The organism is Desulfovibrio sp. UIB00, from assembly GCF_022508225.1.
GTDB lineage: Bacteria > Desulfobacterota > Desulfovibrionia > Desulfovibrionales > Desulfovibrionaceae > Desulfovibrio.
On the sequence record NZ_JAETXJ010000007.1, the window covers coordinates 115,344 to 173,014 of the forward strand.

Annotated in this window: 47 protein-coding genes; 26 read left to right on the forward strand and 21 right to left on the reverse strand. The window is 59.5% G+C overall.

The window, feature by feature from the left end; genetic code table 11:
* Positions 1–25: 25 nt before the first annotated feature.
* The 5 genes from asnS to JMF94_RS11820 all read left to right on the forward strand — a co-directional run bounded on the left by asnS (position 26) and on the right by JMF94_RS11820 (position 5,913).
* Positions 26–1,390 (forward strand): asparagine--tRNA ligase, encoded by a 1,365-nt coding sequence (gene asnS / locus JMF94_RS11800; RefSeq protein ID WP_240825299.1) that lies wholly within the window; start codon positions 26–28, stop codon positions 1,388–1,390.
* 224 nt (positions 1,391–1,614) lie between these two features.
* Positions 1,615–2,661, forward strand: a complete 1,047-nt coding sequence (locus JMF94_RS11805; protein ID WP_192112615.1) for an aspartate-semialdehyde dehydrogenase — start codon at positions 1,615–1,617, stop codon at positions 2,659–2,661.
* A 61-nt stretch (positions 2,662–2,722) separates the two neighbouring features.
* Positions 2,723–3,673 carry an aminotransferase class IV gene (locus tag JMF94_RS11810; protein WP_192112614.1) on the forward strand — a complete coding sequence of 317 codons (951 nt, stop codon included), beginning with the start codon at positions 2,723–2,725 and terminating at the stop codon, positions 3,671–3,673.
* A complete protein-coding gene (locus tag JMF94_RS11815; protein ID WP_240825301.1) occupies positions 3,673–4,911 on the forward strand; it encodes a glycosyltransferase in 1,239 nt (412 codons plus the stop codon). Before JMF94_RS11810 ends, JMF94_RS11815 begins: the two co-directional genes overlap by 1 nt.
* A gap of 93 nt (positions 4,912–5,004) precedes the next feature.
* A complete protein-coding gene (locus JMF94_RS11820; RefSeq protein WP_240825303.1) occupies positions 5,005–5,913 on the forward strand; it encodes an adenine nucleotide alpha hydrolase family protein in 909 nt (302 codons plus the stop codon).
* 65 nt (positions 5,914–5,978) lie between these two features.
* Here JMF94_RS11820 and fabF read toward each other — a convergent pair whose 3' ends face one another.
* A complete protein-coding gene (fabF, locus tag JMF94_RS11825) occupies positions 5,979–7,211 on the reverse strand; it encodes a beta-ketoacyl-ACP synthase II (protein WP_240825305.1) in 1,233 nt (410 codons plus the stop codon).
* Between the two features lie 85 nt (positions 7,212–7,296).
* Complete coding sequence (locus JMF94_RS11830; RefSeq protein WP_240825307.1) at positions 7,297–7,725, reverse strand: MarR family winged helix-turn-helix transcriptional regulator; 429 nt, start codon at positions 7,723–7,725, stop codon at positions 7,297–7,299.
* A 164-nt stretch (positions 7,726–7,889) separates the two neighbouring features.
* Between JMF94_RS11830 and feoB the strand changes: the two genes are divergently transcribed.
* On the forward strand, positions 7,890–10,202 hold the full coding sequence (gene feoB, locus JMF94_RS11835; RefSeq protein ID WP_240825309.1) for a ferrous iron transport protein B: 2,313 nt from the start codon (positions 7,890–7,892) through the stop codon (positions 10,200–10,202).
* Entirely contained in the window at positions 10,199–11,380 is a 1,182-nt protein-coding gene (locus JMF94_RS11840) for a diguanylate cyclase (RefSeq protein ID WP_240825310.1), read from the forward strand. Before feoB ends, JMF94_RS11840 begins: the two co-directional genes overlap by 4 nt.
* 494 nt (positions 11,381–11,874) lie before the next feature.
* Here JMF94_RS11840 and JMF94_RS11845 read toward each other — a convergent pair whose 3' ends face one another.
* Positions 11,875–12,678 carry a hypothetical protein gene (locus JMF94_RS11845; RefSeq protein ID WP_240825311.1) on the reverse strand — a complete coding sequence of 268 codons (804 nt, stop codon included), beginning with the start codon at positions 12,676–12,678 and terminating at the stop codon, positions 11,875–11,877.
* A 193-nt stretch (positions 12,679–12,871) separates the two neighbouring features.
* Positions 12,872–13,123 (reverse strand): FeoA family protein, encoded by a 252-nt coding sequence (locus JMF94_RS11850; protein WP_240825312.1) that lies wholly within the window; start codon positions 13,121–13,123, stop codon positions 12,872–12,874.
* A 251-nt stretch (positions 13,124–13,374) separates the two neighbouring features.
* On the opposite strand from JMF94_RS11850, the gene JMF94_RS11855 reads away from it, so the two are divergent.
* Positions 13,375–14,067, forward strand: coding sequence for an acyltransferase (locus tag JMF94_RS11855; protein ID WP_240825313.1), 693 nt, complete (start codon positions 13,375–13,377; stop codon positions 14,065–14,067).
* Between the two features lie 11 nt (positions 14,068–14,078).
* Positions 14,079–17,318 (forward strand): DEAD/DEAH box helicase, encoded by a 3,240-nt coding sequence (locus JMF94_RS11860; RefSeq protein ID WP_240825314.1) that lies wholly within the window; start codon positions 14,079–14,081, stop codon positions 17,316–17,318.
* 74 nt (positions 17,319–17,392) lie between these two features.
* Here JMF94_RS11860 and panB read toward each other — a convergent pair whose 3' ends face one another.
* The 5 genes from panB to JMF94_RS11885 all read right to left on the reverse strand — a co-directional run bounded on the left by panB (position 17,393) and on the right by JMF94_RS11885 (position 22,087).
* Positions 17,393–18,226: a 3-methyl-2-oxobutanoate hydroxymethyltransferase gene (panB, locus tag JMF94_RS11865; RefSeq protein ID WP_240825315.1), complete on the reverse strand. Its 834-nt coding sequence runs from the start codon at positions 18,224–18,226 to the stop codon at positions 17,393–17,395.
* The gene (gene speB, locus JMF94_RS11870; protein WP_192112600.1) at positions 18,223–19,110 is read right to left on the reverse strand and encodes an agmatinase; all 888 of its coding nucleotides are present in this window, start codon (positions 19,108–19,110) and stop codon (positions 18,223–18,225) included. Before speB ends, panB begins: the two co-directional genes overlap by 4 nt.
* A 272-nt stretch (positions 19,111–19,382) precedes the next feature.
* Positions 19,383–19,919, reverse strand: a complete 537-nt coding sequence (locus JMF94_RS11875) for a hypothetical protein (protein ID WP_240825316.1) — start codon at positions 19,917–19,919, stop codon at positions 19,383–19,385.
* A gap of 10 nt (positions 19,920–19,929) precedes the next feature.
* Positions 19,930–20,697, reverse strand: coding sequence for a class I SAM-dependent methyltransferase (locus JMF94_RS11880; protein ID WP_240825318.1), 768 nt, complete (start codon positions 20,695–20,697; stop codon positions 19,930–19,932).
* A gap of 133 nt (positions 20,698–20,830) precedes the next feature.
* On the reverse strand, positions 20,831–22,087 hold the full coding sequence (locus JMF94_RS11885; protein ID WP_240825320.1) for a multidrug effflux MFS transporter: 1,257 nt from the start codon (positions 22,085–22,087) through the stop codon (positions 20,831–20,833).
* Between the two features lie 117 nt (positions 22,088–22,204).
* Between JMF94_RS11885 and JMF94_RS11890 the strand changes: the two genes are divergently transcribed.
* The 5 genes from JMF94_RS11890 (at position 22,205) to JMF94_RS11910 (ending at position 27,787) form a co-directional block, all read left to right on the forward strand.
* A complete protein-coding gene (locus JMF94_RS11890; RefSeq protein WP_240825322.1) occupies positions 22,205–24,535 on the forward strand; it encodes an ATP-dependent helicase in 2,331 nt (776 codons plus the stop codon).
* Between the two features lies 1 nt (position 24,536).
* Complete coding sequence (thiL, locus tag JMF94_RS11895) at positions 24,537–25,604, forward strand: thiamine-phosphate kinase (protein WP_240825324.1); 1,068 nt, start codon at positions 24,537–24,539, stop codon at positions 25,602–25,604.
* A 33-nt stretch (positions 25,605–25,637) separates the two neighbouring features.
* Positions 25,638–26,279 carry a class II aldolase/adducin family protein gene (locus JMF94_RS11900; RefSeq protein WP_240825326.1) on the forward strand — a complete coding sequence of 214 codons (642 nt, stop codon included), beginning with the start codon at positions 25,638–25,640 and terminating at the stop codon, positions 26,277–26,279.
* A gap of 140 nt (positions 26,280–26,419) precedes the next feature.
* Positions 26,420–27,211: a DUF4198 domain-containing protein gene (locus JMF94_RS11905; RefSeq protein WP_240825327.1), complete on the forward strand. Its 792-nt coding sequence runs from the start codon at positions 26,420–26,422 to the stop codon at positions 27,209–27,211.
* Between the two features lie 87 nt (positions 27,212–27,298).
* A complete protein-coding gene (locus JMF94_RS11910) occupies positions 27,299–27,787 on the forward strand; it encodes a hypothetical protein (RefSeq protein ID WP_240825328.1) in 489 nt (162 codons plus the stop codon).
* Between the two features lie 78 nt (positions 27,788–27,865).
* Here the strand turns inward: JMF94_RS11910 and serS are convergent, their stop codons facing one another.
* Positions 27,866–29,140 carry a serine--tRNA ligase gene (serS, locus tag JMF94_RS11915; RefSeq protein WP_240825329.1) on the reverse strand — a complete coding sequence of 425 codons (1,275 nt, stop codon included), beginning with the start codon at positions 29,138–29,140 and terminating at the stop codon, positions 27,866–27,868.
* 239 nt (positions 29,141–29,379) lie between these two features.
* Between serS and JMF94_RS11920 the strand changes: the two genes are divergently transcribed.
* The 4 genes from JMF94_RS11920 to JMF94_RS11935 all read left to right on the forward strand — a co-directional run bounded on the left by JMF94_RS11920 (position 29,380) and on the right by JMF94_RS11935 (position 33,390).
* Positions 29,380–29,964, forward strand: a complete 585-nt coding sequence (locus JMF94_RS11920) for a hypothetical protein (protein ID WP_240825330.1) — start codon at positions 29,380–29,382, stop codon at positions 29,962–29,964.
* A 40-nt stretch (positions 29,965–30,004) separates the two neighbouring features.
* On the forward strand, positions 30,005–31,417 hold the full coding sequence (locus JMF94_RS11925; protein WP_240825331.1) for a translation initiation factor IF-2: 1,413 nt from the start codon (positions 30,005–30,007) through the stop codon (positions 31,415–31,417).
* On the forward strand, positions 31,414–31,758 hold the full coding sequence (locus JMF94_RS11930; protein ID WP_240825332.1) for a hypothetical protein: 345 nt from the start codon (positions 31,414–31,416) through the stop codon (positions 31,756–31,758). Before JMF94_RS11925 ends, JMF94_RS11930 begins: the two co-directional genes overlap by 4 nt.
* Positions 31,759–32,127: 369 nt before the next feature.
* Positions 32,128–33,390 (forward strand): sensor domain-containing diguanylate cyclase, encoded by a 1,263-nt coding sequence (locus tag JMF94_RS11935; RefSeq protein ID WP_240825377.1) that lies wholly within the window; start codon positions 32,128–32,130, stop codon positions 33,388–33,390.
* Positions 33,391–33,474: 84 nt separating this feature from the next.
* Here the strand turns inward: JMF94_RS11935 and JMF94_RS11940 are convergent, their stop codons facing one another.
* The 4 genes from JMF94_RS11940 to JMF94_RS11955 form a co-directional block, all read right to left on the reverse strand.
* Positions 33,475–33,966, reverse strand: coding sequence for a hypothetical protein (locus JMF94_RS11940; RefSeq protein WP_240825333.1), 492 nt, complete (start codon positions 33,964–33,966; stop codon positions 33,475–33,477).
* A gap of 168 nt (positions 33,967–34,134) precedes the next feature.
* Positions 34,135–35,172, reverse strand: a complete 1,038-nt coding sequence (gene sppA / locus JMF94_RS11945) for a signal peptide peptidase SppA (protein ID WP_240825334.1) — start codon at positions 35,170–35,172, stop codon at positions 34,135–34,137.
* Positions 35,173–35,527: 355 nt separating this feature from the next.
* Positions 35,528–37,207 carry an AMP-binding protein gene (locus JMF94_RS11950; RefSeq protein WP_240825335.1) on the reverse strand — a complete coding sequence of 560 codons (1,680 nt, stop codon included), beginning with the start codon at positions 37,205–37,207 and terminating at the stop codon, positions 35,528–35,530.
* Positions 37,208–37,315: 108 nt separating this feature from the next.
* Positions 37,316–37,885, reverse strand: a complete 570-nt coding sequence (locus JMF94_RS11955; RefSeq protein ID WP_240825337.1) for a cupin domain-containing protein — start codon at positions 37,883–37,885, stop codon at positions 37,316–37,318.
* Positions 37,886–38,061: 176 nt separating this feature from the next.
* Here JMF94_RS11955 and hypF point away from each other — a divergent pair, with 176 nt between their 5' ends.
* On the forward strand, positions 38,062–40,563 hold the full coding sequence (gene hypF / locus JMF94_RS11960; RefSeq protein WP_240825339.1) for a carbamoyltransferase HypF: 2,502 nt from the start codon (positions 38,062–38,064) through the stop codon (positions 40,561–40,563).
* A 51-nt stretch (positions 40,564–40,614) separates the two neighbouring features.
* Here the strand turns inward: hypF and JMF94_RS11965 are convergent, their stop codons facing one another.
* The gene (locus JMF94_RS11965) at positions 40,615–42,006 is read right to left on the reverse strand and encodes an RsmB/NOP family class I SAM-dependent RNA methyltransferase (protein ID WP_240825341.1); all 1,392 of its coding nucleotides are present in this window, start codon (positions 42,004–42,006) and stop codon (positions 40,615–40,617) included.
* Positions 42,007–42,224: 218 nt separating this feature from the next.
* Between JMF94_RS11965 and JMF94_RS11970 the strand changes: the two genes are divergently transcribed.
* From JMF94_RS11970 to purE, 3 genes are all read left to right on the forward strand, one after another.
* Positions 42,225–43,904, forward strand: coding sequence for a VCBS repeat-containing protein (locus JMF94_RS11970; protein ID WP_240825342.1), 1,680 nt, complete (start codon positions 42,225–42,227; stop codon positions 43,902–43,904).
* Positions 43,905–44,091: 187 nt separating this feature from the next.
* Entirely contained in the window at positions 44,092–45,378 is a 1,287-nt protein-coding gene (purD, locus tag JMF94_RS11975; RefSeq protein ID WP_240825343.1) for a phosphoribosylamine--glycine ligase, read from the forward strand.
* A gap of 62 nt (positions 45,379–45,440) precedes the next feature.
* Positions 45,441–45,938 carry a 5-(carboxyamino)imidazole ribonucleotide mutase gene (purE, locus tag JMF94_RS11980; RefSeq protein WP_240825344.1) on the forward strand — a complete coding sequence of 166 codons (498 nt, stop codon included), beginning with the start codon at positions 45,441–45,443 and terminating at the stop codon, positions 45,936–45,938.
* Between the two features lie 188 nt (positions 45,939–46,126).
* Here purE and JMF94_RS11985 read toward each other — a convergent pair whose 3' ends face one another.
* The 6 genes from JMF94_RS11985 to JMF94_RS12010 form a co-directional block, all read right to left on the reverse strand.
* On the reverse strand, positions 46,127–47,716 hold the full coding sequence (locus JMF94_RS11985) for a histidine kinase N-terminal 7TM domain-containing protein (protein ID WP_346770021.1): 1,590 nt from the start codon (positions 47,714–47,716) through the stop codon (positions 46,127–46,129).
* A 252-nt stretch (positions 47,717–47,968) separates the two neighbouring features.
* Positions 47,969–49,177: a saccharopine dehydrogenase family protein gene (locus JMF94_RS11990; RefSeq protein ID WP_240825346.1), complete on the reverse strand. Its 1,209-nt coding sequence runs from the start codon at positions 49,175–49,177 to the stop codon at positions 47,969–47,971.
* Between the two features lie 227 nt (positions 49,178–49,404).
* Positions 49,405–50,769, reverse strand: coding sequence for a histone deacetylase (locus JMF94_RS11995; RefSeq protein ID WP_240825347.1), 1,365 nt, complete (start codon positions 50,767–50,769; stop codon positions 49,405–49,407).
* Positions 50,762–51,097, reverse strand: coding sequence for a hypothetical protein (locus tag JMF94_RS12000; RefSeq protein ID WP_240825349.1), 336 nt, complete (start codon positions 51,095–51,097; stop codon positions 50,762–50,764). The genes JMF94_RS11995 and JMF94_RS12000 overlap by 8 nt, the downstream gene beginning before the upstream one ends.
* Before the next feature lie 100 nt (positions 51,098–51,197).
* Positions 51,198–51,851, reverse strand: coding sequence for a dTMP kinase (tmk, locus tag JMF94_RS12005; protein WP_240825350.1), 654 nt, complete (start codon positions 51,849–51,851; stop codon positions 51,198–51,200).
* On the reverse strand, positions 51,827–52,858 hold the full coding sequence (locus tag JMF94_RS12010; RefSeq protein WP_240825351.1) for an HD domain-containing protein: 1,032 nt from the start codon (positions 52,856–52,858) through the stop codon (positions 51,827–51,829). Before JMF94_RS12010 ends, tmk begins: the two co-directional genes overlap by 25 nt.
* A gap of 157 nt (positions 52,859–53,015) precedes the next feature.
* Between JMF94_RS12010 and surE the strand changes: the two genes are divergently transcribed.
* The 4 genes from surE to JMF94_RS12030 all read left to right on the forward strand — a co-directional run bounded on the left by surE (position 53,016) and on the right by JMF94_RS12030 (position 57,329).
* On the forward strand, positions 53,016–53,777 hold the full coding sequence (gene surE / locus JMF94_RS12015) for a 5'/3'-nucleotidase SurE (protein ID WP_240825352.1): 762 nt from the start codon (positions 53,016–53,018) through the stop codon (positions 53,775–53,777).
* A gap of 286 nt (positions 53,778–54,063) precedes the next feature.
* Positions 54,064–54,990, forward strand: a complete 927-nt coding sequence (gene fba, locus JMF94_RS12020) for a class II fructose-1,6-bisphosphate aldolase (protein WP_240825353.1) — start codon at positions 54,064–54,066, stop codon at positions 54,988–54,990.
* Between the two features lie 26 nt (positions 54,991–55,016).
* Positions 55,017–56,018, forward strand: a complete 1,002-nt coding sequence (gene gap, locus JMF94_RS12025; protein WP_240825354.1) for a type I glyceraldehyde-3-phosphate dehydrogenase — start codon at positions 55,017–55,019, stop codon at positions 56,016–56,018.
* 423 nt (positions 56,019–56,441) lie between these two features.
* Entirely contained in the window at positions 56,442–57,329 is an 888-nt protein-coding gene (locus tag JMF94_RS12030) for a flagellin (RefSeq protein WP_240825355.1), read from the forward strand.
* Positions 57,330–57,671: the final 342 nt, after the last annotated feature.

The window sequence follows — 57,671 nt, forward strand, 5'->3', positions numbered from 1 at the left end:
ATTGCCGCATCACAAGGAACATGCCATGCAACGAACCCTTATCATAGACGCCCTGGCAGCGACCGCGTCTCAAGCCTCCATCACCATTTGCGGCTGGATCCGCACCCGCCGCGACGCCAAGGAATTTTCCTTTGTGGAGGTCAACGACGGCTCCTGCCTCGGCAACATGCAGTGCATTGTTGACGCGGGCACCGCCGCCCACGAGCAACTTGATCAGGCCGCCACGGGTGCCGCCATCAGCGTTACGGGCGAACTTGTGGCCTCGCCCGGCAAGGGGCAGCTGTGGGAAATCAGGGCGCAGTGCGTTACTGTTTTCGGTCTGGCGGATCCCGAAACTTTCCCTTTGCAGAAAAAACGCCATTCTGACGAATTTTTGCGCACAATTGCGCACCTGCGCTCCCGCACCAACAAGTACGGCGCTGCCTTTCGCATCCGTTCCGAAGCGGGTCAGGCTGTGCATCAGTTTTTCCAGAGCCGCCGTTTTTCATGGGTGCATACGCCGGTGCTCACTGGAGCGGATTGCGAGGGTGCGGGCGAAATGTTCCGCGTCACCAGTCTTGAACCCGGCGACAAGGATGTAGCCGCCGACTTTTTTGGCCGCCAGTGCAATCTGACTGTTTCCGGCCAGCTTGAGGCCGAGGCCCTCGCCATGGGCCTTGGGCGCGTGTACACTTTCGGCCCCACCTTCCGCGCCGAAAATTCCAACACGCCGCGCCACGCCGCCGAGTTCTGGATGATCGAGCCGGAAATGGCCTTTGCCGACCTGCAAGACCTCATGGAACTGGGCGAAAGCCTTACCCGGCACGTGATCGAACACGCCCTCGCCCACTGCGAATCCGACCTCAAGCTCTTTGACAGCTTTGTGGACAAGGGCCTTATTGAACGCCTCAAGGGCATGGTGGCTGCGCCCTTTGCCCGCGTTTCGTACACGGAAGCCGTGGAAATTTTGCAAAAATGCGGCAAGGAATTTGCCTTCCCTGTTTCATTTGGCACGGACCTTCAAACCGAACACGAACGCTACCTGGCTGAAGAGCATTTTAAAAAGCCTGTGGCTGTGTATGATTACCCCAAGGAAATCAAAGCCTTCTATATGCGCCAAAACGAAGACGGCAAGACCGTTGCCGCCATGGACATGCTGGTACCGCGTATCGGTGAACTCATCGGCGGTTCGCAGCGCGAGGAGCGCCTTGACCGCCTGACCGCCCGCATCAAGGAACTCGGCCAGAATCCGGAAGATTACTGGTGGTACATGGATCTGCGCCGTTTCGGCACAGCGCCCCATGCCGGGTTTGGCCTTGGCTTTGAGCGTTTGCTTATGATGCTGACCGGCATCACCAACATCCGCGACGTCATTGCCTTCCCGCGTACACCGGGCAATCTGGAATTTTAGAGCGATTTCGGCTGCATCCCTTTCAGCCAGCCTGTTGCGATAGCAGCGGGCTGGCTTTTTTAACCCTCCAGTACCGCCAACCGCAAAAAGCGCAAAAAAGCCCGAGACAGCGCCGTAGCGGGGCCGTCATGCCCTTCACATTTGCCTTTTTGCCGCGTATAGTACGCGCTCACCTTTTTGGAGGCATCGAGCCACCGCCCATCGCCCAAGGAGAGCGAAATACCATGAGCAAGAAGCTGACTGTAGCCGTTGTAGGCGCCACAGGCGCCGTAGGCCGTGAAATGCTCAAGACCCTGCACGAAAGGGACTTTCCCGCCACTGAAATACGCGCCTTTGCGTCCGCCCGTTCTGCGGGCACCAAGGTGCCGTATGGCGACAAAGAGCTGACCGTGCAAGAGCTTAAAGAAGATGTCTTTGAGGGCATTGATTTGGCCATTTTTTCCGCCGGCGGCAGCACTTCGCAAAAATTTGCCCCGCATGCGGCCAAGGCTGGCTGCGTGGTGGTGGACAATTCCGCTGCATGGCGCATGGACGACCGCTGCCCCCTGGTGGTGCCGGAAGTCAACGCCCACGCCCTTGAGGGGCACAACGGCATCATTGCCAACCCCAACTGCTCCACCATCCAGATGCTGGTGGTGCTCAAACCCCTGCACGACGCCGTCAAAATCAAGCGCGTTGTGGTTTCCACCTATCAGGCGGTTTCCGGTACCGGGCAGAAGGGTATTGAAGAACTGGAACGCCAGGTGCGCGACCTTTTCAACGGACGCGACCCGGAATGCAATACCTATCCCTACCGCATTGCCTTCAACGCACTGCCGCATATCGATGTCTTCCTTGATAACGACTACACCAAGGAAGAAATGAAGATGGTTCATGAAACCGTCAAAATATTTGAAGATCCTTCGGTCAAGGTTACGGCCACCTGTGTACGCGTGCCGGTGTTCTACTGCCACGCCGAATCAGTGAACATTGAAACCGAAAAGAAACTCACAGCCAAGGATGCCCGCGTCATGCTTTCGCAGGCTCCCGGCGTGCGCGTGGTCGATAATCCCCGCGAACTCATGTACCCCATGCCCTCCTACTGCGTGGGCGAGGATGAAACCTACGTGGGCCGCATCCGCGAGGACGAAACCATTGAAAATGGCCTGAACCTCTGGATTGTGGCCGATAACGTGCGCAAGGGCGCAGCCCTCAACGCCGTGCAGATTGGTGAAGAACTGATCAAACGCGACCTGCTGCGCGTGACCGACAAAAACGTGTTCCTGAAGTAATTGCCTGCGGGCGCGCGGGTTTCGCAGACCCACGCGCCCATGCGCTTTGGAGGCCTTTGCGGTGCAAGCTGTAGACGCTGAAACATATCTCAAGGCCCTGCTTTCCGCGCCCCGGCCAGGGTCGGAGCAGGTTCTCGCTTTTTATGACCACCGGGTGGGGCATATCTGCACTGACCCACGTCTTCTGCTGCTGCCCCTTGATGACCATATCTGCCATCGCGGCGACGGCCTTTTTGAAAGCATCAGTTTTCGCCAGCGCACAATTTTCGGGCTGGACGCGCATCTGGCCCGTCTGGTGGACGGCGCTGCGGCCCTTTCCATCACCCCGCCCTGCACATGGGAAGCCCTGCGCCAACACATACTTGATGTGGCCCTTGCCGCAGGCGTGGACAATGGCGACTTACGCGTTTTTCTGAGCCGAGGCCCCGGCGGATTCGGCATTTCACCCGCCGAATGCCCTCAGGCTGGCCTGTACATTGTGGCCCTCAAAAAGGCCCTGCCCACGGCGGCCTTCTATGAAAAAGGCCTCACAGCCTTTGCCAGCGCCATCCCGCCCAAGCAGGAATATCTGGCCCGCATCAAGAATACCAACTATCTGCCCAATGTGTTCATGGCCATGGAAGCCCGCCAGAAGGGCATGGACGTGGCCGTAACCTTTGACGAGAACGGCATCATGGGCGAGGCGGCCGTGGCCAACGTGGGCCTTGTGGACGCGCAGGGCCGCCTGCTCTGCCCTGAAATCAGACGTATTCTGCCGGGCACCACCCTGCTGGCCGCCATGGAAGTCGCCGCAGAACGCATGCCTGTCGTGCAGATGCCCATTCCCCGCGCAGCCATAGACAGCGCCAGTGAAATGCTGTTGTTCACCAGCTCCACCCTTTGCGTGGGCATCACCCATTTTGACGGCAAGCCCGTGGGGCACGGCGCGCATGCTGGCAAGCCCGGCCCTGTGGCCCTGTGGCTCAAGGATGTTCTTTTGGACTATATGCTGAAAAAAGGCGCACCCCTCTGATGCGTGTTCTGCTTATTGCCCTGCAACAGACCACTGACGGACCCGCCTCACCTGAAGAGCAGCGCCACTGGACAGAACAGGGCGCACCCATGCGCCTTGCCCGGCTGGAAGAAGACCACGCGCTGGCCTTGGCCTGCGCCATGCGTGACGGCGGCAGGCTGGCCCCCATGCTGCTGTGTCAGAAAAATTCACGACTGCACCGCCGCGCCGCCGCGCTGAACCTGCCCATACTCACGGCAGGCGGGCCAATGGATTTCATGCGCCTGTGGCTCTGGCAGCGTAAGCACAAGCACCTGCTGGTGCAGACCTTTGGCGAAAGCGGCATGCCCTTTGGCCGCCGGGTGCTGACCATGCGTCCCCCGTCCTCCACCCTTTTGAGCCATGCATTTCTGCTGCGCGCGCCGCGCCCGGAAGTCTGCTTTGGCAAGGGAATGCTGGCAGCCCACAAAATACTCTGCGGCTCCACCTATGTACGCGACCGCATCGCCAAAGCCAGCGGCATCACCGAGGGCGAAACGCCCTGGCGCGGCCCCAAAAACCGCGCGCTGCCCCTGACGGACGATACGCTCACGCTGACAGCGCCGGGCATGAACATTGAAGGCTTTGAACCTGCGCCCGAATGGCCCGCAGAGCCAGCAGAGGGCCAGCATTTTGTTTTTTGCATGGGTGAAGCCCTCACGCCCCGCTCGGGCGCGCATATTGTCATCCGGGCCATGGCCGCCATCTGGCAGCGCCGTGATTTGCCCGCATGGGAAGTACGCGCCGCCGGGGGGGGGCCCCGCTTTCAGGAAGTACTGGACGAGGCGGAATCACTGGGCGTTCAGTCGCGCTTGTGCCTGCTCAACGAGCAGAGCCTGCCGCACCTGCTGCGCACCTGCCATGCCTGGATAGCGCCCGGCTCCGCGCCGGACGAACTGCCGGAAACACTCGGGGCTGGGCTGGCGTCCCAAACGCCCGTCATCTGCGGACAGAGCGCCCTGCACGAGCAGCGGCTTGCCGCCGCCCCCGATGCCGCCTGCATGTTTGAAGAAAACAATCCGCAGTCGCTGGCCGAATGCATGATAAACGTCATGACAGATGCAGCCCAGCGCCGCCGTATTGTGGAAGCGGGCAACGCATTGCGCCCCGGCCTGAGCCATGAATCCTTTGCCCTTGCAACCTGCACCCGGCACGAAAGCTGGTGCAGCCAGCTTGGCTGGCTCGAAAAAAGCGGGCAGCCGCAAGCCCCGCAACAGTAATAAACAACCAGCGATCATCAGCGCGCTCCGCGCCAGTGGCAGCAGCATGCCGCCTGAACGTGGGACAATACCGCAAACACATACAGGAACCGTATGAAATGTAAAATCTGCAAAGCCGAGGCCGTGGTGGCCCTGCGCAGCCACAACGCCGCCTTTTGCCCTGACTGTTACAAGGATTTTTTTGCCCGCCAGGTAGAACGCGGCATTGAAGGCCAAAAGCTGTTCACCCGTGATGAACGGGTACTGGTGGCCCTTTCTGGCGGCAAGGATTCGCTGGCGCTCATGCTCGAGCTTTCCCGCCAGGGTTACAACGTAACCGGTCTGCACATTGATCTGGACATCCCGGTTTCTTCCGCTGCTGCGCGCGGCGTGGTTGAACGCTTCTGCACCAAGCACGGCCTCAAGCTGATGGTCAAGGAAATGGCCGCAGAAGGCCTGTCCATCCCGCTGGTCAAGGAAAGGCTGCACCGCCCCATCTGCTCGGCCTGCGGCAAGATCAAACGCCATTTCTTCAACAAGGTCGCCCTGGACGAAGGCTTTGACGCCCTCGCCACCGGGCACAACCTGGACGACGAAGTGGCCCGTCTTTTCAGCAACACCCTGCGCTGGGATACCTCCTATCTTTCAGATCAGGGGCCACGGCTGGAGAGCGAACACGGCTTTTCGCGCAAGGTTAAGCCCTTGTGGCGGCTCTCGGAATTTGAAACGGCCAACTACGCCTTTCTTATGGGCATAGAAAACCACTACGCCCCCTGCCCATACAGCCCCGGCGCGAGCTTCACCACGCTCAAGGGGCTGATGCAGAATCTCGAGGCCGCCATGCCGGGCCGCAAGCTGGATTTCTATCAGGGTTTTCTTTCGCGCGGGCGGCCCGTCTTTGCCCGCCGAGAGGCGGAGGAAGGCCTGGAGCTGGCCCCGTGCACGGAATGCGGCTACCCCACATCTTCCGGCGACCGTTGCGGCGTGTGCCGCATCCGCTCCGCCCTGCTTGACGAGGGCTAGAAGGCACATCACTTTGCGCAAAACGGCCCGGCGACTGCCGGGCCGTTTTGCGCGTTTCCTACCGTCTATCTTTCATATTTCCTAAAGACGAGCGAAGCGTTATGCCCGCCAAAACCAAAAGAGTTGGAGAGCGCGTAACGGGTGGACGTCTGCTCGGCCTTGTTGCAGACGTGCGGAATATCACACTCCGCATCCGGTACATCCAGATTTGTTGTCGGCGGCAGCAGCCCATGCCGCAGAGCCTCAAGAGTAATGATGGCTTCTATGCCGCCAGCCGCCCCAAACAGATGCCCGGTCATGGACTTGGTGGCACTGACCTTGAGCGTTTCCAGGCTGTCGCCAAAAACGCTCCTGATTGCTGCGGCTTCAGATCGGTCGCCTTCCTTTGTCCCTGTGGCGTGAGCATTGATGTAGCCAATTTCGGCCACAGGAACGCCGGACTGTTTGATGGCGATTTCCATGGCCCGCGCTCCGCCCTGAAAGTCTGGCGACGTGATATGCCCGGCATCGCACGTTGCACCGTATCCAACTACTTCGCCAAGGATTGTCGCCTCACGGCGGCGCGCATGTTCCTCTTCTTCCAGCAGCAGCACAGCCGCGCCCTCTGCCATAACAAAGCCGTCACGCCCGCTGTCAAAAGGACGGCTGGCCTGTTCCGGCTCATCGTTACGGGTTGAAAGAGCCTTCATGCTGGAAAAACCCGCCAGCAAAAACGGCTGAATGCCTGCATCACTCCCGCCTGCCAGCATGACATCCGCCTGACCGTACGCAATGCTTAAAAAAGCCTCGCCGATGGCATTGTTGGCCGTGGCGCAAGCGGACACAGGCGCATAGTTCGCCCCTTTGAAGCCCGTCCTGATGGCGATCACGCCCGAAGCCATGTTGACGATCATCATGGGAATCATGAAAGGCGAAACCCGCCGTGCGCCCTTGTTCAGAAAGGCTTCATGATTTTTCATGATCGTTTCTATGCCGCCAATACCAGACCCCACATAAACCCCGGCACGTTCCGGATCCCAATCAGCACCTTCAAGCCCGGACATCTCCACTGCCTGCACGGCCGCAGCAACGGCAAACTGGATATATTTGTCGTATTTTTTTGCGTCTTTTGCGCAAAAATATGTTTCTGCCGAAAACCCGTCCACCTTTCCGGCGATTCTCACCGGGGATTCATCAAACGCAGAGTCGTCCATATACCTGATGCCGGATTTTCCGGAACTGATGTTCTTCCACATGGTTTCAGGGTCGTTTCCTGAAGAAGATATGACCCCAAAGCCTGTTACAACTACTTTACGCATGGCGTCTCCTGGCCTGTTAATTTATATGTATATACATGAATATAGATGCACAAAGCCCAAATACTCGCACGAATTGCAGCATGCGCTAGGCGCTGTCTTTCTCTGCAATACGGGAAACCTTGAGCAACAGTCGCAGCAACTCCTGGACATCATCGTCCCCCAATTCTGAAATCATAAGCTGCTGCGCCTCTTCCCAATGAGGATGGGCTTCTTTGAGGCGGTCTGTACCAAGGGTCGTCAACTGCATGATCTTTTTGCGTGAATCCGCCGGGCCTGGGGCACTCGCAACAAGCCCCATTTTTTCCAGCTTTTCCACATTTCTGGTCACAGTTGTCTGGTCAATGCCCAAAACCCGACCAATCTCCGTTATCGAAGGCTCCTCCAGACCAGCAATAGCCCGCAGCAAACCATACTGAGTCATACGCATTCCCTTGCGCGCCAGATAGTTGCCGTAAAGCTGATTGAGTTGCCGATCCGCCTTTCGGATTTGGAGAAAGAGACAAGGCAGTTGCATGGGTACTCCGCACTTTCATGTATATACATATATTATTCGATGCATGGCGCATGTCAATACTGGGCGCGACGCTTGACTTCGCTATAATTTGAAAATAGATTTCAATTCCATTCAACTTGAGCCACCCCGGCTGTTCCGGTGCGGCGATGACAGGAGCGCACAGCATGCCGGAATCCCTTTCCGCAACTGTCGGGGCGCGTGGCGGCAATGCCCGTACGCTCATCGGCGGCTTGGCCTATTCCCTGCGGCTTGCCATCGCGGGCAATCCCAACTGCGGCAAGACCACAGTTTTCAATGCCCTCACAGGCGCGCACCAGCATGTGGGCAACTACAGCGGCGTAACCGTTGAAAAGAAAGAAGGCTTCATTCGCCACGAAGGGCAGGAGATCATACTTGTGGATCTGCCCGGCGCGTATTCGCTTTCCGCCTATTCGCAGGAGGAGGTGGTGGCGCGCAACGTGCTGCTGGGCGGCGCGGTGCAGGCGGTCATCAACGTTGTGGACGCGGGCATTCTGGAGCGCGGGCTGCTGCTTACGGCCCAGTTGCGCGAGATGGGCCTGCCCGTGGTCATTGCCTGCAACATGATGGACGAGGCGCGGGCAGCTGGCATCAGCATTGATTTTTTGCGACTGTCGGAATGCATGGGAGCCATCGCCGTGCCCACGGTCGGCACCTCTGGCAATGGCCTGCGCGAGGCCCTTTCTGCGGCGCGCCAGGTTGCCCTTGATGCAGAAAACAGCCGCCAGCAGCATGGCATTACCGCAGCTTCGCCCAGCGAGAGTTATGGCCCTGCCCTGCGCATAAGCTACGGCCCGCTGCTCGACCCCATACTGGAAACCATGGAAAAACGCATTGCGGCAAGCAAAGGTATGACATCCTTTCCATATGCCCACTGCGCACCGCGCTGGCTGGCACTGAGCCTGCTTCAAAATGATGCGGAAGCCGTTGCGGCCTTGCAGGCGGCGGATGCAGACCTTGCCGCAGACATGGCCCAGGTCTGCCGATTTGTGCAGGGCGAACTGAGCAGCATTGGTCACGATGCCGAAGGCCTGATCGCAGATGGGCACAGCGCCTTTGTACGCAAGATTGCCGCCGCCTGCGTTGTCAAAACCGGCGATCGCCACCGCCTCAGCCTCTCCGACAGGCTCGACCGCGTACTGGCCCATGCGGTGTGGGGCGCGCTGATCATGCTTGGCGTACTCTACACCATGTTTCAGATCACCATTGTTCTTGGCTCCTACCCGCAGGGCTGGCTGGAGGGTGCGTTCAGCGCGCTGGCTGGCGCTGTGCGGGGCACACTGCCAGAAGGCCTGCTCTCCTCCCTGCTGGTTGACGGCGTGATCGCAGGCGTGGGCGGGGTGCTCAGTTTTGTGCCGCTGGTGCTTATCATGTTTGCGCTCATCGCCATTGTGGAAGACAGCGGCTACATGGCGCGCATGGCCTATATTGCTGACCGCGTGTTCCAGTTTTTCGGCCTGCACGGCGCCTCTGTGATGCCCTATATTATCTCCGGCGGCATTGCGGGCGGCTGCGCCATTCCCGGCGTCATGGCTACCCGCACCATGCGCAGCCCCAAGGAAAAACTGGCCACCATGCTCACCCTGCCCTATATGGCCTGCGGGGCCAAACTGCCCGTATATCTGCTGCTGGTGGGCACATTTTTTCCGCACAGTGCCGCCAACATGATGTTTGCCATCATCATGCTCTCGTGGGTGCTGGCCTTTTGCGTGGCTCTGCTGCTGCGCAGAACCGTCTTGCGCGGCGAAGCGACTCCTCTGGTCATGGAAATGCCGCCCTACCGCATGCCCACCGTGCGCGGCATCTGCATCCATTGCTGGGAGCGCACCTGGATGTACCTCAAAAAGGCGGGCACGGTGCTTGTGCCGCTGTCCATGCTGATCTGGGCGGCCATGACATTTCCGGCTCTTGATCCGCAAACGGCCCTGCCCTTTGAAAACGAAATAGCCCGCCTGAGCGCAGGACTTGAACGCGAAGACCTGCCTGCGGGAGCACGCGCCACTCAGGAAGAAGCCCTTGCAAAAGTGCAGGAAGAACTGGATGCCGAACGCCTGCGCCACACCCTTGCCGGGAGCCTTGGCACATGGCTTGAAGGCGCAACATCCTACGCGGGTTTCAGCTGGCGCACCGATGTGGCCCTTATCGGCGGCATCGCCGCCAAGGAAGCTATCATTTCCACACTGGGCACGGCATACGCCCTTGGGGAGCAAGACCCTGAAGATCCGGCCTCACTGGCGGAACTGCTGCGCGCAGACCCAACGTGGAATCAGGGCACGGCCCTGGCTCTGCTTGTTTTTGTCATGCTCTACGCCCCCTGCTTTGTCACTCTGGTTGTCATCCGGCAGGAGTCGGGAAGCTGGAAGTGGGTGGCCTTCAGCATTGCCTTCAACACGCTGCTGGCCTTTGGCATGGCCGTGGGCGTGTACCAGACGTACCGCTTTTTCTGGATGGACGCATGATGATCAAACGTACAGGGCGCGCACATGGCATGGGCATACGCGCATATATTGCCTTGGGGCTCACGGTGATGGCCCTGCTTTTTACCGCCAGTTTTTTCTATTTTATGAGCATGGCGCGCGAGGTCAGCGTGTCCGGAACCCGAACCTACGGGCTTTTCATGACCCTGGCCGAGAGCGACAAACTGACCGACAGCCGCAACATGGCGCGCCTGCGAGGCGCAGAGGCCGCACTGGCTGCCTTGCCCTCACTGACTGCGAAGCCAGCGGAGCCGGAGACCAGCGCCGCGCTGGCGGAACTCTCAGCCGCCATTGCGGAACTGGCAACGGCACAGCCAGTAACTGACGACATGCTGCTGCAACTGCGCCGCACGGCTACGCTGGCGCACGAATTTGAAAACCGCCTGCTCATGGGCTTTCTGCTGCTGGGCGCGGGGCTGGCACTGCTGTTCGGCCTGCTGCGCCTGCACCTTGCGCGCCCGCTGCAAAGTATCATGGTTTTTCTCAACCAGTTGGGCACAGGTTCCGCCAGCCAGCCGCCCAAACACAGCTTTATCACCGAACTGCACAACATATCGGCAGCGCTAGAAAATCTTGGAACCTACCTGTCGCTCGCCACCGTGCGCTCGCAAAAACTTGCCTCGGAGCACGACCATTTTCAAAAAATGTCGCTGGTGGACGGCCTCACCGGCGTGGGCAACCGCCGCGCCTTTGACGACAAGCTGCATTCCCTGTGGCTGCATGCCCTGCAAAGCGGCACGCCGCTGGCGCTTATCATGCTGGATGTGGATACCTTCAAACGCTACAATGACAGCCTGGGGCATCAGGCCGGGGATGAATGCCTGCGCCGCATTGCCGCCGCCATGAGCCGGGCGGCGCGCTCCACGGATGTTTGCGCGCGATATGGCGGGGAGGAGTTTGCCCTGCTGCTGCCCGGTGCGGATGTTGCGACAGCGCAGGCCGTGGCCGCCCGCGTGCATGCTGAGGTAGAACGGGAGCAGTTGCCCCACCCCAGCTCGCCCGTGGGTGACTTGGTGACTGTCAGCCTGGGAGTGAGCAGCCTTAGGCCGTTGGAGGAGCAGAAGGAAGAAAGCCAGATGCTGGTGCGGCAGACAGATTCCGCCCTCTATGCCGCCAAGGCCGCAGGCCGCAACCGCACCTGCGTTTACGGGCAGGAGTAATTTTTTCTACTCCTTCGTTAGGCAGCACTAAAGCAACTATTTAGATTTGTCCGAGTTTCTTATATTAAGGATTGAAAAATTTATATTCACAGTGAGTATGTCCAAAAAAAGCAGCATGTTGCAAACAACAAGCGCAATATAAATTGCATTATTTAATATGCATATTGTTTTTATTGTCAAAAACCACCGCAAATAAATCAAAAGAATGTAATTTATTTGATTAAAGAAAAGCAATAAAATAATTGTTACAATATTTAAAATTATGGATTTTTTGTATATTGCTATGACTTTATGAAATTCAGTTGTTAGCTCGCCATGATTTGATGTCCCATACAGCTTTCTCGCTAGTGGGGAAAAAATAATATATGTAAACGTCGAGACGTAAAAACCAAATACAATAGAGACGAACACAATAACATCTGACCGAATTAACGGGATAGAAAAATCACTATCAAGTGAAAATAGCACTATAAGCCAAAGTGCATATTTTATTTTCATGATGTAAGCTTATTAACTAACGCAGAAAAAACTAATTCATCTTCATAAAGGCCACGTTCATTCTTTTGTACATCCAAGCTTATTTTTTCAATAAACGTATCGACTTTAAAAACTTTTTCCAAATTGTCATCGCCGCGTCCAATACAAACAAGATTTGAAATTTCTTTCTTTTTTGCTAGGTTGAAAAAATCATTAACTCTTTTTTTGAATAATTTTAGTTTACTATACTTCAGTTCAACTGTGAAAGAATCTGCCCCCTCAGACCATTTAGGGTCAAATTGGGCATTGTCAGAGAACAATCCCACTTGGTCTTCCTTTTTTCTTGCAAAAAAAATTTTTTCTGCCTTAGAGATTTCTTCTACAAACGTTTCAACATCCTTATATATATTTGAAATCATCACATTTGCATCAGAATTGTTTAAAATTCTATCTTTTATTATAGACTCAAATAAACTTTTCTTATTTATATTAGATATGTATAAAATTTTACTTTTAAAATTATAGATGCCATAGGATTGAGAATTCCATTCGGCCTCGGCTTCTGTGCGAGAATTTGGTTGCTCAGAATTAAGCTCTCTATTGAATACTGTCGATGATAAAGGCAGAAAACGACCTTCGTAAAGACTCATAAATATATACTCATTTTGAAGACCAACATAAGTCTTCATACATTTCTGCTTGTCTACACTTGTCGTGGTTTTAATGCCTAAATCCACATTTGTTGACTCAATTGCCGTTTTTGTCAGCTCAACATTATCAAGATACAATTCAAAAGTTGAAAAAATTAATTTATTTTCCATGCTCTCCCCTCAAAATATTTATAATTTAATAATTACACACCTCCTAAATTATTACAAGCCACTTCTGTTACACTCCAAATGAAAACTGACTATTTTCGAATTCCTCGTCAGCGTAGCCAAAGACAAGCGTTTCTATCAGTCATGACTTAAGATTTTTTGATTGATAAAACATAAAATTCTAACCATACAAACTCTAAGCTCCCTTTTGAGCAGCGGGCTGCACCATGATGGCCCCGGCCTCCCTGCGGCGCAGGGCAATGGTTACTTCTGCGCAGCGCAAGGCCAATGGGTCGCGCAGGGGCGCATAGCCCACCACAGAAACAGGCATGCCCGAACCCAGCCCCATATCACGGATGCGCCGCGCAAGCTCGCCCCTGGCATTGATGCTGACAATACGCGCCACCTCGCCCACCTTGAGGGACGTGAGAGGAATGACTGAATCCATTGCGCCTCCGGGAGACCCTTTAAAAAACCTGCTTATTTAAAAATAACATTCAATTTCAATTTATCGATCATTCCCCCTGCCGTCAAGAAAATAGGCCTCCCCAATCGCGGTGAACGCGCCACACCCCAATTCGGCGCTGAACGCTCCAGCGCCCCACTCGACCATATGGCCCGACTCTGGCATGATGCCTTACAGCGGGAGGGCCGCTTGCCTCCACGCCCTTTCCGGCACACGTCAACAACGGACAAGCCATGAGCATCCTGAAAAAAGTTCTGGAACGGGGCCTCACCCCCTCCAACGTCATAAGCTATTTGTGTTTGCAGATCATGCGCGTAAACGGCGCGTTCTGGGGAACCCTGCGCCTGCGGCTCAAAGCCTTTGCATTGGGCGTGGAGGTGGGCGCTGGCGTGTCGGCACACGGGCCTGTGGGCTTGTTGCGCTGGCCGGGCAGCCGCATGAGCATTGGCGCTGGTGCAAGCCTCATTTCTTCCTGGCGGCGGGCCACGGCGGCCGCGCTGGCCCATCCCGTGCGTCTGCGCACCTTTGGCCCCGGAGCCAGCATTGAAATCGGCCCCGGCTGCCAGTTGAGCGGCACGTCCATCACCGCGCGCTCCAAGGTCATACGCCTTGGGCGTCAGGTCATGGTAGGCCCCAACTGTATTGTGGTGGATTCCGACTTTCACGCCCACTGGCCACCGGAAGCCCGCGCCACAGAACCCGGCATGGAAGGCGACCGCCCGGTAACCATTGGCGACTACGTGTGGATTGGCATGAACTGCCTTATCCTCAAGGGCGTAACCATTGGCGAGGGTGCCATCATCGGCGCTGGCAGCGTGGTCACGCGCGACGTGCCGCCCTTCTGCCTTGCCGCTGGCTCGCCCGCCCGCGTGCTGTGCTGCCTTAAGCCCGGCGAAAGCGCGCAGCCGCCCGTCACTGCGGAATAGGTCGCTGCACGGTGTCGGTGGGGGAATATATTACGGCGCTGCTGGCGTCGGAAAAGCTGGGTGCGCAGGTCACGTGCCACAAGCTCTTTCCGCCAGTGGAGCCATGCCACGCGCCCACGCGCCTGCCCTGGCCCGCTGCCATCAGCCGTGCCCTGGAGCAGCGCGGCATCCACGAGCTTTACAGCCATCAGGCGCTTGCCACAGACCACATCCGCGCCGGGCATTCCATTGTTGCGGCCACGCCCACGGCCAGCGGCAAAAGCCTTATCTACAACCTGCCTGTGCTCGACCGCTACCTGCGCGACCGTGACGCCCGCGCCCTGTATCTCTTCCCCCTCAAGGCTCTGGCGCAGGATCAGCTTGGCGCGTTCAACGCCCTGGTGGAAGGCTGGCCCAAGGAGGCCCGTCCCACAGCCGCCCTGTATGACGGCGACACCACCGACCATTTTCGCCGCAAAATCCGGCGCAATCCGCCCACGGTACTTATCAGCAATCCGGAGATGCTGCACCTCGGCATTCTGCCCCACCACGAACAGTGGGCGGAATTTCTGGCTGGCCTGAGCCATGTGGTTGTGGACGAAGCCCACACCTACCGGGGCGTGTTCGGGGCGCACATGGCCCAGGTGTTCCGGCGGCTCAACCGCATTGCCGGACGCTACGGCGCGCGGCCCGTCTATGTGCTGTGCACGGCCACCGTGGGCAATCCCGGCGAGCTGGCGGCTGCGCTGACCGGCACGGAGGCTCCCGCCGCGCCTGCCCTTGCCACAGGCCTGGATTCTCCGGCGCAGGCCCCGTCCTCCGCTCCTGCCGCCCGCAGAGCGGATGCGCCAGTGGTTATTGACCAGTCCGGCGCGCCGCAGGGGCCACGGCACTTTGTTTTTCTCAATCCGGAGCAAAGCCCCGCCACAGCCGCCATTGATCTGCTCAAGGCGGCGCTGGCCCGCAACCTGCGCACCATAGTCTACTGCCGCTCGCGGCGCATGACAGAACTCATCAGCCTGTGGGCCGGACAATCAGGGACTTTTTCCGAACGAATCTCCGCCTATCGCGCGGGCTTTCTACCAGAGGAAAGACGCGGCATCGAGGCCCGCATGGCCTCGGGCGAGTTGCTGGCCGTGGTCAGCACCAGCGCGCTGGAACTGGGCATAGACATTGGCGGGCTGGACGTGTGCATCCTTGTGGGCTACCCCGGCACGGTCATGGCCACCCTGCAACGCGGCGGGCGCGTAGGCCGCGCCCAACAGGAATCCGCCGTTATCGTGGTGGCGGGCGAGGATGCGCTGGATCAGTATTTTGCCCGCAATCCCGAAGATTTTTTCAGCCGCCCTGCGGAAAAAGCCGTGGTCAACCCGGACAACGAGGTCATTTTGACCCGTCATTTGGAGTGTGCGGCGGCAGAAATGCCCCTCACCCCCGGTGAAGCCATGCTGGCAAGCCCTGCTGCCCGCGCCGCCGCCCGCGCGCTCAACGCCAAGGGACTATTGCTGCAATCGGCGGACGGCACCCAACTGCTGGCCGCCCGCAAGCGGCCCCAGCGGCATGTGGATTTGCGCGGCACAGGCCAGACCTTCAGCATTGAAGATCAGGACGGCCAGATCATCGGCTCGGTGGATGGCTTTCGCGCATGGCAGGAGACGCACCCCGGCGCTGTTTACCTGCACCGGGGCCGCAGCTATGTGATTGAAGAGATGGACCCGGCCCGCGCCCGCATTGTGGCCAAGGCCGCCAAGGTCTCATGGTTTACGCGCACGCGCGGCCAAAAAAGCACGGATATCCTTGAAGAAGTCGAGCGTGTATCCCTGGGCCGCGTGCTTGTCTGCCGTGGCCGCCTGCGCATCACCGACACCGTGACCGGCTATGAAAAGCGCTCCACCTCGGGCAACCGCCTGCTCACCATCACGCCACTTGCCGCGCCGCCGCAGGTTTTTGAAACCGAGGGCCTGTGGTACATCATACCAGACAGCATCCGTGCCTCGCTGGAAGAACGTTTTCTGCACTACATGGGCTCCATCCACGCCCTTGAGCATGCTGCCATCGGCCTGCTGCCCCTACTCATCATGGCCGACCGCAACGACTTTGGCGGCATTTCCACCCCGCTGCATGCCCAGACCGGGCTGTCGGGAGTGTTCATTTATGACGGCCTCCCGGGTGGGGCGGGCCTGACGCGTCAAGCCTTTCCCGATGCGCGGGGCCTGCTGGAAGCGACCTTCAAGGCTGTTGCCGCCTGCCCCTGCGAGGACGGCTGCCCCTCCTGCGTGCATTCGCCCAAGTGCGGCTCCGGCAACAGGCCCATCAGCAAAATCGGCGCGCTGGAACTGCTGCGCGAAATGCTGGCCCCCGGCTCGGAAGGCGAGGCCCTGTGCCGCGATCTGCGCATCAGCCCCGCCCCAGAGAGGCTGGATATGGAATCTCTGGACGCAGCCTCTGCCCTGGCGGCAGCGCCCCGGCCTGCGGTTTCGGCCCTGGATTTCATCAATGAAGGCAGCCAGCCCGAAGCCGCGCACACTGCAATGGAGGAAGAATCCATGAGCAAAAAGCACTCCGCGCCGGACAACCAGAACAGCCTGTTCGGCGCTAATGGTCTTGCACAGTCCGGCTCCAGCGGCAGCGCCCCCACGCCTCAGAGGGAGGCCAGCAGCGCGCCGGACGCTCAAGGGACAAAGACCTTTGACGCCGCAGGCCTGTTGACGCACATTCCCGTGCCGCCGCCAAAAAATTTTGTGGTCTTTGACGTGGAAACCCGGCGTTCCGCCGCCGAGGTGGGCGGCTGGAACAGGGCCGACCGCATGGGCGTGAGCGTTGCCGTGGCCTACGACAGCAAGGCGGACGACTATTTCTCCTACCAGCAGGAGGAGCTGCCCGCATTGTTCGAGCGCCTGCACGCGAGCGACCTTGTGGTCGGCTTCAACAGCCTGCGCTTTGACTACGCCGTGCTCTCGCCCTTTGCGCCCTTTGATCTGCGCACCCTGCCCAGCCTTGACCTTTTACAGCGCGTGTACGAACGCCTGAACTACCGCCTTCCACTGGACAATCTGGGGCAGGCCACCCTGGGCGAACCCAAGAGCGCCGACGGTCTGCAAGCCCTGCAATGGTGGAAGGAGGGAAGGCTGGAAGATATCGCCACGTATTGCCGCAAGGATGTGGACATCACCCGCCGCCTCTATCTGCACGGTCTGGAGCAGGGCTTTTTGCTGTTCAGCAACAAGGCAGGCTCCCGCGTGCGTGTTCCTGTGGATTTTCACCGGCGCTGAAACTACCAGCCGGAAAAAGCAAGACGCCCGTGATCGCGGGCGTCTTGCTTTCAGATCTCTGTGGAAAGACAGAGTTACTTCAATTTTTTCAGTGTCTTTTCCATACCTTCCGGCAGGGGGTAGACGTGATCCTCACCGGGGAACGCGCCCGCGCGCACTTCACGCGCATAGGCCTCCACCGCCGAGCGCAGGCTTGCGCCCACTTCGCCAAAGCGTTTGACGAAGCGCGGCAGGTGGCTCAGGGTCATGCCCGTCATATCCTGCCACACAAGAACCTGCCCATCGCAGCCAGCGCCAGCGCCGATGCCAATAACCGGGATGGACAGGGCCTGGGTCACGCGCTCGGCCAGTGGCGCGGGCACGCATTCCAGCACCAGGGCGAAAGCCCCGGCTTCTTGCAGGGCGCGGGCATCGTCCAGCAGTTTCTGGGCTGCAGCCATGCTTTTGCCCTGTACCTTGAACCCGCCAAAAGCGTTCACCGATTGCGGCGTGAGGCCAAGATGCCCCATGACGGGAATGGAAGCCCGCGTCAGCGCCCGCACTTCTGCGGCAAATTCCGCGCCGCCTTCAAGCTTGACCGCCTGGGCACGGCCTTCAGTCATGAGCCGCCCGGCATTACGCACGGTATCTTCCACAGAAACGTGGTAGCTCATAAAGGGCATGTCGCAGACCACAAGGGCTTTTTGCGCACCGCGCGCCACGGCGGAGCAGTGGCGCACCATGTCGTCCACCGTGACGGAAAGCGTGTCGGGATAGCCCAGCATGACCATACCCAGCGAATCGCCCACAAGCAGGGCATCCACCCCGGCCATGTCCATGACCCGTGCGGTGCTGTAATCATAAGCCGTCAGCATGACGAGCTTTTCCTGCCCTTTGGCCTCGCGGAAGGTAACTATGGTATTCTTCATGACTGAGCCTCCTTCTGATTGGCATCGTGGGCCAGCCCCATGATGAGGTGGGTAAGTTTGGCAGCCGTAAAGTCCGCATGGTGCAGGCCCTCAATGGGGGCCAGTTCCACCACGTCCAGCCCCACCACGCGGCGGCCCGCCACGCAGCGTTCCAGCATGTACTGGGCCTCGCGCCAGTTGATGCCGCCGGGCGAGGGCGTTCCTGTTGCTGGCATGATGGACGAATCAAGCCCGTCCACATCGAAGGTGATGTAAATATTTTTGGGGAAATCCTCGGGCAGGGGCAGCTCCGGCAGGCCCACGCGGGCGAGGAAGTAGGCATCGTAATGGGTGACGTTGAACTTCTTGCGGATCTCGGCTTCTTCCCGGCAGAAATCGCGCACGGCAAACTGCGTGAGCGGCAGGCCGAGGTCGGCCACGGCACGGTACATGACGCTGGCGTGTGAAAAGGGGCTGCCCTCATACTGGGGCCGCAGGTCAGCGTGGGCGTCAAACTGCACAACCCCAAAGGGTTCGCCCGTTTTTTCCGCCTGCCGGGCCAGCGCACGCAAGGCCCCGAGCGTCACGGTATGTTCACCGCCCAGCACCACAGGCACTGCCTCGCAGGCAATGGCATGGGCCACAGCGGCCTCTATGCGGTCAAGCGTGTCGGTTATGGGGCCAGCGCAGTCCACGGCCTGAGCGGTAAAAAAACCTGACTCGCCAGGTGCGAATCCGCATTCCCAGGCTTCAAGCTGGTGGGATGCGGCAAGCAGGGCTTGCGGGCCTTTGACCGTGCCGCCGCCATAAGAAACGCTCTGCTCCAGAGGAACGGGGATAATGTGAAACCCTGCCTGCTCCGGCGCAGACTGGGGATATTCAGAAGCCAGAAACTTGTCTTGCATGTGATCCTGCCGTGATTTGACATAAAAAAACGGCCCGCTTGGGGAGGCAGGCCGTTTCGGTTGGAGGAGACTGTCAGCAAAAGAAAGGAAGGTACTTTCCAAGCTGCAATGGCCGTGCCACAAAAAGCAGCATACGAATAATCATATAACACGCTGCTTTTTATTGGTAATTTTTTTCAGCCCCTCACTGGACGCGTTAAAAATGTTTAACCCCACGTGCCTGCGCCCTGCCTGGAAGGCGCAAAACTGTACAAAATATTTTCTTGCACAGCCTACTGCACAGTATCCTTGCCCGGCGCAACAGCCGCACCCTGCAAAGAAAGGGAAAGCTTTTCGGCCAGTTCGCGCGCGGCAGGCGTATTGCGCCATTCGTCAAAGAGTTTCTGCCAGCCGCCAAAATCCACAAAGTTGCGGTCAAGCTGCGCTTCGTGCATCTGCACCCAAGCGTTGAAAAGCTGCATCTGCACCTGGAAGGTGGCGCTCTCAAAAATCATGGCCGCAGTATCGCGGGGCATGACCTGACCGTCCACATGGGCCAGAACAAAATTACAGACCGCGCGGCGGGAGGTTTCAAAGGTCACTTCCTGACCGTTCATGTCTTCTGCCAGAGGCAGCAGACGGGGGAACAGCTCGCTGATGCGCTCCATGGCCTTGACCGGCACGGCGATGAACAGAGCGGGCTGGCCGTCCGTAGCGGCAGGGGCATCGGGCTTTTCAGAGATGAAATAAAAACGCAGCCAGTTCTCGAACATGACGGCTTCCAGAACCTTGGCAACGCCATTCTGAAATTGTTCTTGAGCTTCGGGCATGGGGACTCCCTTAATGTTTTACGGCCACGACCCGCAGCCGCCGATAATCAGCAATCCAACCGCCGTTATTCCACATGGATGCGCGCAGGGCATCCGCCACGGCGGCAAAAACCTTTTCCTGAGCCTCTGGGGCCACGCAATCCAGATCCTGAGCAAAAAACTGGGCCATCCAGCGGGCAAGGCCTTCTTCCCCTCCTTTGAGAGGGGTAGGCCTGTCGTACTCTTCCGCAAGCCGCACGGAAAATCCGTGACGGCTCAGCAGGCCTGCGTATTCCTGCGCCGAGGGAAAATAAAAACGCTCGCTGTTCAGATGCGCCGGGCCAATGCCTTCCCCTGCCAGCACGGCCTGAAAGGCCGCCCCAAAGGCAGCGCGGATACGCCCGATATTGCCCTGCGCGCCAAATTCGCACACCAGAAGGCCGCCGGGGCGCAGCGCCCGCGCCATGGCGGCGGTCAGACGCTCCTGATCTTCTATCCAGTGCAGCGCGGCGTTGGAAAACAGCGCGTCCACGCAGCCGTTCCACGGCATGTCGCAGGCGTCCATTACCAGAAATTCCACTTGCGGCAGGCGCATCCTGGCCTGCTCGATCATGTCGGGCGAGGCGTCGATGCCCACCACGCGGGCGGCTCTGGCGGTCAAGGCTTCTGTCAGTGTGCCTGTGCCGCAGCCTACGTCAACAACAAAGCCCAGACCATCGGGCAACAGCCCCAGCAGGTTTTCACCGTAGGCTGCCACAAAGTCGTGGCTCTGGTCATAAAGACGGGCATCCCAATCCATGAATCCGGTTCTCCCTGCGCGGCGAAAAAAAGCGCAAGCGCCACTTGTTGTAAACATCAGACTACAGCGCGTCAATGCGGCGGGCTGATTTGCAGCAACAATGCCGCCCGATCCCCGCCAGAAACGAGCAGGCTCAGGCCTGCTTTTCCCGCACGGCGCGCTTTTGCATTTCGCTGTTGCCAACTTGTCCAAGTACTGCGGCGGCAAGCCCCGTGCAGGCGCTCACCAGACCCAGCGGCACAGCGGTATCGCCCCCGGCCAGCCCCACAAGGGGGGAGGTGCACGCGCCAAAAATAAAGACCGCCACGCCCAGAATGCCCGAGGCCGTTCCCGCGCCAACATTTTGCGCGCTGATGCCAAGGGTAAAGCTGGTGGGGAGCGTCATGCCCTGGAGGGCGATCATGAAAAACAGCCCCACGAGCAGCGGCAAAGGCGAAGCTGGCGCGAGCACCGTCACGGCCAGTACGCCAAGGCAGGCCGCACAGCGCAGCGTGTTGCCGATTTGCAGCAAACGGGCTTCGCCAAAACGGCGCGACAGCCGGGCTGTGGCAAGGGCGACAAACATGACGCTCAAGGCGTTGCAGCCAAAAATGACGCTGTAGCCCTGCGGCGAAATGCCGTACATGCCCTGCAGCACAAAGGGCGAGGCCGCCACGTAACCAAAAAATCCGCCCATGGTGAAACCCTGCACGCCCACATAACACATGAAGGGTTTTTGCCGCAAAAGCTCGCCCATGGCCTTCCACGAGGCGCGCAGACCACCCTCGCGGCGCATGGTTTCCGGCAGTGTTTCGGGCAGGCCCGCAGCGCTCAGCACGATGAGCAACACCCCAAAGCCCGTCAGAAAATAAAAAATCAGGGGCCAACCGCTCAGGGATGCCAGCCACCCGCCCAGAAGCGGCCCGGTAATGGGGGCAATGCCGTTGACCGCCATAAGCAGGCTCATGAAGTTGGTCAGCTCCGGCCCGCGAAACAGGTCGCATGCCATGGCGCGGGCCAGCACAATCCCCCCTGCCCCGCCAAGCCCCTGCGCAAAGCGCAGAGCAATAAAGCTGTTGCCCGTTTTGGCCGCTGCGCAACAGATGGAAGCCAGCGTAAAGAAGATCAGCGCCATGAACAGTGGCTTGCGCCGTCCGGTGGAGTCTGAAATGGGCCCCACAAACAATTGCCCGAGGGCCATGCCCAGCAGACAGGCCGTGATGGTCAACTGGGTTGTTGCCGTGGAGATATTAAGATCTGCCGCCAGCGCGGGCAGGCTTGGCAGATAGGTATCGGTACACAGCGGGCCAAAGGCAGCCATCATGCCCAGCAAGAGCGCCAGAAACAGCCTGCGGCGGCGGGGCAGCCTTGCGCCGGCACCCACAATATAATCATTTTCCGTAATGCGCATGTTTGTCCTTTTTCTTTTCTTTGCGCGATATTCGGGACGAGCGCGGGCAAAGTCAAGGGCGGGGAATGCCCCTGCGCGGCTCTGGTATGCGCTGCCGCCTTATGCTACCCTGCGCCCATGATTGATTACGCTCAAGCCCTTAACGAAGCCCAGTACGAGGCAGCCACCTGCGGCGACGGCCCTGTGCTGGTTGTGGCAGGCGCAGGCAGCGGCAAAACCCGCACCATCGTCTACCGTCTGGCATGGCTGGCAGAACACGGCGTGGAACCTGACGCCATGCTCCTGCTCACCTTCACCCGCAAGGCCGCGCAGGAAATGCTGCACCGCGCGGGGCTGTTGCTCAATCAGGGGCTTGCGGGCGTGCAGGGCGGCACCTTCCACGCCTTTGGCTTTGGGGCGCTCAGGCGCTGGAAACCCGAATGGCTTGGCGACAGACCCTTCACAGTCATGGATTCCGCCGACATCAACGAGGCGGTCAAACACTGCAAGGATCAGCTCAAGCTGGGCAAGGGGGACAGGTCGTTTCCCAAAACCCAGAGCATTGTGGGGCTGCTGAGCAAGGCCCGCAACAAGGAGCTGCCGCTGGACGAAGTGCTGCGGCGCGAAGCCTTTCACCTGCTGCCCCATGCCGATGGTCTGGCCCGGCTGGGTGATGCCTACAATGCCTACCGCCGCGACAAGGGCCTGCTGGATTACGATGATCTGCTGTTCGAGCTTGAGGCCCTGCTGCGTGAAAATCCGCTGGCGGCCGCCTCGCTGCGGCAGAGGTTCAGCCATATTCTTGTGGACGAATATCAGGATACCAACCTGGTTCAGGCCCGCATTGTGCGCCTGCTGGCAGGGCCCTTGGACGGCCCACCAGGCAACGTCATGGCTGTGGGCGACGAAGCCCAGTCCATCTATGCCTTTCGCGGCGCCAATGTGCGCAACATATTGGACTTCCCCACGCTTTTTCCCGGCGCGCGCGTTGTACGGCTGGAGGAAAACTATCGCTCCACCAAGCCCGTGCTGGATGTGGCCAACAACCTGCTCTCCCACGCTGCGGAATCTTTCCGCAAAAATCTGTTCACGCGCAAGGAAGGCGGCGACCCGGTACGCCTTGTGACCCCGCTCAGCGACATGAGTCAGGCCAAGCTGGTGGTGCGCCGGGTTGAAGAACTGCTGGCGACCCATCTGCCGCACGAAATCGCGGTGCTGTTCCGCGCGGGCTTCCATTCCTATAATCTGGAAATGGCCCTCAACCAGGCAGGCATTGCCTTTCGCAAATACGGGGGGCTGCGCTATACCGAGGCTGCCCACGTCAAGGATGTTATCGCCTACGCCCGCCTGCTGCTTAACCCGCTCGACCTGCCCGCCTTTGCCCGCGTGGCGGCCCAGCACAGCGGCATTGGCCCCAAGACGGTAGAAAAACTCTATGCCGTGGCCCGCAGCGGCGACCAGAAATCCACAGAAAAAGCCTTTGCCAAGTATCCGGGATTTCTGGAAGACATGCGCTTTGTGGACGACCTGCGCGCCCGGCCCATGCCGCCCTCGGGCACGCTGTCGTCCGTTCTTGAGCATTACCGCCCTCGCCTCGAGGCCCTCTACCCGGAAGACTGGCCCCGCCGCCAGCAGGGGCTGGAAGAAATCATCCAGATGGCCTCCGGCTACAGCGAACTGGATCTTTTTGTGGCAGATCTTGCCCTTGAAGCGCCGGAAGACGATGACGCCGACAGCAACGAGGGCAAGATCACCCTTTCCACCGTGCATTCGGCCAAGGGGCTGGAGTGGAATGCCGTTCTGATCATTGATCTGGTGGAAGACCGCTTTCCTTCGCGCCACGCTCTGGCCCGGCCAGAAGATTTTGAAGAAGAGCGCCGCCTCATGTACGTGGCCTGCACCCGCGCGCGGCAGTGCCTTGACCTTTACGCCCCGGCTTCGCTTTACAACAGGGCGGAGCGCGGCAGTCAGCACGTGAGCCAGAGCCCCTTTGTGCGTGAGCTTGCGCCCGGCATGGTTGAAGAATGGATTGAAGGCTTCGGCGGCGTGCTTTCGCGCCGTAGCGTTGGCGGCGTGGGTTTTGGGCGTAAAACCGCCATGTCTTCTGCTGGCGGGCCTGGTGGCGCGCAGGTCTTTTCGGGCGGGCTTTTGCCGCGTCCGCAGCGCCCGCCGAGCCACGATGCCTATGACGACTGCCAGCTTGCGCCTGACGATGCGCCGGTGAATGCGCCAGCAAGCGGCTCGGGCAAGCAGACTTTTCCCTTTGCGACCCCCACGTCCACCCCTGCGGCGGCTCATGGAAGTTCAGGGTCGCAGGCCGCAGCCGATGGCGAACTGTGTTACTGCCGCCACCGTATTTTCGGGCGGGGCAAGATCGTGCGACATCTGCCGCCGGACAAGGTGCAGGTGAATTTCCCCGGCTTCGGCCTCAAGGTCATCCTGAGCGAATATCTGATTCTGGAGAGCTGATATGGTTCCGCCCCACGCATCCCCTGTTTCTCATGGCTCTCTTTCTGAAGACGGCATTCTAGCCTGTCTTGGCAGGCATTTTCCGCAGACCGGGCCTTCCCTGCTGCTGGGCAGGGGCGATGACTGCGCCGTGCTGCGCGGCGGCAAGCCCCTTGCCGTGAGCAGTGACCTTTTTCTGGAAGACGTGCATTTTCGCCGCTCGTATTTTACCCCTGAAGAAACAGGCTACAAGGCGCTGGCCGTCAATGTGAGCGATCTTGCGGCCTGCGGGGCGCGGCCCGCCGCCTTTACCCTCTGCCTCGGCCTGCCCGGCTGGGTGGACGAGCCGTGGCTGGACGCGTTTTTCTCCGGCATGGCCGGGCTTGCCAAGCAACACAACATGGTGCTGGCCGGAGGCGATCTTTCCGGCTGCGAGCGCCTGCATATTTCTGTGACCGTGTGGGGCGAACCCGCCGACCCCGGCACCTTTCTTGTGCGCGGCGGCAGCATGCCCGGCGATGTGCTCTTTGTGGTGGGCCGCCTTGGCCTTGCCCGGGTGGGGCTCAAAGCCCTTGAAGCTCAAGGCCGCGCGGCTCTGGAGCAATGGCCCGCCGCCTGCGCGGCGCACCTGCACCCCGAGCCGCAGGTGGACGCTGGCCTCATGCTGGCGCGGGCAGGATTCAACGCCCGGCCGCCTGCGCTCATGGATGTTTCTGACGGCATCATGCGTGATCTGCCCCGTTTGCTTGGCCTTACGGGCGAATTGAGCGCGGCGGGTCAGGCCTCGCGCGGCAGCTTGGGGGCGGAAATTATGCTGGCCCGTGGGCAGCTGCACCCGGAAGTAGTGAGCTATGCCGAAGCCCATGGCAAAAATCCCGTACACGAGGCCCTGCTTGGCGGCGAGGATTACGCCCTGCTTGGTTCGTGCGCGCCCGACATGCTGCCCCCCCTGCATGCGGCCATACCGCGCCTTACAAGCATCGGCGTTGTCACCGCTGGCGGCGGTATTGTGTGCAACAACGAACCGCTGGACACTCTGTCGGACATGCGCGGCTTTGACCACTTTGAGCACAAAAGGCAGAAAGCCTGACATGCACGCATGGCAAAACAAAGGAAATCCCGCATGAGCAACACCTCGCACCGATCAGCATCCGCGCCGCTTTCAAACGATCAACCATCCATCCCTTCTGAGACGGTTGAAGAATTTCGCGCAATTTGCCGCGATGCATGGAAGCAGGGCCTGCTGTCCGGCTGCAACGGCAACACCAGCCGCAGGCTCGGCAGCAACGCGCCAGGGCTTGTCTGTGTCACGCGCAGCGGCGCTGCCAAGGGCAGGCTGACCGCCGCCGACTGTTGCCTTATGGACATCGCCACAGGCGCAACCGTGTCTGGCGGGCCTGCGTCCACTGAATCGGGCATGCACCTTGCCATCTATCGCGCCCGCCCGGACTGCAACGCCATTTTGCACACACACCCTCGCCGCCTGCTTGCCTTGAGCCTGCGGCTGGCGGGCAGGCAAGAGGACTTTTTGCGCCTGCCCCTTTTTGAAGCCGAGGTGTGGCGGGCCAAGCTGGGCTTTGCCCCGGCACTCCCCCCCGGCACCGCCGAGCTGGCAGAGGCCGTAGCTCTGGCTGCCAGCGGCAAGGATGCCGTGTGGATGGCTGGGCATGGCCTGTGCTGTCTTGGGCGCACCTTGGCCGATGCCCTGTGTCTGGCTGAAGAGCTGGAACATCTGGCCGCGCTACAGATACTTGCCACGGTTTAACGCTGGCATTGCCACCTTTTTCTTACAGCCCGCATTTTGCGGGCTTTTTTGTTCGTTCAGTGTTACAACTTGCAAAAACATATGCGCAGCTGTAACATGCACTATATTTTCGTAACACGAACTCAAAGGAGCCCTCCACCATGCATATCCGTTCGCACCTCTGCACCGCTCTGGCCCTTATGGGTCTCATGATTTCCAGCACTGCCGCCCTGGCCCACGAATTCATCCTCAAGCCCGACACGGCAACCCCTGCCGCCGGGCAGAAAACCCGCCTGCAGGCGCAGGCGGCCCATGTGTTCATGGTCAGCGAAGAAGCCGAAAACCCCGCCAACGTGCGCTTGTACCTCTTGCAGGGCGACAAAAAAACCGACATCGCCCTTGCGGAAGACAAGGCGCTTGTTTCGCTGGTGGGCGACTTCACCCTCGCGCAGAACGGCCCCGCCATGCTGGTGGGCCACCGCCTGCCCCAGATATGGTGCGAAACAACCCAGGGTGAAATGGAAGGCAGCCGCTCCGCCCTTGAAGCCAAAGGCATGAAGGTCAAATCTTCCGGCAAGTATGAAAAATTCGCTAAAACCCTGCTCAATCCCGCCAGCAACGACACCCTGTTCGGCAAGGCCCTTGGTCAGGATCTGGAACTTGTACTGCTGACCAATCCCGCTGACATCAAGCCCGGCGCCCCCCTGAACGTACAGGTACTGCTGCGCGGCAAGCCCGTGGCCAACGCGACTGTGGGCCTGACCCACGATGCCTTCAGCAAGGAACAGGACACCTACAAATCCAAGGTGCAGACTGATGCGCAGGGCAAGGCATCCTTTACCGTGGACAAGCCCGCACTGTGGATGCTGCGCACCACTGTGGTGGAAAAGACCCCCGGCACGGACGCGGATGAGCACCATCTGCGCGCCACCTATGTGTTCCCCGTAAAGTAGCCCCATATCCACACGCAGGCAGGCGGGGGAAGGTTCGCTTTCTCCCGCCTGATCGCATTCCCACATATGCTTGAGGCAAGGATAGTTATGCGCATTTTTCTTTTGGGGCGCTGCGCCGCCATCTGTCTTGCGGTTGCGCTGCTTCTGACAGGTACCGTTGCCCAGGTTTCGGCCCATGCCCTGTATGCGGCAGACACCCGGCATGACGGCGTGGTGCTTGTGCAGTTTGCCTACTCCAGCGGCGAGCAGCCCACCTATGCCAAGGTGGAGGTTTACAGCCCCGCAGACGACAAGGTGGAATTTCAGAATGGCCGCACGGACGCGCAGGGGCGCTTTGCCTTCATGCCTGATGCGCCGGGCCACTGGCGTATCATCATGGCCGACAACATGGGGCATAGGGTTGAACACCCGGTGGAAATCAGCGCCGCTCAGGGGGCCGTAGCCGCAGACAGCGGGCACGATGCGGGGCCAGGCGGCTTTGCCATGCCCTTGCGCATTCTGCTGGGCCTGAGCCTGATTGCCAACATGGCGCTGGCGGCTGCCGTGATGCGCCGCAGAAAAAAACTTACGGTATAATGGTTCAAAACTGTTTTTGACCCAAAAAAACGGGTGCCTCCTGAAGGAAGCACCCGTTTTTACATCAGCAATGAACGTTTATTTCGGTTCGATAACTTCCCTGCCGCCCATGTAGGGAACCAGCACCTTGGGCAACACAAGGCTGCCGTCCTTTTGCTGGCAGTTTTCAAGGATGGCGGCAATGGTGCGGCCCGTGGGCAGGCCGGAGCCGTTGAGCGTGTGCAGGAACGTGGCCTTGCCGCCCTTGGGCTTGAAGCGGATATCGGCCCTGCGGGCCTGAAAGTCCGTGCAATTGGAGCAGGACGAAATTTCGCGGAAGGTTTTTTGCGTGGGCAGCCACACTTCAACATCATAGGTTTTGGCAGAGCTGAAGCCCATGTCACCCGTGCAGAGCGTGATGACGCGGTAGGGCAGTTCGAGCATTTCCAGTAGGTTGCAGGCATGACCGCGCATGATCTCAAGCTGGTTGAAGCTGTCGTCAGGATGGGCGAAACGCACCATCTCTACCTTGGTAAACTGGTGCATGCGGATAAGGCCGCGCGTATCCTTGCCCGCGCTGCCCGCCTCGGAGCGGAAGCAGGGTGTGGCCGCGCAGTAGGCGCGGGGCAGGTCGGCCTCGTCCAGCACTTCGCCAGCGTGCAGGTTGGTCAGCGGCACTTCGGCAGTGGGAATCAGGTAGTATTCCCACTCGCGCAACTTGAACAGGTCTTCCTCAAACTTGGGCAACTGGCCCGTGCCTGTCATGCTGGTGCGGTTGACCATGTAGGGCGGGCAGACTTCAATATAGTCTTCAGCCACAGTGTGCTGATCAAGAAAAAAGTTCACCAGTGCGCGTTCAAGGCGCGCGCCCCAGTTCAGGGACACCACAAAGCGGCTGCCGGTCAGGCGGGCGGCGCGCTCAAAATCAAGCCCGCCAAGGGCCACGCCCAGATCGCCATGCTCGCGCGGCTCAAAATCAAATTCGCGCGGCGTGCCCCAACGGCGCACCTCCACGTTTTCCGATTCATCCTTGCCCACGGGCACGGCGGCGTCAGGCAGGTTGGGTACGCGCATGAGCCAGGTTTCCACATCGGCCTTGGCTTGGGCGGTTTCAACGTCCAGCTCCTTGATGCGTTCGGAAACGCCGCTCATTTCGGCCAGCAGAGCCGTGGCATCTTCGCCCGCGCGTTTTTTTGCGGCCACTTCGGCAGAGGCCACGTTGCGGCGGCTCTTGAGGGTTTCCACCTCGGTCAGCAGGGCGCGGCGGCGGGCGTCCAGCGCTAGAAATTCATTAACATCCAGATCCGAATGCCTGTCGGTCAAAGCCTTGGTCAGCACTTCGGGCTGCTTTTGCACCAGTTTGAGGTCAATCATAGCCGCTCCTGAAAAAAACGCGCACCGCGCGGGATATAGCAAAATCTGCTCCACATGAGGATGGGGAGCGCAACAGAGAGGCTGTAGCATGCTGGGCCGCTGCCTGCAAGGCGGCTGCATGCGGCCTGTACCTGACAATCTGGCGCAGGCAGACCTGCAAACCTTGCAAAAGGCAAATTTTGCGTATACGTAGTAACAAGTATTCTGGAGATTTTCTATACAAGTTACGTGAGGCCGTCATGAAACATTTTCGCATTGTTCTTTGTGTATCCCTGCTGGCGTTGCTTGCAGCCTGCGGGCCGAGCAACAATGTCCGACTCTTGCCGCCGCCCGCTCTGGACGCTTCGGTGCTTCCTTCTCCCAACGCACCCCGTGTGACTGTTGTGATGTTTGAAGACAAACGCATGGATCAGACCGTCATCGGCACCCGCCGCGACAACAGCGCGTTTGTCACCACCGACAATGTCGCCCAGTGGATCAGCAAGGCTCTGGCCGATGAACTTGCGCGCAACGGCATGCAGGTTTCCTATTCCATCAGCGTGAACGAAGCGCGCAAGGGCAACCCCGACTTTATGGTCACTGGCCAGGTCGATGAAGCCAACATCCGCGAAACGTCCACCACCGACATGTCCACATCGCTGCGCGCAAACTACGTGCTTGCCAATCGGCAGGCGCGCATCCTGCGTGAATCGCTCAACGCGTCACAGTCGCGCACCGGCCTGCCCTCAGGCAGCGCTGCCGACAACCTGATGCTGGAAACTCTGCGCGACTTGGTCAAACCCATGGCGCACAAGATTGTCCAGACCATCGAGGCAAAAAAATAAGCCCATGCGGGCCTTGCGTACATTGTTTTCCAGCTTGCCCATGGCGGTTCTGCTGGGAGCTTTTGCCCTGCCGCCGGTTTTGTTGACCGGCGGTGCGGCATGCGCAGCAGAACACACGCCCGGCCCACCGGCGGCAGTCTCTGCCGCTGACAAACCAGCACCGGAGGGCAAGGACTCACAGGGCAATACAGCTGACAATACCCCAGCTGAAAGTGCCAGCCCAACTCCTGCTGATCCGCTCTCGCCTCTAGAAAATGGCCCCTCTGCTTCCAGACCAGGCCCCCTCCCCCTGCCATCGCCCGTTCTTCGCAGCGCGCACTGCCCCGCCGCGCCACTGCCCCCGCACGCCCAACGCCTGTGCGCGGAAGCCGCAGCCCTTCTTGAGGCCTTGCACACTGCCGCAGCAGCTCTGCCCAACAGGCGCGACATCCGCATGGGCATCACCGATTTCAACGAATACACAGCGCTGGCCGCTGAACTGTACACCCCGCTGACAGAGGTTGACCATGCTGCCGCTGGCGGGGATTCCAGCGCGCAAAGCATGACGGTTACCTTGCTGGCCCGGCCCGATGCGGCGGAAACACTGCTGCGGCTACTGCGCAATCCTGACGCCCTGAAAGTGCGGCGTTTGCTGCTGGCCGACCTGATGACCGCAACGGCAAATGCCCGGCATGTCGCTCAGGAACTCGCCGCCGCCGATGCCCTGCCTGGATCTGGCGGCTCCGGCGATGCGTCCCCCGGTTCTGGCGGTACATGGTATATTGCCAAGGCGACGCCGCCGGGGCAGTTGACCCAGCACCCGCCCATGCCTACCCCCGAAGACATCACCAAGGAGGCGGCGCAACAGAAAGCGCAGCTGAACGCTGATGCCCTGGCAGACACTTTTGCCGCCGCCATTGCGGCTCTGGATACACTGCGCCTTTCGCCCGAGGGTTGGCTGACCTCGGCAGAGTCTCTGGCAATCCTTGAAAAAGCTGCCGTCAGTCTGCCGCAGAGCGCAGCTACCCGGCTACTTCTGGGCGAGGCACTCTTGCAGGCGGGCATGCCGCAGCGCAGCATCGCTTCCTGCACTGCCGCGCTGGAACTTGCCCCCGGCCTTGGCCGCGCGCGGTACATCCGCGCACTGGCCCACTGGCGCTTGCAGCAACTGGCGCTTGCCGAAGATGACCTGAGCGCGGTGCTGGAAGCCACAACGGATGCTTTCCCCCACACATCGGACAAAGTTCGGCTTTTGCGGGCCCGTGGTGCGTTGCGCATGCTGCGCAGCAACGAACCCGGCATGTGCGATGATCTGGCCGCCGCCTGCGCTCTGGGCGATTGTGAAGGCCTTGCCGCCGCCCGAGGGCAACAGATGTGCCTTACATCTTCAAGGCAAGAGGGCGCCCCGCCCGCTGCGGATGCCGTCACGCCTCAACCACCCGCCAGGGCTGGCGACACGGCGGCAAAACCATGAGCCGAGCCCCTCTGCTTAAAGTTTACGGGCATGTGTATCCTGTGAACGATGATTTTTACGCAGCTCTGGAACAGTCCTGCGCCGATGCCATGCCGGATGAAGATGACGTGCCTGTTCTTGAGCGTGACGGCGATATGGCCCGCATCTCCTTTGAAGGCATGTACTTTCCCGTGGATGAAGTACTGGCGGTACTTGGGGAGCATATCTGCCCGGAGCATAAGGGAAAGCTTGACGTGCTTGATATGGAGGGCTGGCGGCTTAATCGCCACGCCTTCAACTGCGGGCGTATTGAAAGCCACAGCGCTCCGCTGAACAACGTTCTGGATTACTCCGGCCATTAATTTTTCGACTCTTTGTCCTTCCTGCCTGAATTACGGCATATTTCACCGAGGCAATCCGCGCTTGTGCCGCTACGCCAGAATGTGATTTAATCACATTTCGCTCGCGAGTTTCCGCGCAAAAAATTATGGCTTTCATATTTTTTTGTTCGCGGCCGCCCTTTGTTCCCATAATCACAAGCTTTGTGCCCGCCAGGTATTTGGCATCTTCGATATTTCTTGAGCACAGGCCTTTCTGCCCGAAATCTCTGGCGAAAGGGTTCCCTTATGTATATTCTGGCGTTGAAATCGACAGAGTCTTTGCCGCAGTTCCGCGCAGCAGGGGCAATGCCCTGAACCAATTCGGGCGGCAAAGGAGGGGGAACCGTGTCGATGCAAAAAACCACCAGCGAATCCTTTTGCTGGGCCGTCGACCCAGACCTGAACTACCGTCATGTGGATGCGGTAAAGGAACAGTTGCTGGAATTACCAGCGGGATCCCTCGCGGGTAATTCTCTGGTTCATTGCATGCACCCGGACGATGCCGCCATGCTGCGCCAAGCCATTGCTCCTGCCAAACCCAGGGCGCTCACAGGCTGCACCGTGCGCTATGTGTGCCCAAGAGGTACACACACGGTTACCAGCCTGAACATAAGGCCCGTGCACAGTGCCAGCGGTGCATTTCTCGGCTTTGAGGGCGAAGAGCGCAGCATAGGCTCTGTAGATATGCGCGATGATCTCGCGCCAATTTTTGAGGAGGTGTTCGCGCACGATTTCATGGCGCTCTGCATCGTTAACAGGGATGGGCAACTGTTGGCGGTCAACGCACAGTATGCCATTATTGCGAACAAGCCCGCCAACGCCCTGGTGCGTTCCCACATTCTTGAAGCGGGCATCCCTTCCGTTGACGTGGTGGACGAGGCTTTCAGGGTACTCCCATCTAGAGAAGTCATTCCCGAACAGGAGATCATCTGGGACGGCAAGGACTACGTCATGTCCATCTACGCCCTGCCCAATGCCTGCGGCGAGCTTCACTCCATCTGTGTGTCGCTGCGCGACATAAGTCTGCGCAAGGGGTTGGAACGTCGGCTGGAGGCCGCCAATCGGCAACTGGAAGCAATGAATCTCAAGGATTACCTGACAGGCGTGTTCAACCGCCGCCATTTTGATGAAGCCCTGCAAAGGGAAGTGGCGCGCCTTGCGCGGGAAGGCGGCGACATGTGTGTTGCCATGGTCGATGTGGACAAGTTCAAGCTGTACAACGATGCCTATGGGCACCTTGCCGGGGACGACTGCCTTGCCCGTGCGGCAAAGGCCATGAGCGCCGCTCTTTTCAGACCCGGTGACGAACTGTTCCGCTACGGCGGCGAGGAATTCGCCATCATCATGCCCCATACAGGGAAGGAAAGCGCCACAATGGTTGCCGAACGCGTGCGCGAAGCCATCAGCGCCCTGCGCATCCCCCACTGCCAAAGCGCCCTTGGGCGTGTGACCATCAGCATCGGGGTTGCGGCGCTTAGCTCGGCCTGCGCCCTGTCAGGGCATACTGCCTGCGAAAAACTCATCAGAGTAGCGGACAAAGCCCTGTACGCCGCTAAGAACAGCGGTCGCAACAAGGTCGCCTCAGCCACGTGCAGCATTGCCGAGAGCGATTAACAGCGCAAAACAAAGCCCCGCTGGTTTATCCGGCGGGGCTTTGCGGTTAAGGCAAGCTTGAGTAAAGGCGCGATTGGCGCGAACTTATTCCCGCTCAAAAAGTGATTTCTGAATCAGGGCATCAGCACGGTCATCGGCCCCACGCAGGGAATCATAGGCCTTTTGCAGGGCATCGGGCCAGTCCGCATCGCTCACATCGCTGATAAACAGCAAGGTCAGGTCACCCTCAGTGGACACGTCCGCATGGGTCATGACCCTGCCGGACATGGCCTGGAACGTCCAGCCGCCGCCATCGTCAGCCTTTGAAGGCGCCGTGCCTTTAAGCCTGGCCGACTGCTTTTCGGCAAACTGCTTGGGCGTCAGATTGCCGGTTTCCACCTTGGTAAAAATACCAATGGAAAAAAATGAATCTTGCCCGCAGGAAACAGTTACAATGCTTTCTTTTTCTGTTGCCGAGCACTTGGCGGGCAAATCTATGCTGAAATGGTTAAATTTTTTTTCCGCAGCGGCAGCCGCCCCGCACAGGCCCGCCAACAGCACACAGGCCATCAATGAACCCAACAGCGCATATTTCATGGACAAGCTCCTTGAAATGTCCGCGCAGTGCGCGGTATTTTTTCGGGCGGAAGTATCGCACAAGCAAGGGCGGCTGTCTAGAACAGCCGCCCGCAATACTCATAATACAAGAATTTTATTACCTATTATTGTCAGAGCACATTAGCCGCACTACAGATAGCGCTGCCCCTAAAACTGGTAAAGAAACACAGGGCTGCTGGAAGAAAGGCTGCCCAGTGCGCTCAGATCAACCCCGAGCATGGTTTTGAGGCTGCGCGGCAGCCAACCGCCTTCCTTGGGCCGGGTCACAAGCTTGCGCTCTGCTGGTACGCCGCACTGTTCCGCAAGCCAGGCCAAAGCCGTTTGCTGCCCGCCCAGTTCGTCCACCAGTCCAAGCTGCACGGCCTCCCGCCCAGTAAAAATCTTGCCGCTGGCAAGCGCGGCGGCGCGGGCATGCTCCATATGCCGTCCATCGGCCACGATATCCACAAACTGCTGGTGCATGTCATCCAGCACTTTTTTAAAATAGTCGCGCTGCTCGGTGCTCAGCGGGCGCATGTAGGAACCGGCGTCTTTGTAGGGAGCGGTGGTTATTGTCTCCTGCCCCACCCCGATTTTGCCCATAAGGCCCTGCAACTGCGGAATATCCATGCGAACGCCAATGGAACCTGTCACGGTGGAGGCATTGGCAAACACGCGCGACCCCGCCATGCTGACCATCAGCCCGCCCGATGCGGCCAAAGACCCCATGCTTACAGCCACGGGCTTTTTGCGGGCCAGTTCTCGCACGGCGCTATAAATTTCCTGCGATGCCGCAGCGCCCCCGCCAGGCGAATCCACACGCAACAGTACGCCCGCTATCATGGGGTCGCGCTCCACCTTGCGTATCCATTCAAGGGCAGGTTCCGGATCCATGATGGGGCCGGAAACAGACACAAGGGCTATGCGCTGGCCGCCCATGAGGCCGTTGCTGCCAAGAGCAGCGCCAAACACACCGACACCTGCCAGCAAAAGCAGTATAAGCCCCCAAAAGATGACCGGATGCCGCTTACGGAATGGGCGACGCAGCAGATCCTTCCACACGTTTGCCGGAACCTGGGCCAGCGGGCAGGCGCAGGACTGCCCAGCCGAGGGGGCAGGCGCTGCTGAGGACGCCGCAGCTGGTGCAGATTCGGCCAGGCCGCCATCGGGCATGGCGGACATGGAAAGCGGAGACTCTGTATTCAATGAAAATTCCTGATTGCTCATAACGCTCTTTGACCTGATTGTAGTTGTGATGGGCCGTGGCCCGATGGTGGAAAAATCCGCAGGCTGGCTACACTATCGGCGGAGATGGCCGCATGGCCTGTTCAATGACTTGGAAATTTTTATGGCAAGGGTCTGGGCGCACGGTTGGGCTGACGGCAGAGGCCGGAGACTGGCGCGGAGCGGGATTGTTCACGCAGGTTCATGCGACTGTGGCAGGCTGTTTGTCTGGTTCATGGCGCGCATTGTTTGCCCAGGGGAGCCTATACTTTTTAGGCACATCCTGACTTTTTGTTGCATTGGCGCGCCCCGCAAGTGCAGGGCGCGCCTTTTATATTTAGCGTTGCATGGGTTCAGGCCAGAATTCTGCGGCCATTTCGCGCAGTTTGAATTTCTGGATCTTGCCGCTGGCGGTGAGCGGGAACCCTGTTATTGTTTTGATGTACTTGGGTATCTTGTACCACGACACCTTGCCGCGACAAAAATCGCGCACGTCTTCCGGCAGAATTTCCACGCCAGGACGGGGGATGATGAAGGCCGCGACCTCTTCGCCGTACTTGCGGCTGGGAACAGCCACAACCTGCACGTCCAGAATGCCGGGCATGCCCATAAGGAACTCTTCAACCTCACGCGGATAGATATTTTCGCCGCCACGGATAATCATATCCTTGATGCGGCCCGTCACGCGCAGGTAGCCGTTTTCGTCCATAACGCCCAGATCGCCGGAATGCAACCAGCCTTCGGGGCTGATGGCCTTGGCCGTGTCATCGGGCATATTGTAGTAGCCCTTCATGACATTGTAGCCACGGCAGAGGATTTCGCCCACCTCGCCGCGCGACAGTTCCTCGCAGGTGTCGGGGTCGCCCACGCGCACTTCAATGCCGGGCATGGCGCAACCCACGGTTTCGCAGCGCAGCGACAGGGGATCATGAATATCTGACTGGGTCATCACCGGCGAGGCTTCCGTAAGGCCGTAGCAAATGGTGATTTCCGTCATGTTCATGTCGTCCACCACGCGGCGCATGAGCGGCTCGGGGCAGACAGAACCGGCCATGATGCCGGTGCGCATGTGCGAAAGGTCAAAACGCTTGAAAAGCGGGTGCTCCAGCTCTGCCAGAAACATGGTGGGCACGCCGTATACGGCAGTGCAACGTTCGCTGTCGAGCGCAGCCAGCACCTTGAGCGCGTTGAACGACTCAAGAATAACCATGGTCGCGCCGTGGTTCACTGCGGCGGAGACGCCAAGCACGCAGCCGAAGCAGTGGAACAGCGGCACGGGCAGGCACACCCTGTCTTCCGGGCCGAAATTCTGGTGGCGACCAATCCAGTACCCGTTCAGCCCCACGCCCACATGGGTCAGCATGACCCCGCGCGGAAAGCCCGTGGTGCCCGAGGTGTACTGCATGTTGATGACATCCCACGGCTGGAGCAGGGCCTGACGAGCAGCGTATTCCGCCTCGTCCACCATGACGGAAAGGGAGAGTATTTCCGGCACGGAGTACATGCCCCGGTGCTTTTCCGCCCCCAAAAAGCACACGCGCTTGAGGTGGGGCAGGCTCTTGCACACAAACCTGTCGCGCGACTGCAAACGCAGCTCGGGCGCGATGCGGTAAAGGGTGTCCAGATAGTCGTGGTCGCGCACACTGTCGATAAGAAAAATATTTTCGCACTCGGAGTGGGTGAGCAGGTAGCGCAATTCGTGTTCACGATAATTGGTGTTTACCGTAATCAGTATGGCGCCAATTTTTGCCGTGGCGAATTGCAAAGCCACCCAGTAAGGCACGTTGGTGGCCCATACCGCGACCTTTTCACCCTTCTGCACGCCAAGAGCCATCAACCCCTTGGCAAAATCGTCCACCAGAGCGCCAAATTCGCTCCAGGTCTGGCGATAGTTGCGGTCAGGGTATACTAATGCTTCATTATCGGGAAAGCGCGCCACCGTGTGGTCAAGCACCTGCCCCAACGTCCATTCGCGCAGTTCAAACTGCGCCTGACGCTCACGAACTTTTTCTTCCATGCATCCTCCCAAAGGCGTGTTGCGGCTGGTGCGCCGCTGTTACGCGGTGTGCGGCCTGAAGGGCTTTGGATCGCGCCCCGAATCAGGCCAACAGAAAGTAAACATGCCCTAGGGATTGTATGTCACAGCCAGAAATTCCACAGGCTCGTCGCCAGCTGCGCCCACGTAATGCGGCACAATGGAATTGTAGTAAATTGTTTCGCCAGGCTTGAGCACGCGGGTTTCGCGCCCATAGACCACAAGCAGTTCGCCCTTGAGCACGCAGATAAATTCCTCGCCCTGGTGCGAGGTGGTCTTGCGTTCACCGCTCTCGGGGAAAATGCGGATATGGAAGGGTTCCATGTTGCGGTCATTCTTGCCCTTGGCCAGCGCATGATAGGTATAGCTGGGGCGGGGGACGCGCCCTGTATGCAGGGCTTCATCGGCCTCGGCCTCGCCATTGATGCTGCTCACCACCGGGTCGCGCGAAAACTGGTCGTCCAGAAAAGTGCCAAGGCGCACGCCAAGGGCGCGGGCCACCTTTTGCAGGGGGCCGATGCAGGGATAGATGGCGTCTGACTCCAGCTTTTCAAGATAGTCTTCCGTAAGGCCCGTATTCTGGGAGAGAGTTTGCAGGTCAACTTCGCGTTCTTCGCGAAATCCACGGATGCGGGAACCAATGGTACGCACGGGGGGCATAGACGCTCCTGATTGCCGGATATGCCGGGTTGGATGCCGCTCTGGCAGGATGACGTGGCGGCAAGCAACCCACTAAATACCGAAAAGCCCGTGCGCTCGCAAGCAAACATGCGCTGTTGAGCGGTCATACAATACCCCTGCTGACACATTTTGCTCTTTGCGCTATGCTCAAAGGCATGAGCAAACAACCGATGGTCAGAAGGGCCTTTGTGGCCTCCGGGCAAGTGCAGGGCGTGGGTTTTCGCCCCTTTGTCTACCGCCTGGCCGCCGAGGGCGGGCTTACAGGCACTGTGGGCAATACCTCTCAAGGCGTGCGTATGGAACTGCAGGGCGCAGAGGCAGAAGTGCAGCGCTTTGGCCGCCGCCTGCGCGCCGAACTGCCGCCGCTGGCACGGCTGACCAACGTGGACGAACACGACTTGCCTGTTGTAGGGGACGAAACAGCATTCCGCATTGTTTCCAGCTCAGGGCAGGCAGCGCACAGCGTGCTTGTAAGCCCGGATATGGGCGTATGCGCCGACTGCCTTGCCGACATGCGCGATCCGGACAATCCGCGCTACCAGTACGCCTTTACCAACTGCACCAACTGCGGGCCGCGCTACACCATCACGCGCTCCATTCCCTATGACCGCGCCGTTACGTCCATGAGCTGTTTTCCGCTTTGCCCCCGGTGCAGCGCGGAATACGCCGACCCGGCAGACAGGCGTTTTCATGCCCAGCCCGTGGCCTGCCCAACGTGCGGCCCGCGTTTGTGGTTTGTGGATGCGGCTGCGGCCAGCAAAGGACAAACTGCGCCGACCGCAGAAAATCAGCAACAGGCTTTGGAACAGGCCGTACAGACCCTGCTCCACGGCGGGATTCTGGCGCTCAAAGGCCTGGGGGGCTTCCAACTGGCCTGCGACGCGCGTAATGCCCAAAGTCTGCAGGAGCTGCGGCGGCGCAAAACACGCCCGCACAAACCGCTGGCCCTCATGGTTGGCGATCTGGCAACAGCCCGCGCCCTGTGCGAGCTCACGCCGGAACACGAGGCCCTGCTGCAAAGCCCGGAAAAGCCCGTTGTTCTCTGCCCCCGCCGCAGTGCGACGCAGAACAGCGCAACAACACGGAATGATGCCGCCTATTTGCCGCACGAGGTAGCCCCTGATACTGGCAAAATTGGTATCATGCTGGCATACACGCCCCTGCATGCCGTACTTTTCAGCCGCCTTGCGGAATGCGCGCCCTTGCCGCCCGTGCTGGTCATGACCTCGGCCAACGCCGGGGGCGAACCCATTTGCCTTGGCAACCGCGAGGCTCTGGCCCGGCTTGCCCATCTCACGGACGCATGGCTGCTGCACGACCGGGATATTCTGGTGCGTGTGGACGACAGCGTGGTGACGCTCCAGCCGAGCTTGTCCGGTACGAATGCGCACGGCGCATCTGCGCCCGCGCCCCAGCTGGCCGAGCCGCTGTTCTATCGCCGCGCCCGGGGCTATGTGCCGCGCCCGGTTTTTCTGCCCAAGGCGGAGCAAAACGCCCCCTGCGTGTTGGGAACCGGTGCGGAACTCAAGGCCACCATCTGCCTGACGCGCGGAGCCGAGGCATTTGTGGGCCAGCACATCGGCGATCTGGAGAATCCCGCCACCCTGAGTTTTTATGAGGAGGTGGCCTCGCATCTGGAAAAGCTGCTGGAAGTGCGGCCCGAGGCTCTGGTGTGCGATGCGCATCCCGATTTTCTTTCCACCCGCTATGCTGAGGCCCGCGCTGAACGCGAAGGCCTGCCCCTGTGGCGCTTGCAGCACCACGCCGCCCACGCAGCTGCCGTTTTGGCCGAAAACAGCCACTACGGCCCGGCCCTGGCCCTCTGCCTTGACGGCACGGGCCTGGGCGACGACGGCACAGTCTGGGGCGGAGAGCTGCTGTTCATGGAGCTTGAACAGGCCCAGTGGCGCAGGGTGGGCCGTCTGGCCCCCTTTGCCTTGCCTGGCGGAGATGCGGCGGTGCGCCAACCCTGGCGCATTGCGCTGGCCCTGCGCAATCTGTGCGAGCAGGCGGAAATTCCTCTTCCATCACTGCACACCCCCTGGCTGCCGGAACAAGCGCAGGCCACCGCTGCGGTGACAGAAATGCTGCGGCGCGACATCAACTGCCCGGCCACGTCCAGTTGCGGACGCCTCTTTGATGCGGTGGCCGCGCAATTGGGGCTGTGCCTAGATACAAGTTATGAAGGTCAGGCCGCCATCCGCCTTGAAGATGCCGCAAACCGCGCCCAAGAACGCATCCGAACTGCGCTTGAGGGCAAGGCGTGCGACAAGGACGTGGCCGCGCTGATCTGGCCCGTTGGTGTTGCGCTTCACCACAATTTGCTCGAAATGGACAGCGCGGGCCTGTTTGCCCTCGTTGCGCAGGCGCAGGCGCAGGGAATGGACGCCACAGAAGCTGCGGCACGTTTTCACCTCAGCCTTGCGCGGGCGCTGGCATGTATGGCGGGCCGTGCAGCCCGCAAACTGGGCGTGAATTGTGTGGGCCTCACCGGCGGCGTATTGCAGAATGCCACGCTGGCGCGGCTGCTGCCGCTGGCGTTGGTGGAGCAGGGACTCACAGCCCTCACCCACCATGAATTGCCGCCAGGTGATGGAGGGCTTTCCCTCGGTCAGGCCGTGTGGGGCAGAAGGATGCTGGCAAGGGCGAAACTCTGATTACAAACAAGGCGGAAAACGCAGAAAGCTATCGACTGACAGTATCCGCGCCTATTTGAATCCGGCTATGGCCCTGCCCTGCTTGAGGACAATGCGCCCCAAAGGCAGATCGCGCCACCACAGGCCAGCCTCGCGCCCGTTCAGCCCTGTCTGGCGGCTTTGCCCGCTCAACAGGGCCGTGATATCGCCCACATCGTCCAGCACCAGGCTGGAGGCGGCATCCGGCGGCGACTGCATGAGCACGCGCAGGCGCGGCGCAGCATCCAGCGTTCCGCCGCAGAGCTTGCCCAGCAATGCCCCCTGCCATACACAACCGGGGGGCAAAAGAGCTGTGGCCTGCGGCGGCACAAAACGGACGTGCTCACCGTACAGCACCGCCCGCCCTGAGGGCAGCAGGTCAGGGTTGCAGGTGACGCCCACCAGGCTTTCCGGCGGCAACGGACTGCCTGAAGGACGTTCAACGGGCTTTCCCGCTGGGCCATCACCGCGATTACGCCCGACACGCCGCCCATTGCGCTGACCAGCGCTCTGCATCCCGGAGGGAACGTTCGCAGAGGCTTCAAAAACGGTTTCCTGCGGCTCAGACACGTTGCTTTCAAAGGGCAGAGCCACCGTATTCGCATGGCCCGGTTTGCGAAAAAGGGCCACATAAAATCCCTGAGCCTGCGAGCGCGCGCCGTCCACGCGCAAGGTGCCTTCGCCGCCGGGTAGCTCCTCCCACACGAAACCGGGGATGGGATCAAGATGTTCGCGCTCCAGCCCCAGCTCCTGCTCGGCAAAGCGCACCTGCGCCTCGTTTTCATCCACATTGGTCGTACAGGTGGAATACACCAGCCGCCCGCCGGGGCGCAGCAGCGAGGCTGCATGGCGCAGCAGACGGCGTTGCAGCCCGGTGAGGCTGTCGAGCTTGTCGCCCTGCCAGAGCTTGAGCACCTGCGGGTGCTTTTCTGCGGTTCCCCATCCGGAACAGGGAGGATCAAGCAGGATGGCGTCCCATGAGCCGGGCCGCAAAGGCAGGGCATCCCCGCTGTAGGAGCAGGTGGCGGCCTGTATCAGATTAAGCTGGTGCAGGTTGGCCCGCAGGGTGCCAAGGCGCGTGGGCGACGGCTCGTTGCCGAGCACAAAACCATTGCGCCCCACAAGCTGGGCCAGAAAGCCCGTCTTGCTGCCGGGGCTTGCGCACATGTCGAGCACGGCGCTGCCAGCAGAGGGAGCCAGCGCCAGCGGCGGCAACATGGATGAACGGTCCTGTATATAAATGTAGCCGAAAAATGCAGCCAGCGAACCACCAAGCGGGCGCGGCTCGGCCACAAGGCGGCGACACAGGGGAGAAAAAGGTTCCGGCTCAAAATCATACCCCTGGGCGCGCAGCAGGGCCTCCACTGCGGGCACCTGCTCCGGGGCGCATACCAGACGGAAGGAACGGATAAGAGTTTTCGGCATGGCGGCATATTATTGACAGTACGGCCTTCCCGCAAGGAATTTATCTGTTGCGGCGCGCTTCACAGGCTCCTTGCGTCTTGCACGGCGCTGCAAGTGTGCGTATAGTGCGCCAGTGCGGAAGTGCCGGGCTGCTTTTGACAGTCGGCACCGGTTGACCGCCACAACGGCCCGTGGCCGTACTTTACCGGGTATTTGCGTGAATACTCAAGGAGAATGGAATGAAATTCGCCATGCGACTGACTTTTTCGGTCTGCCTGATGCTCGTCGCCGTTGCTGCGGGCGCTGCCAGCGCCGCCGCTAAAAGCGCTGTGGTATTGCCCTTTGTGGTCAATGCCCCCCAGAGCTACGCTTACCTTTCCAAGGCTGTTCAGGCTACCATCCAGGGACGCCTTGACCGCCCTGGCGTGCTTGAAGCCCGTGCGGGACAGAACAAGGCCGCCAGCCAGGCAGAAGCCCAGCAGGCGCTCCGCTCGACTGGTGCGGACAACGCCATCTGGGGTTCCGTGAGCGTCATGGGCAACGACTGCACCATTGTTATGAACAGCGTGGACAAGGCAGGCAAAGCCTGGAGCAAAACCGCACAGACTCCTGTGAGCGAACTGACCACTTCTGTGCAGAACCTTACCTCGGCCCTGAGCCAGGAAGTCTTTGGTATTTCCTCCGCAATGCGCACCCCCGGCTCCACCGCCGCTGGTTCTCCGCGTGGCGCAACCGCCAATGGCGACATCGTCACCAATGAAACCGGTCAGCAGCAGGTGTACCTGAACCCGCAGTTCCGCTATCAGGGTGCTGGCGCTGAAGACGGCTCCCGCCTGCGCACCCAGCGCCTGGGTTATAACATGGTCGACATGGCCGTGGGCGACTTTAACGGTGATGGCAAGAATGAAATCGCCATCCTGAGCGATCATGATCTGCGCATCTACAGCTGGCCTGTCAACGGTCAGATCAAACTGATTGGCGAAACCACTGTTTCGCGTTCCAACAACAACTTCTCCATGCGCGCCATCGACCTCAACCGCGACCGCAGCATGGCCCTTGTTGTGACTACCACCGAAGAATCGAGCAATCGCCCTTACTCCTATATTTACAGCTTTAAGGGCAACAAATTCACCACCATGGCCGACCGCATTCCTTACTATGTGAGCGTCATGCGTGTGCCCCCCACCTACAGCCCCACTCTTGTGGGCCAGGGATGGGATTCGCTCAAGCTCTTTGCCCCCGGCGTGCGCATCATGACCAAGCAGGACGGCAAGTATACCCTTGGCACCCGTCTTGATCTGCCCTCCGGCGCCACCGTGTTCAACTGCGTGTGGCTGCCCGCTGGCAAGAACGGCAAGGGTGAGCAGCTTGTCATGCTGACCGATGATGAGCGCATCAAGCTCTTCCAGGGACACAGCAACACTCTGATTCACACCACCATGGAACGTTATTCCGGTTCTGCCACGGGCATGGACCACTACAAGGGCATGCCGGGTCTTGGCGTTGACAAGAACTATCAGCTGCCCAGCAAGTACTATGCCCCCATGCGCCTCATCGCTGCCGACATCGGCAATACCGGCGACTACACGCTGCTGGTCAACAAGCCCATTTCCACTGCGGCTCAGTTCTTTGACCGTTACCGTTTCTTCCCCCAAGGCGAAGTTCATGCCCTGTACTGGGACGGCGTGGGCCTTGGCCTCAAGTGGAAGACCCGCCGCATCCGTGGCTCTGTGGCAGAAATCGACCTGGCTGACGTGAACAACGATGGCATCCTTGATCTGGTGGTGGGCCTGAACACCTCGCCCGATCTCGGCATCGGCAGCCGCCAGTGCATGATTACCGCCTATCCTCTGGACGTTTCGGCTACTAATCCCAACGTGCCTGCGGACTTGAGCGACTTTGAAGTAAACCCCAACTAGCGGGGGAAACGGCCCTTCGCCAGCGCGAGGGGCCGTTTTTATCTGCGGCGCAGAGCTGCGGATATGGAGCAACGGCCTTGCCTCAGCTCTGGCAATAGCCAATATTAAAGCGGTAAAACCCACATGGGTTTTACCGCTTTATAACCAGTTTACTGAAACGGAAAAGTTTTTGGAGTAAGGAGACAGCATGCGCATCCTTGTGATCGGCTCCGGTGGCCGCGAACACGCCCTGGTTTGGAAAATCCTGCAAAGCCCCGAAGTCAGCGCCATTTTTGTCGCGCCCGGCAACGGCGGCACCAGCAGCGAAGGGGCCGTCAACGTGCCTGTGGCTGTGGACGACCTGGACGGATTGCTGGCCTTTGCGCGCAAGGAGCACATCGACCTGGTGATTCCAGGCCCCGAACTGCCCCTGACGTTGGGCATTGTTGACCGCATGCGCGAAGCGGGCATTCCCAGCTTCGGGCCGGATGCCTATGGCGCGCGCCTTGAGGGCAGCAAGGCTTTTGCCAAGGAAATCATGAACCGCGCCAAGGTTCCCACCGCCCATTGCGAAGTGTTCAGCGATGCGCAGACGGCCCGCGACCACATCAACAAAGTGGGCGCTCCCCTGGTCATCAAGGCGGACGGCCTCGCCGCAGGCAAGGGCGTCATCATTGCCCAGACCGTGCAGGAAGCGCTGGACGCCATTGACGAAATCATGACCGAACGCGCCTTTGGCGATGCTGGCAACCTTGTGGTGGTGGAAGAATGCCTTGTGGGCGAGGAAGCCTCCTTCCTCTGCGTATGCGATGGCACACGCGCTGTTCCCCTGCCTTCGGCGCAGGATCACAAGCGTGTGTTCGATAACGATGAAGGCCCCAATACCGGCGGCATGGGCGCTTACAGCCCCGCCCCGGTGCTGCCCGACAGCATGCTTGAAGAAATGGCCGACCTCACTGTGCGGCCCATCCTGCGCGAGCTTGCCAAGGACGGACACCCCTTTGTGGGCGTGCTGTACGCGGGCCTGATGATGACCGCCGACGGCCCCAAGGTGCTGGAATACAATGTGCGCTTTGGCGACCCCGAATGTCAGCCCCTGCTTATGCGCCTTGACGGCGACCTGCCAGCCATCATGCTCGACGCCGTGCGCGGCAAGCTTGACCCGGAAAGTCTCGGCCAGACCAGCCAGACCGCGCTTGGAGTGGTGATCACCGCCAAGGGGTATCCCGGCTCCTACGCCAAGGGTCTGTCCATCGAGGGGATTGAAGACGCGGACAGCGTACCCGGCGTAAAGGTTTTTCACAGCGGCACTGCCGTTAAGGACGGAGCGCTCGTTTCCAACGGCGGGCGTGTTTTGTGCGTCACCGCACTGGGCGATAGCCTGGCCGCCGCGCAAAAGGCCGCCTATGCCGGTGTGGCCAAGGTGCGCATGCAGGATGGTTTTCATCGCACCGATATTGGCGAAAAGGGCATCCGCCGTCTGGCCGGAAAATAGCAACAAACCGATTTTGCAAGGATATTCCGGCGCGTTGCGCCGCACCACAGGAAGGTAAGACCATGCCGCAAGTAGTCATTTTGATGGGGTCAAAGTCTGACGAAGAAAAGGTCAGCCCCTGCGTAGACGTGCTGAAAAGCCTTGGCGTAAGCTGCGCCATCACCGTCAGTTCCGCGCATCGCACCCCGGAACGCACCGAAAGATTGGTGAGCCAGTACGAAGCCGAAGGCACCCGCGTGTTTATTTGCGCCGCAGGCATGGCCGCGCATCTGGCTGGAGCCGTTGCCGCCCGCACTACGCGCCCTGTAATTGGCATTCCCGTTTCCAGCGCCGCTCTGTGCGGCATGGACGCGCTTTTTGCCACTGTGCAGATGCCTCCCGGATTCCCGGTCGCCACCGTTGCCACCGACAAGGCTGGCGCGCGCAATGCCGCATGGCTGGCCGCCCAGATTCTGGCCGTGTCCGACCCCGCGCTCAACGAACGCATTGCCGAAGCCCGCGCCAAGATGCGCGAAGAAGTGGAAAAAGCCGGGGAAGAAATCAGCCGCAAGTACGCCTAGCGTACTAGCCCTGGCAGCAGGGCCGACGCTTGCACCGTACTTTGTCCATGCTTTGATTCGCCATAAGAACCCACGGTACAGGCACGAACCGTGCGCTGAAAAGACCGACAAACGCCCGCATGCTGAGCTTGCGGGCGTTTGTTATTGCCAGATGTTGCGCTGACGCTGCAAAGCGACAGGCGGATTGATTACACGGACTCGTCTGCACCGTACTCAAGGCCAACAGAGCACACCCTGTTGCGTCCCTCCTGCTTGGCGCGGTACAGGGCTGTATCTGCCGCCAGAATAAGGGCATCGCAGATTTGCGTGCTTTCCATGCCCTGTGGAGCGCCCGGTTCAAATACTGCGGCGGCAACGCCAACACTAATGGTCACATTTATGGCAGTACCGTTGAAAGCCACTTCTATCATGGCGGCAACCTGCCGCAGCCGCTCGGCGAGAGCCACGGCCTCATCCTTCCCTATACCAGGCAGCAGCACAGAAAATTCCTCGCCGCCATAGCGCCCAAGCAGGGCTTTATGACCAAGCGAGTCTTTCAGGGCGGCCGTGACGCCCCGCAGTACCTTGTCTCCCGCCAAATGCCCGTACTCATCATTGACGCGTTTGAAATGGTCGATGTCCAGCAGCATAAAACCGAGCTTGCCTCCAGCCTCCTGGCAGCGGTCGATATCGCGCTGAAAAGCCTCCATAAAAAACCAGCGGCTGAACACCTGGGTCAGCGCGTCCTGTGACGCGATTCGCTGCATTTTTTCAAGCAGTTCCTTACTCTCGGTCATGTCGTACAAGGATACAATGAGGCCGGAATCTTTTTCTGACTCCCCAACCCTGGCGCAGGAGACCTTGTAAAAACGCAACCCACCCGCCACCGGCAAAGCAATCTCCCTTTCCTCATTCTGCACAAGCGCCGCCACATCAAGGGAACTCTGTTCAGGAAACACATCCCTGACCGCCAGCCCCACGGCATTCTCCGACAGAGCCGGAAGAATGGACACAGCGCTGTCGTTGAAATCCACTATCCGCAGTTTGTCGTCCAGCACCAGCACGCTGGCGCTCATGGTCTTGAAGACCTTGTCGCGCGCTATGGGCACGAGGTCGAACATGCGCAAACGGGACATGGCAAAGCCGCTCAGCGGCAGGGCCGCCGAGAGAATGAAGGGCTCAATGTCAATGCCGTAGGGCGCAAAGCCCAACGTCTGCAAAAAATTGCCTATCCAGAGGCTCAGCGCGCCAACAAAGATAGTTTTTGCCTGCCGTCTGCGGTAGCCCGTTGCTTTGCCGTAGGAGAAGGCAAACAAAGTCAGCCCCGCAAAGGCAACCAACATCTTGTAAACAAAATCTACATAATACCACCAGCCCTTCTGTGTTACCGCCACAGGGAAAGGACCGCTGGCATCCACTGCAAATGTTTTATAATGGAAATGGTGATACTCATTGGTGTAGAGCATCACAATAGTCGTCAATGGCACCACAAACAGCAGGGCCAGCACAGTCTTGCTCTTTATTGAATAGTTATTGTAATAAATGGCAAAAAGGAACCAGAACACTGCAATAAGCGGTGCTCCAAGATACTCAATTTTTAAGGAAAGATAGATTGTTTCAGGCGTGCTTGATGCAAGTTCGAAAATGTACCCGACCGTGTACATGAAAATAGACATGAACAAAAACAAAAAAGCCGCATACCCGTTTGAGCGCGCTATTCTGGACGAATAGCAAACAGCATAGAGCATGCCCGCGCACGATATACTCAGAAAAAGAATACAGGCAGCTCTTATTATCACTGAATATGCCTTATACTATTCACCCTGTGAGCGTGCCAGCTGCAACTGGCCTTGCGGGCGCAGCTGGGCATTCAAAATACCCTGCGGAGGCGGAAAAACACAGCCCGCGCTCGCGCGCAATTTTGAAGGTCCGATATTTTTTATCTGTATCCCCACGAGCTGGCAAGCGGTGCTTCTCCGACAGCAAACAAAAACTCCGGGCCTGCCTGAGCAGACACCGGAGTCTTTGCAACAATCAAACCAACGTATTGACTAGAATTTGCCTGTCACGTCCAGGCACTGCCAGGGCAGGCCGTAGACGTTGAGATCCTTCATGAAGGGATCAGGATCAAACTGTTCCATGTTCCACACGCCGGGCTTGCGCCACAAGCCCTGAGCCACCATCTTCGTACCGATCATGGCCGGTACGCCCGTGGTGTACGAAATGGCCTGGGAGCCCACCTCCGCATAACATTCTTCGTGATCGCAGATGTTGTACACGTAGACGGTTTTTTCCTTGCCGTCCTTGACGCCGCGCATGAGGTCGCCAATGCAGGTCTTGCCCTTGGTCAGGGGGCCGAGGGAGGCCGGGTCGGGCAGCAGCTTGGCAAGGAACTGGATGGGCACAATGTCCTGCCCCTGAAATTTCACAGGGTCGATGCGGGTCATGCCCACGTTGCCAAGCACCTTGAGGTGGTTGAGATAATTCTCTGAAAACGTCATCCAGAAGCGGGCGCGACGGATCCCCTTGAGGTTCTGCACCAGCGATTCCAGTTCTTCATGATACATGAGGAAACATTTTTTAGAGCCGATGCCCTCAGGGAAATCAAAATTCATGGACCAGGACAGGGGGTCAGTTTCCACCCACTCGCCGCGTTCCCAGTACCGCCCTCGCGCCGTGACCTCGCGGATGTTGATTTCAGGATTGAAGTTGGTGGCAAAGGGCTGGCCGTGATCACCAGCATTGCAGTCGATGATGTCGAGCACGTGCACTTCGTCCAGCTGGTGCTTGAGCGCCCAGGCCGCGTACACGTTGGTGACTCCGGGGTCAAAGCCGGAACCGAGCAGGGCCGTCAGCCCCGCCTCGCGGAAGCGATCCTGATAGGCCCACTGCCACTTGTATTCAAATTTGGCTGTGTCCAGCGGCTCGTAGTTGGCGGTGTCCACATAATGCACGCCGCATTCAAGGCAGGCATCCATAATGTGCAGATCCTGATACGGCAGGGCCACGTTGCAGACCACATCGGGCTTGACCTGCCGGATGAGGGAGCACAGCTCGGGCACGTTGTCCGCGTCTACCTGAGCGGTCGCAACTTCGACGCCAAGACGCGTCTTGACGCTCTGCACAATGGCATCGCAGCGGGAAAGGGTGCGGCTTGCCAGCGTTACCTTTGAAAATCCGCCTTCCTTGAGTACCTGCGCACACTTGTGCACCACAACGCTGCCTACGCCGCCCGCGCCAATAATCAGAATATGAGACATGTTCCTTCTCCGTGGTGGAAGAGGTATACCACTGCGCGGCATAGCCGCGCCGCCATTTTCATATATCGCGCCCGTGGGCGCAGGGTTGCCGGGTCGCATGACCCGGGCCGGAAAACATGATGCCCGCACGGCGTGACAGAGCCGTTACGCCACGCGCGGAATGGGCCTTATGGCCCAGGAAAGTTCCGGCGTCAACAGCTCTCGGAGCAAAAACCGTCAACTCTGTCTTATTTCTCACTTTTGGCCGCAGGGCCCGGATCTGCCGCATCGCCATCCAGCAGGCGCACATGGGCGTAACGCCCGCTTTTGCGCGCCTGCTCTGCAAGCTCCAGCCCCTGGCTCCTGCACTGCGGGCAGGCGTGGCGTGGCACCAGCACGCACAGGGAGCGGGGCACCCGTTCCGATGCGGTCTCAATGCGCCCCAGCCCCGAGCAATCGCTGCACAGCCGCCAAGCTTCTGTCTGCCCTTCGCGCAGGTTGTCCGTATCGTAAAAGATATGCTTGCGACGCACCCACCAGCCGTTTTCTTCCTCGCCTTCCGTGGGCTGCGCCGGAGGATGAAAATACACATCGCGGATCTGCCCGCACAATCTGGCAATGTATTCCCCAACTTGCGGGCGCTGCCGCGTGGCTTCTGGCGTCCAGCCCGGCTCGCGAATATCCGAGGCGTCCAGCCCTGCCAGTGCAAGGCAGATACCCAGATTCACGTAGGGCAAAGCCCCTCGTATGGAGTAGCCGCCTTCAAGCACGGCGATATGTGGCTGCAGAGCAGCGTTGAGCGCCGCATAGCCCTGTGCCGAAAGCTTCATGTTGGCAAGGGGATCGGTGAAGTGATTGTCCTGCCCGGCGGAATTGATGATCAGGTCAGGCTTGAAATCTTCCAGAATGGGCAGCACCGCATGCTCTATGGCATACAGATAGCCCTCGTCCGAGGTTTCGGGCGGCAGGGGGATGTTGATGGTGCGCCCAAGCGCGCCTGGGCCGCCGCATTCCTGCGGGAAACCCGATCCGGGGTACAGGGTGCGCCCGTCCTGATGCAGGGAGATGAACAGGGTATGCGGGTCGTTCCAGAAGATGTCCTGACTGCCGTCGCCGTGGTGCACATCCGTATCCACAATGGCAATGCGCAGGGGGCGGCCATCGGGACGGGGGTAGTGGTCGCGGATATACTCCACCATGACGGCTTCGTTATTGATATTACAGAAGCCACGGTTGCCGTGCACCACTCGCATGGCGTGATGGCCTGGAGGCCGCACCAGGGCAAAGGCGCGCTGTTCGCGTCCCTCAAGCACCAGCCGGGCCGCGCGGATAGCCCCGCCCGCCGAAGCCAGATGCGAATCCGTACTCACCGCCGCAGCCGAGGGCAAACAGAAGTGCGCACGCTCAAGCTGGGCATGTGTGGCAAAGGCGGGGCGGTACTCCGTAATGCCGGGAATGTCGAACAGCCCTTCTTCTAGCAGCTGGTCGCGTGTGTAGAGCAGGCGCTCTTCCCGCTCCGGGTGTGTCGCAGAAATGGCCCAGTCAAAGGCAGGAAAAAACACCACACCAAGACTGCGGGCCGCCACCAGAGGCGGCAATGTTTTTTCAGTCATCACCTTCGCCAAGTTCTTCAAAAATATCTGCCCCGTAACGGGCATAGGTCACCATACGGCCCATGTGCGCAAGGCCCATGCCGTAGGCCAGGTTACTTTCGGCCACGGCCATGAAAAGCACGCCTTCAGTATCGTGCAGGGCAAAAAAGCCGCCCGCACCGCCATCCTTGCGAAAAACGGCGCAGTGCAGCAAACCGGGATCGCCGATGACGTTGATGAGGGTGTAGCCCTTGGGCGGCTGCCCCGGCAGATAAGCCAGTTCCTTGCCTTCACGGGGGGCAAAGCGCACGCCCGCGCCTTCAACTTCAACTGTATAACATTCGTACATATATTCTCCTTGGTGGCGCATGGCTCGCGCCAAAAGCCTGCATGGCAGGCTGAATCGGTAAAATTGCAAAGGCCCGGAAAGCGGCTCCCGCCGCAAAAAACTATTCCAATCCCCAACCGCGCTGCCGCAAATGGGATTCAATGGCGGAACGGCACTGCAAAACCACGTCTTCGGGCGGCTGCGAGGCGTCAATAATGGCAAAGCGCTCGGGTTCTTCCTCGGCCAGGACCCTGTAGCCCTGGCGCACCCGCTCGTGAAAATCAAGGCTCTCGGCGTCAAAACGGCCTTCTGAAACTACCAGACCTTCCTGACGGTTGCGCTCGCCAGCGCGCATGAGGCCGCAACGCACCGGCAGATCCAGCAGCAGGGTCAGCTCAGGTTGCAGGCCGCCCGTGGCCGCCTGATTGAGCCTTTGCAGATATTCCGAATCAAGCCCGCGTCCGTGCCCCTGATAGGCCAGTGTGGAATCGGTGTAACGGTCGCACAGCACGGTCTGCCCTGCTTCCAGCGCAGGCCGGATGACCTCCGCCACGTGCTGCGCCCTGTCGGCAAGAAACAGAAAAAGCTCCGCCCGGCTGGAGAGTTCGCGCGTGCGGGCATCAAGCAGTATGGAGCGCAGGCTGCGCCCAAGCGCACAGCCCCCCGGCTCACGCGTACACAGGGGGTCGTGGCCATTTTCCTGCAAAAAACCCGCAAGATAGTTGATGGCCGTGGACTTGCCCGCGCCTTCTATACCTTCAAAAGAGATAAACATTCTTCTTTCACCGCTTTTTTGCGGGTTGCGGGGGCGGCTTTGTCCGGCGTACGCGCGGCCCGGTGCACGGGTCGCCCCAGCGTAGCCTGCCAGGGTGTCCAGGCCTCGCCTTCGCCCTCTATCTGGGCAAACAGGCCACGGCACTGGGCCATCTTGGCGTCCAGGTTGTCGGCATAGTGCAGGGCCATGGCTTCCGGCGTATGCGGCACGCGCACCGCACCGAACTCCAGCTCGCCATGGTGGCTCAAGATCAGGTGTTTCAGATGCCGCTGCAACGGATCTTCCAGACCGGATTTAGCCAGATACGGCTCCAGCATTTCAATGCCCAGCATGAGGTGCCCCAGCAGGCGGCCCTCATCAGTGTAATCATTGGCGATACCGCCAGAGAATTCGCGCAGTTTACCAATGTCGTGAAACAGCGCTCCCGCAAGAAAAGTCTGCCGGTCAAGTTCCGGATAATGGTCGGCAATGCGCCGGCAGAGCTTGAATACGCTCAGGGTATGTTCAAGCAGCCCGCCCACATAGGCGTGGTGCACCCCCTTGGCCGCCGGGCAGACCCGAAAGGCGGCGCGCATCTCGTCGTTATTAAAAAATCCCTGCACCAGCTTGCGCCATGGCGCGTGGACAAATTCCTTCTTGATGAGGTCAAGCAGTTCATCCAGCATCTCATCCAGCGAAAAGGGACTGGCGGGCATAAGGGCCGCATGGTCCACAGCGGCGCATTCCTCATCGGAAAGAAAGCGCATCTGCTCCACCGTGAGCTGCACCTGATCCCGATACAGCCCCGCGCGCCCTTCGGCCCACACAAGCGTTCCCGCCGCGATTTCGCTGAACTCCGCGCTCAGCGGATGCCATATCTTGGCTTCAAGGCTGCCGCTGGCGTCAGCAAGGGTAAGCCGCCAGTACGGGCCATTGCGCGACTGGCCCTGCGCAGCCTGCGTAACCACGAATATGCCGCGCGCCTCCGAGGCGGGGCCAATATCTTTGACGTAACAACCTTTTTCCATATATCGTTCCAGCGGCGCGTATCTGCGCCGGGCATGTGCTGTTTTCCACGCGGGCATGGCCCATGACGCGGAACTTCCAAATTGGCAGGGCCGCGCAAAAACACTGGAACCACGCGGGCCTTAGGCCGAATTTCCCTTCTTTCCGAGGTATTGTCAAATGGACGTTCTTCTGACCAACGATGACGGCATCCGCGCGCGCGGCTTGCGCGCGCTATACGCCGCCCTGCTTGAAGCAGGGCATACAGTGCATGTGGTGGCCCCCATGACCCAACAATCCGGCGTGGGCCATTCGCTGACCGTATTTGAACCTGTACGCGCCATGGATTTTGAGGAACCCGACTTCAAGGGCCTGGGTATTTACGGCACACCCACGGACTGCGTCAAACTGGCCCTCGGGCAACTCCTGCCCAAAAAGCCCGACATGGTCATTTCGGGCATCAACGCAGGCCCCAACGTTGGCCCGGACATTCTGTATTCCGGCACGGTGGGCGCGGCCACGGAGGCGGCCCACGAAAATCTGCCGAGCATCGCTGTTTCGCACGACTGCTACAAGGTCAAAAACGGCGATCTGCTGCCCCAGGCCCGGCATCTGGTGGCGCTGGCCGAGCGCATCGACTGGTCGAAGCTGGGCCGCCGCAGGGTTGTCAACGTCAACTATCCTGCCTGCCCGCTGGACGAGGTCAAAGGCCTGCGCGTCTGCCCGCAGACCAGCGCCGTGTGGGTAAACACCTACTCGGAACGCCTGGACCCGCGCGGCGCGCCCTACTGGTGGCTTGAGGGCGAAATTCCGGCAGAAACCATTGAGCCGGATTCGGACAAAGACATGCTCAACCGGGGATACATTACCCTTACCCCACTGCGTTTTGATTTTACTGATACGGCTGGCCTGAACGCGCTGGCAGGCATGAAACTCGCCTAGCGTTCATTACTGTGCCAAAGCTTTCGGCAACCTGCCGGAAACATAAGGGATCAGGCGAACCCTCTTGACGCCGCCGCTACATGTGGGCTACAGGCGCGCTCGGGCATACAAAATATGTTTTGCGTTTGCCCGGGCACTGCCCCGCCGAAGAACTGCAACGTAAGCCAGTTTCCCGCGCTGCAGGCATTCCCCTTTACGGGGAATTGGTGTATGTGCAGACTTGTCATTTCCGGGCGACTTATGCTTTTTTGACCGTCCTTAATGCCAGACCCCTCTGGAGGAAATCATGCCTCTTATCAATCCCAAAGAAATGTTCGCTGCCGCCTATACTGGCGGGTACGCCATTGGCGCGTTCAACGTCAACAATATGGAAATCATCCAGGGCATCATGAGCGCGGCCTCCGAGGAAAAATCGCCGGTCATCCTTCAGGTGTCTTCGGGCGCCCGCAAGTATGCCGGGCAGATATACATCATGAAGCTTGTGGAAGCGGCTCTTGCGCTTGACCCTTCCATCCCCGTGGTTGTGCACCTCGACCACGGCCCCAGCTTTGAGATGTGCCGCGATTGCATTGACGGCGGCTTCACATCGGTGATGATCGATGGTTCGCACCTTTCATTTGAAGAGAACATCGCCCTGACCAAACAGGTGGTGGACTATGCCCACCCCCGTGGCGTATGGGTTGAGGCCGAGCTGGGCAAGCTGGCTGGCATTGAAGAACATGTGCAATCTGCTGAACACGTCTACACCGACCCCGATGAAGCCGTGGAATTTGTAAACCGCACGGGCTGCGATTCGCTGGCCGTTGCCATCGGCACAAGCCACGGCGCGTACAAGTTCAAGGGCGAAGCCAAGCTTGATTTTGACCGTCTGGCCCGCATTGGCGACAAGCTGCCGAATTACCCCCTGGTGCTGCACGGCGCTTCCAGCGTACCGCAGGAATTTGTGAGCCAGTGCAACCAGTATGGCGGCCAGGTTGGCGGAGCCAAGGGTGTGCCCGAAGACATGCTGCGCCAGGCTGCGGGCATGAATGTGTGCAAAATCAATGTGGATACGGACATTCGCCTGGCTGTCACCGCATCCATCCGTCAGTATCTTGCCGAACACCCCGACCAGTTTGACCCGCGCGCCTACCTCACCCCCGCGCGTGATGCCGTCAAGAACATGGTGGCCCACAAGATCCGCAATGTCATGGGATCTTCAAATAAAGCCTAATCCCTACGCCCCAAGGAGCGCGAATCATGCCCGTGAAAGTTGGAATGAACGGCTTTGGCCGCATCGGTCGGTATCTGCTGCGTCTTATGGCCGACGACAAAGAAATTCAGATCGCCGCCATCAACGCCCGTGCGGACAACGCCGCGCTGGCCTATCTTTTCAAGTATGATTCCACTTACGGAACCTTTCAGGGCACTGTTGATCACGATGAAAACGGCATCATCGTCAATGGCCGCCATATCGCCGTTACCCGCTGCAAGGCGGGCGAATGGGAATGGGAACGCCTTGGCGTAACCCTGGCCGTGGAAACCACGGGCACCATCAAGGATCGGGAAGGCCTGGCCCAGCATCTGGCCTGCGGCGCAAAAAAGGTTGTGATCTCCGCCCCCGGCAAGGACGTGGACGCCATGATTGTTATGGGCGTCAACCATGACGTCTATGACGGCGCAAAACACAGCGTCATTTCTGCCGCATCCTGCACCACCAACTGCCTGGCTCCTGCGGTCAAGGTACTGCACGAGACCTTTGGCTTCCGCCATGGCCTCATGACCACTATCCACTCCTACACCATGAGCCAGCGTATTCTGGACGGCACCCACAAGGACTGGCGTCGCGGCCGCGCCGCAGCCGTGTCCATGGTGCCTTCAAGCACGGGCGCCGCCAAGGCTGTGGGGCAGGTCATGCCGGAACTGGAAGGCAAGCTCAACGGTATGTCGGTGCGTATTCCCACCTTTGACTGCTCGCTGGTCGACCTGACCTGTGAAGTGGAAAAAGCCTGTGATGCCGCCGCTGTCAACGCGGCCCTTCAGGCTGCCAGCAAGGGCGCTCTGGCCGAAAACATGGGCTATTCCGAAGAGCCGCTGGTGTCCATAGACTACAAGGGCAGCACCTTCGGCGGCGTGGTGGATGCACTCTCCACCCAGGTGCTTGACGGCACCATGGTCAAACTGCTCATCTGGTACGACAACGAATCCGGCTTCACCAACCAGTTGCTGCGCCTGCTGCGCATGGTGGGCAAGGACTGCTGATAAAGATCGCGCCTTGCCCTGCCTGGCAGGGATGGGCATGAATTACGAGCGCGGCGGGTTGCAATACCCGCCGCGCTCTGCATTTGTTCGCCCGTTTTGACAGCCCCTGTCCCGGCGCATGCTTCACTCTGCCTCTTTTGGGCCTTTCTCAACCCCAGATTTGAGTGCGCGGCCCAGGAAAATTCTGCTCACCACTCGCCAGTATGGGAAAATTTTTCCTCTTTTCTTTGCCGCGTTTTACGCATTACCCAACAAAACTGGCTCTACGCATGGCTTTACAGGCATCTTGTCTGAACGCGTCATTTGCGCCGAGCCCTAATACTTTTTGCCGTTGCGCCGATTAAGTGGACAAAAGGTGGTAGCACGCAAGGACGCGTCGGCATTTCGCGCCGCCTGTGACATACAGCATTCATGGAGGAATGTATGTATATCAATCATAATACCATGGCCTCGCAAGTAGGCAACAATCTGACCTCGCACTACAACGACCTGAAAACCTCTACCTCGCGGCTGTCATCCGGCCTGCGCATCAATTCCGCTGCGGACGATGCCGCCGGTCTGGCCATTCGCGAACTCATGCGTACCGATATCGCCGCCCTGCAACAGGGCGTGCGTAACGCCAATGACGCCATTTCCCTCATTCAGACCGCCGACGGAGCCTTGGGCATCATCGACGAAAAGCTGACTCGTATGAAGGAACTGGCAGAACAGGCAGCCACCGGTACCTATGACTCCACCCAGCGCCTGATGATTGAATCGGAGTACCAGGCCATGGCTTCGGAAATTACCCGAATCGCCACGGCCACGGACTTCAACGGCATCCACCTGCTGAACGGCAACCTGTCGAGCGACACGCACACAGGCAGCACCATGTCCAGCACTGGCAAGCTGAAGGTACACTTTGGCACAGCCAACGATTCGGCGGAAGACTACTACTACATCCAGATCGGCACGAGCACCGCCTCTGCCCTTGGTGTAGGCAATCAGGCTGCCACCACTTCCGCCGGCAGATCGGTATCAACTCAGGAGGCGGCGCAGAAGGCACTTGTGGCCATCACCAACGCCGTGGTCTCCAAGGACAAGATCCGGGCGCACCTGGGCGCGCTGCAAAACCGGCTGGAGAACACAATCTCCAACCTGAGCACTCAGGCCGAGAACCTGCAGGCGGCTGAATCCCGCATTTCTGACGTGGACGTGGCCACGGAAATGACGCAGTTTGTCCGCAACCAGATTCTCACCCAGTCGTCTGTGGCCATGCTCTCGCAAGCCAACAGCATGCCTAAGCTGGCATTGAACCTGATTTCCGGCTAGCGGCAAAACCAGGTGGTGGAGGGCAATAGCCCAGGACCGGCCAAGAGGCTGGGGAGAGCTTTAAGGCCACAACCAACAAGTTTCTGATGAAAGCCGGGTCGTTCGCGACCCGGCTTTTTTGCACCCTGCTATCTGCTGAGCTTCGGCAAATTCTGCACCGGCACAGTTGCCGCAGCAGTTTTTTCAGCATGCACAGCCCTTCCTTTTCACCATTTCCATTCTTGCGCGACTGCCTCTTGCGCGCATGCCCCGTCAACATTTCTGCGCTCGTTCAAAAAACGATGCGATGTCCCACCTGTTCTGCCAAGGCTTTCCTTACGCGGGATAGCCGTGGGCAAGCAA

Bases quoted from the DNA above. Each gene is read 5' to 3' on its own strand.
- panB (WP_240825315.1), bottom strand. From the start codon at position 18,226: ATGAAGAATACCATAGTTACCTTCCGCGAGGCCAAAGGGCAGGAAAAG.
- JMF94_RS11830 (WP_240825307.1), bottom strand. From the start codon at position 7,725: ATGCAACTGCCTTGTCTCTTTCTCCAAATCCGAAAGGCGGATCGGCAA.
- JMF94_RS11990 (WP_240825346.1), bottom strand. From the start codon at position 49,177: ATGTCTCATATTCTGATTATTGGCGCGGGCGGCGTAGGCAGCGTTGTG.
- JMF94_RS11955 (WP_240825337.1), bottom strand. From the start codon at position 37,885: ATGCCCCCCGTGCGTACCATTGGTTCCCGCATCCGTGGATTTCGCGAA.
- JMF94_RS11920 (WP_240825330.1), top strand. From the start codon at position 29,380: ATGAAACATTTTCGCATTGTTCTTTGTGTATCCCTGCTGGCGTTGCTT.
- JMF94_RS11995 (WP_240825347.1), bottom strand. From the start codon at position 50,769: ATGACTGAAAAAACATTGCCGCCTCTGGTGGCGGCCCGCAGTCTTGGT.
- JMF94_RS11965 (WP_240825341.1), bottom strand. From the start codon at position 42,006: ATGCCGAAAACTCTTATCCGTTCCTTCCGTCTGGTATGCGCCCCGGAG.
- JMF94_RS11905 (WP_240825327.1), top strand. From the start codon at position 26,420: ATGCATATCCGTTCGCACCTCTGCACCGCTCTGGCCCTTATGGGTCTC.
- JMF94_RS11885 (WP_240825320.1), bottom strand. From the start codon at position 22,087: ATGCGCATTACGGAAAATGATTATATTGTGGGTGCCGGCGCAAGGCTG.
- JMF94_RS11910 (WP_240825328.1), top strand. From the start codon at position 27,299: ATGCGCATTTTTCTTTTGGGGCGCTGCGCCGCCATCTGTCTTGCGGTT.
- surE (WP_240825352.1), top strand. From the start codon at position 53,016: ATGGACGTTCTTCTGACCAACGATGACGGCATCCGCGCGCGCGGCTTG.
- fabF (WP_240825305.1), bottom strand. From the start codon at position 7,211: ATGCGTAAAGTAGTTGTAACAGGCTTTGGGGTCATATCTTCTTCAGGA.
- JMF94_RS11930 (WP_240825332.1), top strand. From the start codon at position 31,414: ATGAGCCGAGCCCCTCTGCTTAAAGTTTACGGGCATGTGTATCCTGTG.
- gap (WP_240825354.1), top strand. From the start codon at position 55,017: ATGCCCGTGAAAGTTGGAATGAACGGCTTTGGCCGCATCGGTCGGTAT.
- JMF94_RS11875 (WP_240825316.1), bottom strand. From the start codon at position 19,919: ATGCCCGAAGCTCAAGAACAATTTCAGAATGGCGTTGCCAAGGTTCTG.
- purE (WP_240825344.1), top strand. From the start codon at position 45,441: ATGCCGCAAGTAGTCATTTTGATGGGGTCAAAGTCTGACGAAGAAAAG.
- JMF94_RS11935 (WP_240825377.1), top strand. From the start codon at position 32,128: ATGCAAAAAACCACCAGCGAATCCTTTTGCTGGGCCGTCGACCCAGAC.
- purD (WP_240825343.1), top strand. From the start codon at position 44,092: ATGCGCATCCTTGTGATCGGCTCCGGTGGCCGCGAACACGCCCTGGTT.
- JMF94_RS11940 (WP_240825333.1), bottom strand. From the start codon at position 33,966: ATGAAATATGCGCTGTTGGGTTCATTGATGGCCTGTGTGCTGTTGGCG.
- JMF94_RS12010 (WP_240825351.1), bottom strand. From the start codon at position 52,858: ATGGAAAAAGGTTGTTACGTCAAAGATATTGGCCCCGCCTCGGAGGCG.
- JMF94_RS11925 (WP_240825331.1), top strand. From the start codon at position 30,005: ATGGCGGTTCTGCTGGGAGCTTTTGCCCTGCCGCCGGTTTTGTTGACC.
- thiL (WP_240825324.1), top strand. From the start codon at position 24,537: ATGGTTCCGCCCCACGCATCCCCTGTTTCTCATGGCTCTCTTTCTGAA.
- fba (WP_240825353.1), top strand. From the start codon at position 54,064: ATGCCTCTTATCAATCCCAAAGAAATGTTCGCTGCCGCCTATACTGGC.
- speB (WP_192112600.1), bottom strand. From the start codon at position 19,110: ATGCAAGACAAGTTTCTGGCTTCTGAATATCCCCAGTCTGCGCCGGAG.
- JMF94_RS11890 (WP_240825322.1), top strand. From the start codon at position 22,205: ATGATTGATTACGCTCAAGCCCTTAACGAAGCCCAGTACGAGGCAGCC.
- JMF94_RS12000 (WP_240825349.1), bottom strand. From the start codon at position 51,097: ATGTACGAATGTTATACAGTTGAAGTTGAAGGCGCGGGCGTGCGCTTT.
- asnS (WP_240825299.1), top strand. From the start codon at position 26: ATGCAACGAACCCTTATCATAGACGCCCTGGCAGCGACCGCGTCTCAA.
- JMF94_RS11850 (WP_240825312.1), bottom strand. From the start codon at position 13,123: ATGGATTCAGTCATTCCTCTCACGTCCCTCAAGGTGGGCGAGGTGGCG.
- JMF94_RS11970 (WP_240825342.1), top strand. From the start codon at position 42,225: ATGAAATTCGCCATGCGACTGACTTTTTCGGTCTGCCTGATGCTCGTC.
- tmk (WP_240825350.1), bottom strand. From the start codon at position 51,851: ATGTTTATCTCTTTTGAAGGTATAGAAGGCGCGGGCAAGTCCACGGCC.
- JMF94_RS11900 (WP_240825326.1), top strand. From the start codon at position 25,638: ATGAGCAACACCTCGCACCGATCAGCATCCGCGCCGCTTTCAAACGAT.
- JMF94_RS11845 (WP_240825311.1), bottom strand. From the start codon at position 12,678: ATGGAAAATAAATTAATTTTTTCAACTTTTGAATTGTATCTTGATAAT.
- feoB (WP_240825309.1), top strand. From the start codon at position 7,890: ATGCCGGAATCCCTTTCCGCAACTGTCGGGGCGCGTGGCGGCAATGCC.
- JMF94_RS11880 (WP_240825318.1), bottom strand. From the start codon at position 20,697: ATGGATTGGGATGCCCGTCTTTATGACCAGAGCCACGACTTTGTGGCA.
- JMF94_RS11950 (WP_240825335.1), bottom strand. From the start codon at position 37,207: ATGGAAGAAAAAGTTCGTGAGCGTCAGGCGCAGTTTGAACTGCGCGAA.
- JMF94_RS11815 (WP_240825301.1), top strand. From the start codon at position 3,673: ATGCGTGTTCTGCTTATTGCCCTGCAACAGACCACTGACGGACCCGCC.
- JMF94_RS11840 (WP_240825310.1), top strand. From the start codon at position 10,199: ATGATGATCAAACGTACAGGGCGCGCACATGGCATGGGCATACGCGCA.
- JMF94_RS11820 (WP_240825303.1), top strand. From the start codon at position 5,005: ATGAAATGTAAAATCTGCAAAGCCGAGGCCGTGGTGGCCCTGCGCAGC.
- hypF (WP_240825339.1), top strand. From the start codon at position 38,062: ATGAGCAAACAACCGATGGTCAGAAGGGCCTTTGTGGCCTCCGGGCAA.
- JMF94_RS11855 (WP_240825313.1), top strand. From the start codon at position 13,375: ATGAGCATCCTGAAAAAAGTTCTGGAACGGGGCCTCACCCCCTCCAAC.
- JMF94_RS11805 (WP_192112615.1), top strand. From the start codon at position 1,615: ATGAGCAAGAAGCTGACTGTAGCCGTTGTAGGCGCCACAGGCGCCGTA.
- serS (WP_240825329.1), bottom strand. From the start codon at position 29,140: ATGATTGACCTCAAACTGGTGCAAAAGCAGCCCGAAGTGCTGACCAAG.
- JMF94_RS12030 (WP_240825355.1), top strand. From the start codon at position 56,442: ATGTATATCAATCATAATACCATGGCCTCGCAAGTAGGCAACAATCTG.